Genomic DNA, 57,671 nt, shown 5'->3' with positions numbered 1-57,671 from the left:
AGACACCCCTCACCTGGCGCAAAGCGACTGCCGCAGCCGTGGCCGCCATCGTTTCTATCGGCTCCGCTGGCACCGCAGTTGCCGCCACCAACTCCAGCATCGGTTCTTCCGTCGCTGGCTCCTCTTTCAATCTCACCATCGGTTCATCCCTAACAGGTTCCTCAAAGCCTCAGCCGGAAGAACAGCAGGGCTTCGACCTGCAGTCGCACCGTGGCGGTCGCGGCGAGTACACCGAGGAATCCCACAAGGCTTTTGAAGAATCTTTAAAGATGGGAGTATCCACTCTCGAGCTGGACATCGTACTGGCCGAGGATGGAACCCCGGTTGTATGGCACGATCCGGAAATCCAGGCCGACAAGTGCACCGATACCAAGCCAGCCACCGAGAACGACCCGGAGTTCCCCTACGTGGGCAAGCTCGTCCACGAACTGAACTGGAAGCAGCTGCAGACTCTGAACTGCAACAAGGTGCTGAAGGGATTCCCCGAGGCTAAGGCCGAGAAGTCGAACAAGCTGCTGCAGCTGCAGGACGTCTTCGATATTGCTGCCGCCGACCCGCAGATGCGCTTCAACATCGAGACCAAGATCGAGGCCGAGGACCGCGAGAAGTCTGCCACACCGCAGGAGTTTGTCGACGCGATCCTGCCGGTCGTCCGCCACAACAAGGCAACCTCTCGCACCACCATCCAGTCTTTCGACTGGCGCTCCTTGCCACTTGTGCGCAAGGCTCAGCCGGACATCTCTCTCGCTCTTCTTTATGACGCCACCACGTGGAAATCCAGTTCCAAGTGGATCGGTGACGTTGACTACGACAAGCTCGGTGGCGATGTGAACAAGGCCGCTAAGCAGTTGGGCGCGGAAATCCTATCCCCGGACTACAAGCTGGTCACCCCGGAGAACGTGGCTTCCGCCCATGCTGCGGGGCTGCAGGTTCTGCCGTGGACCGTGAACGAGGAATCCGACATGCAGGCCATGGTCGACGCTAAGGTGGACGGCCTCATTACCGATTACCCGACCCGCGGCCTAGACGTTGTAAAGAAGAACAAGCTCCAGGTTCTCTAAGCGAGCTTTAGCTCCCTGTAGCGGTTTACTGCTGCCAGGATCTCCGCCCCGCGTGGGCGGCTCAAATGCCCGGGGTGATCACGCCCGGGCACCAAAACGGCCAGACCATCCTCGGTGATGCGTCGCTCCAACCTCGCGACCAGCTCCACCAGTGGGGTCTGGCCGTCGGCGTTTTTCGATAGCCAAGCCAGCGCCGCAGCAATCGCGGCGGTCTGCGAGGGTGCAACGAGTTGGCCAACGGCTGCTAGATCGATGTCCGAGCGATCCACGCTGATGGTGGATAGCCCCCGTGGCTTGGGAGGCTTTCGCGACTTCAAGGCGCCGCGAGCCAAGATGCGGCTAGCGGTGATGTGCTGGAACCCTTCTTGTTCTGACAGCTCCTCCTCCCCCGCGAGTTCGTGGGCACGGGCGGTGACATCGCTGGGACGGTAGGCATCCATTGCAATGACGGTATCGGCCAGTTGCAGATAAGCACCCGAGCCGCCGGCGATCAGCACGGTGGAGACCGAGGTGGCGTCGTATAAAGAGCGAACGCGCTGCACAAACGGGGTGATGGGCTCTTTATCATTCGGCACGAGGCGCTGCATCAGGCGGTCGCGGATCATGAAGTTCGTGGCGGAAGTGTCCTCGTCGATAAGCAGCACTGACGTCCCCGAGGCATGCGCTTCGACGACGTTGGCAGCCTGGGAAGTGGAACCCGAGGCGTTGGTAGTGGTGAAATGGCGTGTGTCAGCGCCGGTGGGCAGATTAGTGATGAAGGGGGAAATATCGGTGTCGGTGATGGGGCGCCCATCCTCCGCGCGAACGCTGGCGACATCAGCGCGGGAGATGACCCATTCGCGACCATCACCTGCCACATGAGGATAGACGCCGCGTTCCAGAGCGCGGAGCAGAGTGGACTTGCCGTGATAGCCCCCGCCAACGATAACGGTCAGCCCCTCCGGGATGCCCATGCCGGTGACTGTGCGACCACTAGGGAGTTCGAAGGTTTGGGTGAGCGATTCAGGCGACTGGAAGGCTGTGGCCTGGGCTGTGGCGAGAGGACGATCACTATCGCCTGCTGCGCGCGGGAGGATGGCGCCGTTGCCGACAAAAGCAACGAGCTTGCGAGGTTTCAGCTGGGCACGCAGAGCCTCTTGGTCACGCAGAAGAGCCACGTGGTCTGCGAGCGCTGCGGCGTCGGCAGGAGCGAAACGGTCATAGCGCAAACAATCATCTGCAAGGGCTGGCAGATCGTCGGCCAGGAGGTGCGCGGCTTGGCGGCCGAGAATACGGCGCCCCTTGGCGGGCAGCCCTACCAGCAGGCGGGCCTCTACACGATCAGGGGTGACAAGCACGTGGGTACGTTCGAGAACCTGCTGACCGATGTCGCCGATGTGGACGTTCTTCGGGCGGTTGCGCTCTGTCTGGATTCGGCGGGCCAGGAAATCGGCGACCGCTACCCTGCCGGTCGCATCACTAACGAGGTGCGCGGGAATATGCGCGGCGCTCATCGGCAGAATGAGGCGCACCTTGGAGGGGCTGGCATAGGGATCGGCCTGAACGTGGTCGATGGAAACTGTCAGGCCGGGTTCGCTATAGGCCCCCGCGAGTTTTTTATATGCTCCGTACCCCGCGCCATCGAGGTTCTTGGTGCGCGAAAACAGCTCCCCCAGGGTTCCTTGTGCAGTGTTTCTTGGCATGCGTTCAAGCGTAGGCGAACTGCTCAGAGAAAAAATTTTAAAAAATTGTTTTGAGGGCGTAACACTTAGGCGGGGGAATCGTTTGTATTGGTGAAGGCGCTAAACAAACCCACATAAACCCTTAGCGTCAGTCACTACACACAGAAAGGATCACTCCCATGATTGAACTGATTGCAAGCTTTTTCCAAGGTCTTGTCGGCCTGATCAGCTCCGCTATCGCAGGTCTGGCCGGTCTGATTTCCGGCAAGTAAGAAGTCTCTCCACCTGAGGTTTCTCCTGAATCCCCGCCCACCTCGTGTGGGCGGGGATTTCTTTATAGGATCGTTTTCATGTTGGCCTTCCTCGCAGAGAATCCACTCATCGCCCTCGTCATAATCCTCGCCCTCGGCTTCGCTATCGGCAAGATCCGCTTGGGCGGAATGTCGCTGGGCACAGCGGCAATCCTTTTCGTCGCCATCATCTTCTCCACCCTGGATCCCAACATCCAGCTTCCCCCGCTGCTGTTCCAATTCGGTTTGGCGATCTTTGTCTATGCCATCGGTCTAACGGCTGGCCATGCCTTCTTTGCCGATTTCCGCCGTCGCGGATGGCGCATGCTCCTCTTTGTGGTCGTACTCCTCGTCGGCCTCATGGGCATGACGTGGCTACTGGTGCCGCTGTTTGGTGTGGAGGCCGCCACCGCGACCGGTTCCTTCGCTGCTGCACTGACTTCGACACCTGGTATGGCGGCTGTCGTGGATATGTTGGAGGGCACCAACCCGGAGTTGGCTGCTCACCCAGTTGTCGGTTACTCCCTAGCCTATCCCGGTGGCGTGCTGGGAGCCATCGCAGTTGCAGCCATCGGTACGAAGCTTCTCAAAGTTAACCACCGACAGGACGCTATCGACGAGGACGTTCTGCATGCTCCACTGGAGCACCGTGGCATCCGCCTGCGAGACGGCATTACGGGCTGCGTACGTGACCTGCGCACCATCGCTGACACAAAAATCATCGTCACCCGTCTGGTGCGACCACACCACGCCACTGAGGATGTGCAAGAAAAGGACCACAAGCTGGCCTACCCAGATGCCGAGGTCTTCCCCGGCATGATCGTCGTGATTACCGGCACACCCGACTCTCTGGATAAAGCCACTGCTGCGCTCGGTGAGGAGGTCGATATCGACATCGACAGCTCCTACATCGGCTACCGCCGCATTACCGTTTCAAACCCCAACATCGCCGGGCGCAGCATCAAGGACATTGATCCGATCAGCCATGGCTTCATCATCGCCCGCATTCGTCGCGGCGACGAAGACCTGGTTCCGGGCCCAGACGATGTACTGCATTACTCCGACCGCGTCCGTGTGGTCACTCCTAAGCACCGCATCGACGAGGTTTCTCAGCTCTTGGGCGATTCGGAGCGCTCCCTCGCAGATGTCAATTTGCTGCCGTTTACTCTCGGCCTAGCCATCGGTTTGCTTATCGGCGCGATCCCCATCCCCCTGCCCGGAGGCGCCACACTCAATCTGGGCTTCGGCGGTGGCCCCATTGTCATGGGTCTCGTGTTCGGCGCGCTTGCCCGCACCGGCCCCATCGGTTGGCAGATCCCTTATCACGCGAACAAGGCCCTCAGCAGCCTTGGACTGGCCATCTTCCTGGCAGGTGTTGGCACCATCGCTGGCACGGGCTTCCGCGATGCGCTGACGGATATCACGTCGCTCAGCTACATTGCGCTGGGCTTTATCATCACCGTCGTCTCGGCGCTTGTCTGTGGCCTGGGCGGTATGTGGCTGCTGCGCCTCAAATGGGATGAAGCGATGGGCATGGCTGCGGGCGTCTCTACCAACCCCGCAGTGATTAGCTACCTCAACGATCAATCGGGCACAGAGCTACCCATGCGCGGCTATGCCACGGTGTACCCAGCAGCGATGATCGGCAAGATCATCGGCTGCCAGGTGCTACTACTGATGCTGCTCTAGCAGCACCCGGTCTTAGAGGTCCAGGGCAGCTGCGCGCTGCGGCAGAACCCGCGGACGCACTCCTGCGATCTCCTCAACAATGCGGATCACCTGGTTGGAGTAGCCGAACTCGTTGTCGTACCAGACGTACAGCACCAGGTGGTTACCGTTAGCGATGGTGGCCAGTCCATCGACGATGCCGGCGTGGGTGGTGCCAACGAAGTCGGTGGACACAACCTCCGGGGACTTGATGAAGTCGATCTGCTGACGCAGCGTGGAGTGCAGGGAAACGCGGCGCAAGAAGTTGTTTACCTCGTCGGCCTCGACTTCCTTGTCCAGGGTCAGGTTCAGCACAGCCATGGAAACGTCCGGGGTGGGAACGCGGATGGCGTTGCCCGTTAGCTTGCCGGCGAACTCCGGTAGAGCCTTTGCCACGGCCTTCGCTGCACCGGTGGCGGTGAGCACCATGTTCAGACCTGCAGCGCGGCCACGGCGATCGCCCTTGTGGAAGTTATCGATGAGGTTCTGGTCGTTAGTGAAGGAGTGAACGGTCTCGACGTGACCGTGCTGCACACCGTAGCGATCGTTGATGGCCTTCAGCACTGGCGTGATGCCATTGGTGGTGCAGGACGCCGCAGACAGGATGCGATCATCCTCTGTGATGTCACCGTGGTTGATGCCATAAACGATGTTCTTGATGTCACCCTTGCCCGGGGCAGTCAGCAGAACCTTGGATACGCCCTTGGACTCGAGGTGCTGGGACAGACCGTCGCGGTCGCGCCACACGCCGGTGTTGTCCACCACGATCGCATCGTTAATGCCGTAGCTGGTGTAGTCGATCTCCGCGGGGTTGTTGGCGTAGATGATCTTGATCGGGGTGCCGTTTGCCCAGATTGTGTTGTTCTCTTCATCCGTGGTGATGGTGCCATCGAAGGCACCGTGAACGGAGTCACGGCGCAGCAGGGAGGCACGCTTGATCAGGTCGCCCTCGCCCTTGGAACGGACGACGACGGCGCGCAGGCGGGCGCCACCGTAGGTTGCCTCGCGGGAAACCAGGATGCGGGCCAGCAGGCGACCAATACGGCCAAAACCGTAGAGGACGACGTCGCGGGGCTCGACGTTCTCCGGGCCGCCGATGACCTGTGCCAGCTCACGCTCCAGGTACTCGCGCAGGGTCAAACCCTCCGAGTTCTTGTTGTAGCGGCTAGCCAGGGATCCGATGTCGATGGAAGCGGTGCCCAAGTCCATTTCCACCAGTTCACGCAGTACCGGCAGGGTCTGCTCCAGCGGCAGTTCCTTCTCCACCACGCGGCGGGCATAGCGGTGAGACTTGATGATGTCGATATCAGTGACGTTCACCAGCAGGCGGCCAAAGATCGAAGTCACGACGTTCTTGTCGCGGTGCAGGCGGCTGATCAGCGGTAGCATTTCCTGAGCCAAAGCTAGGCGTTCATTCCAGTCGCTGTGCAGATCGCTGGTGGTCGGTGCGTTGTCGGTCATCTATACCTCACTACCTCACTGGAGGGGATCGTTTTAGAAAACATCGGGGGTCACCCGCTTACCCCCTAGAGTCTAGTGTCCTCCTCCCCTACACCCATTAATTCGGGGGCTTACAGGGGTAGACGTTTATTCTGGGAATATGAGTAATTCTTCTGCAACGAGCAATCCTCAGCCCAGCGATGTAGACATCGCCCAAGCTCACACCCTGGAGCCCATCACCACAATCGCAGAACGAGCCGGCATCCCGGAAGCCGCTCTTATCCCCTATGGCCGAACCAAGGCCAAGATCGATGTTCCCACGTTGAAGGCGGAGCGTGAGGGCGTCAATAAAAAGGGCAAGCTCGTACTCGTGACGGCAATGAGCCCAACACCCGCCGGCGAGGGCAAGTCCACCGTTTTGATCGGCCTGGCCGATGCCGTGCGCGCTGCCGGGCGCCAGACGATGGTGGCGATCCGCGAGCCCTCCCAGGGACCAGTCATGGGTATCAAGGGCGGTGCAGCGGGCGGCGGCTATGCGCAGATCGTGCCGATGGAGGACATCAACCTGCACTTCACCGGTGATATGCACGCCATCACCGCAGCGACGAACACCCTAGCTGCGATGGTCGACAACCACGTGCAGCACGGCAACGCGCTAGGCATTGACCCGCGACGGGTGACCTGGCGACGCTGCCTGGACGTTAACGACCGCTCGCTGCGCCACGTCGTCTCGGGGCTGGGCGGGCCGGGTCAGGGCACCCCGCGCGAGGGCGGGTTCGACATCACGGCAGCCAGCGAGATCATGGCGATCCTGTGCCTGGCCACCGACTTGAAGGATTTGAAGAAGCGCATCGGACGCATCGTGGTGGGTCAAACCTACGACCGCAAGCCCGTGACGGCGGGTGATCTGAAGTGCGCAGGTGCGATTACTGCCCTGTTGCGCGACGCGATCAACCCGAACCTGGTGCAGACACTGGGTGGCACGCCGGCGCTGGTGCACGGCGGGCCTTTTGCCAACATCGCGCATGGCTGTAACTCGCTGATCGCGACGACGACGGCGCTGGACTTGTCGGAGGTCGTGCTTACCGAAGCCGGCTTCGGCAGTGACCTGGGTGCGGAGAAGTTCTTCGATATCAAGGCTCGCGCCGGTGGCCTCGATGTCGCCGCGACCGTGGTCGTGGCCACTATTCGTTCGCTAAAGCACAACGGCGATTCGGTACTGAAGGCTGGACTGTCCAATCTGGAGCGCCACGTCAGCAATATCCGCAAGTTCGGCGTGGAGCCGGTGGTGGCGCTGAACCTATTTAGTACCGACAGCGCTACGGATCGCCAGCAGATCGTCGAGTGGGGCGAGCAGTTCGGCGTGCGTGTCGTCGAGTGCAATGTGTGGGCCGAGGGCGGTGCCGGTGCAGCGGATCTAGCCTCTGCCGTGTTGGAGGTCGTCGATGGCGCTTCTGGTGATGACGCCCCTAGCTCCAGCCACCAGATTTATCAGCCAGTCGATGGCGTGGAAGCCACTTTGCACACGATTGCCACGGAGATCTACGGCGCAGCGGGCGTCCAGTTCGGCCCGAAGGCCTTGAAGGATTTGGCGTTCTTGAAGGAGAACGGCTGGGACAAGTTGCCAGTGTGCGTGTCAAAGACTCAATACTCCTTCAGCGACAACCCCAGCGCACTCGGCGCGCCCAGTGGACACACGCTGCACGTCCGCGAGCTGGTGCCACGCATCGGCGCAGGCTTCGTAGTGGCCATGACCGGTGACGTCATGACACTGCCTGGTTTGCCGAAGAAGCCCGCGGCTGAGCGCATTGACGTGGACGAGAGTGGAGTCATTTCGGGCTTGTTCTAACGTGCATTGACGTAGGCTTTCTTTCGTGCAAGAAACTCAAGTTCTCACGAAGAAGCCTCCACGTCCTGTTTTCGACCGCGGCCCCCGCCCCTTTATGCGCGGTCGCCTGCACACCGCTGCCGCGTGGTATTTCGGCGGCATGGGCACGGCACTGACCCTCGTTGCGGCCTCCAAGTTTCACCTGTCCTGGATGACCATGGCCACGGCGCTGTACGCCCTGTGCCTGGCCGGGATGCTCACCGTCAGCGCGCTGTACCACCGAGTGCCGTGGCGCTCCGAGGGCGCGGTGAACAGCTGGCGGCGTGCTGACCATGCCATGATCGCGGTCTTCATCGCCGGAACCTACGGGCCGGTGACGGTCGGCGCTTTTGGCGCACGATGGTTCACCGGCTGGGGTTGGTTTAACACCGGCGGGCTGTGGATCTTGGCCGTGTGCTGGCTGGCCGCCGCCGCGGCAGTAGTACTGAATCTCGTGTGGATTGATCACCCGCGGTGGCTAGACGCCACCACGTACCTCACGCTCGGTTGGCTGGCTGCCATCGGCGCCGTTGGCTACTACCAGCAGTTGGGGCTGGCTGTAAGCCTGCTGATGCTGGCCGGTGGAATCGTCTACTCCGTTGGCGCAGTCATCTACGCCAAACAGTGGCCGAACCCCTCCCCGCGGTGGTTTGGATTCCACGAGGTATTCCACGCCGCCACAATCCTGGCGGCGCTGCTGCACCACATCGCCATCTGGATCCTGGTGCTGCGCTAACGCGGGACTGCGTGCGCTGTGCTACTTCTTACGCTTCTTCTCGCGCACACGCACCGCAATACGCACCGGCGAACCTTCAAAGCCGAAGGCCTCACGCAACTTGCGCTCCAGGAAGCGACGGTAGCCGTGCTCTAGGAAACCAGTGGTGAACAGCACGATCACCGGCGGCTTGGTGGAAGCCTGGGTGGCAAACAACACGCGCGGCAGGCGTCCGCCACGCATCGGCGGCGGGGTCTCCGCAATCACGGCACGAAGCCAGGTGTTCAACTGACCGGTGGAAATACGCTGATCCCAGCTCTCCAAAGCCTCAATCATCGCCGGCTCCAACTTCTGGAGTGCACGACCGGTCTTCGCGGAGATATTCACGCGACGCGCCCACGGGACGTGGGAAAGTTGCAGCTCAATTTCGCGCTCCAGCAACTCGCGGCGGTCCTCATCCACCAGATCCCACTTGTTATAAGCCACCACCAGGGCACGGCCCGAGTCGAGGATCATGCGAAGTACGCGCTGATCCTGTTCGGCGATGGGCTCGCTGGCGTCCACAAGAAAGACAGCGACCTCCGCCGCATCAATGGCGGAACGAGTGCGCAGGGAGGCGTAGAATTCATGGCCGCGTGCCTGCTTCGTCTTCTTGCGGATGCCGGCGGTGTCGACGAACTTCCAGGTCTTTTCCTCCAATTCGACGATGGAGTCAACCGGATCAACGGTGGTACCCGCAACATTGTTGACGACGGATCGTTCCTCGCCCGTGATCTTGTTCAACAGTGAGGACTTGCCCACGTTCGGACGGCCGACCAGTGCCACGCGACGCGGCCCGGAGACAATCGACAGTTCACGGGGGTGCTCCGGGAAAGAGCTATGAACCTGATCCAGAACGTCGGCAGCACCCTTGCCGTGCTGTGCAGACACCGGGTACGGGTTATCCAGACCGAGTGCCCAGAACTCAGCGACATCGCCCAGCTGTGCGTCGGCATCGCACTTGTTGGCGACCACGATCACCGGCACTTCGCTGCGCTGCAGCTTGCGGGCGATAACCTCGTCGGTAGAGGTGATGCCGACCTTCGTGTCAACCACGAATACGATCACGTCGGCGGTCTCCATAGCGGTTTCCGCCTGGCGGGCAATTGCGGCGTGGATGCCCTTGGCATCGGGGTCCCAACCACCCGTGTCCTGTACCCAGAAGCGGCGGCCAGACCACTCACCCAAGTAGGAAATACGGTCGCGGGTCACACCCGGGAAGTCCTCCACCACAGCCTCGCGACGACCGATAAATCGGTTCACCAGCGTGGACTTGCCCACGTTCGGGCGACCCACAATGGCGACGGTGCACAGTGCCTCTTGCTCTGCTTCCTCGTCGCCCAGCACGCCGAAGGCTTCCTCCAAGGCCTCCCAATCCTCGTCGGATTCCGGCATATCGCCGCCGCCTTCAAGGGTGAAATCCTCCGGGCCGGTAATGAAGAACTCATCCGGTCCGGCCTCGTTGCCCTCGTCGAAGTCGTCATCGTCGTATTCGGAGAACTCGGCAGCGGTGAAGTCGGACTCCCCCAACACTTCGCCGTCCGCAGTACGGAAGATCAGCTCCGAAGGAGACTCGGTGGAATCCGGACGCGCGCTGGCGAGTACAAGCGTTGCCAGCTTTTCCAGCACCTCGTCGATGTCCATGTCGCCGGTGTCCACAATCACCGCATCCTCGGCGGGACGAAGCGGAGAAGTCTCGCGGGAGGAATCGGCTTCATCACGCCGCTGCACATCCGCGAGTACCGCGTCGTAATCCACGTCTCGGCCAGCGGCTAGGTCTTGATCGTAACGACGATGAGCTCGAACCTCTGCGGAGGCGGTCATAAAGATCTTCACTGGGGCGTCGCTAAGCACCACCGTGCCGATGTCGCGCCCCTCGACCACACAGCGCCCAGCAGCGAAAGCCAAAGAGCGCTGCAAAGCGACAAGGTTTTCGCGGACCTCTGGGATGGCGGCGACGGCCGATACGTGGGCGGTCACCTCGGGGCCACGGATCTCTCCGGACACGTCCATGCCGTCTAGCAGCACCTCTGTAGACGTGGGATCTTCATTGATCTCCAATGGCAGATCTGCCGTGGCGGCGATGATGTCCTGACGCGAGTTGTCTGCGGAAGGGTCGATGCCCTGGCGCAGTACGTGCAGGGTAGCTACGCGGTACATCGCTCCGGTATCCAGGTATTTCGCGTCAGCGGCGGTGGCCAAGCGACGGCACACGGTGGATTTGCCGGTGCCGCTGGGGCCGTCCACGGCGACAATCAGGCCACCGTCTTCAATGTTTTTAACGCGGGCGAGCTGGTCTAGTGCGGAGCCGGGTTCAAAATAAGGTGCATTCGTCATGGCTAAAAGGTCGTTCCCTAACTGATTTTGTGTTTGTGTCGGCTGTAAAGCGCTTTTAGGGCGCTTACAGCCCGACCTTCTTGTACAAGCTCTGCAGTTCTGCCTGGTTCAGTGCGCGGATCGTGCCCGGCTTCTGTTCCCCTAGCTGCACGGTGTGAATCTTTGTGCGTACCAGGGCCTGGACTGGGAAACCAGCCTCCTTCAGCATGCGGCGGACGATGTGCTTGCGACCTTCGTGCAGTTCTACCTTGATTAGCGACTTGCCCTGCCACACGTCCACGATCTGCACGTTGTCGGCACGCGCAGTGCCGTCGTCCAGCTCCACGCCGTCTTTTAGCTCGCGGATCAACTTGCGGCTTGCCTCGCCCAGCACGGTGGCCATGTAGGTCTTTTTCACTTCGTACTTGGGGTGCATCAGACGGTTGGCCAATTCGCCGTCGTTTGTGAGCAACAGCAGTCCCTCCGTTGCCGCATCCAAGCGCCCAACGTGGAACAGGCCTTGGCCTTCCTTCAGTCGGGTACCCACTAGGTCTCCCACACACGGACGTCCCAGCTCGTCGCTCATTGTGGAGTGCACACCGCGCGGCTTATTGAGTACGAAGTAAACCATTTCCTCATTGACCTGCACGCGCTCGCCATCTACGCGGACAATGTCCACGCTCGGGTCGATGCGAGTGCCCATCTTCACCACGACTTCGCCGTTGACTTCGACTCGGCCTGCGGCGATGAGCTTCTCACTCATCCGGCGGCTGGCTACACCAGCGGAAGCCAGCACTTTTTGCAAGCGCACCTGCGCCTTCTCCGAGTCGGGCTTATTCAGGGCTGCGGCTGCCTCTTGCTCAGTCACATGCTGACGTTTAGCGGGCTTGGCCTGCGATAGATAGATGTCTGTCGGAGCGGTCTCCGGTGTGCCGTCTCGGCGAGCGGGTGTGTCCACGGTGTTTCTAGCCCTTCGAACTAAAAAGAAATTCTTGAATTATCCAGCCGAATTCTACCCTTTCCCCCACTTAACTGTCGATATTGTCCAAGCTGTCGATGCTATCGACCTCCGGCAGCAGCGGCGCCAGATCCGGAAGCTGCTCCAGCGACTCGATGCCGATCTGTTCAAGGAAGAGCTCGGTGGTGGAGTAAAGATGCGCTCCGCCCTGTTCCCCTGTCTCGGCGATCAGCCCACGCAGAGAGAGCGTACGCATCACCCCGTCGCAGTTCACGCCACGCACAGCCGCAACCTGACTACGCGTTACGGGCTGCCGATAGGCCACTACCGCCAGGGTCTCCAAAGCTGCGCGGCTTAGCCTCTGCTGCGTGCCGTCCAACAGCTTGGCCTCTACCACTTCCGAGTTGGAGCGCCGGGTGTACAGCCGAAAAGCTCCTTCGTGTTCGCGCAGTTCAAAACCGTTGCCGCGTGCGTCGTATTCCGCCGCAATTTCATGCAGAATTTGCGCCACCTCTGCTTCTGGCACCGCGTGCTCCTCGTTGGAAAGTACGCGGGCGAGCTCTGTGGGCGTCACTGCCTCATCGCTTACAAGAAGTAGCGATTCAACACGGCTGCGCAGCACCGAGACCTGCGGCAGCGGCGCGGGGTTGGGGTTCAAGTCGCTCATGGTGTGTGCCTTTCGTGCCTTTCTTTATGACGCCTACTCCCAGTTGCTGGCCGCCACCACTGCCGGATCGACATCCAGCCCGGTCCAGGCCACCGACATCTCCTGCAGTGCCTCGGGCTGCTCGATGCCGATGGCGCGTGCCTTGTACAGTTCCAACAGTGCCAGGAAACGCCCGACGACGATCATGTTCAACTCTGCATCGGCGATCAACGCGTTAAACGTTACCCACGTGTTCTCTCCGGCGACTTTTAGCGTGTTGAGGATCCGCCCGGCTTGTTCGGGGACGGACACTGCGACCTGGTGAATGTGGCCGGTATCCACATGATCGGGGCGGGGGCGGAACACGGCGGCGGCCAACTCGGCGAACTCATCTGCGGTTTTTCCGATCTTCACCTCCGGCAGCAGGTTCGCATGGTGTTCCTCCAATGAGAGGCTGGCCGGGTACACCCTGGCGGCATCTCGCTGCCACTCGGCGAAAAGGCTCGCCACCTGCTTATACGCGCGGTATTGCAGCAGACGGGCAAACAGAAGGTCACGGGTTTCCAGCAGCGCGAGGTCTTCCTCACTTTCCACCTCACCGCGTGGAACCAGTCGGGCGGCTTTCAAGTCCAGCAACGTAGAGGCGACGACGAGGAATTCCGTGACTTCATCCAAGTCCTCCGCGCTGGAACTGAGGTTTTTGGTGTAGGCAATGAACTCGTCGGTGACCTGCGCCAAGGCCACTTCGGTGATGTCCAGCTTGTGGGAGTGGATCAGCTGCAGCAACAGGTCAAAAGGCCCGTCGAAGTTAGCCAGGGCCACTCGGAAGCCGGTGATCTCAGGCTGTTCCGGCTGCTCGGACTGCTCTGGGGGCTCCGGCAGATTAGATTTGCTGAGCGACGCGCTCAATGACTTCCTTTGCCAGGTTCGAATACTGTACAGCGCCCGAGGAGCTCGGTGCCCACGTGTTGATCGGCTCGCCTGCCACGGAAGTTTCCGGGAAGCGCACAGTGCGGGTTATCACGGAGTCGAAGACCTTATCCCCGAAAGCCTCCACCAGCCGCTCCATCACCTCACGAGCGTGCAGAGTGCGGCGGTCGAACATGGTCACCAGGATGCCCAGAACTTCCAGCTTGAAGTTCAGGCGGTCACGGACCTTGTCCACCGTATCCATCAAAAGCGCCAAGCCACGCAGCGAGAAGTACTCGGACTCCACGGGAATGATCACGGAGTCCGCGCAACTCAGTGCGTTTACCGTCAGCAGGCCGAGGGAGGGCTGGCAGTCGACGATGATGAAGTCGTAGTCACGCATGACGGGCCGTAGCGCACGGGCCAGTGCTTGTTCGCGTCCGACCTCGTTGACCAATTGGATCTCTGCAGCCGACAGGTCAATATTCGCCGGCACGACATCCAGACCGTCGACGGGGCTGGAATGGATGGCGTCCAGAATCGAAGTAGAAGAATCGACCAGAAGGTTGTAGACGGTCACGTCCAGTTCGTCGTGGCTGATTCCCAATCCGGCCGACAGCGCCCCCTGCGGGTCCAGGTCAACCAGCAGAACCTTACGGCCGAAGGCAGCCAACGAGGCACCAATGTTGATCGTCGAGGTGGTCTTGCCCACTCCGCCCTTTTGGTTGCACATCGCAATGATGGAGGCCGGGCCGTGGCGATCCAGCGGTTCCGGATCCGGCAGCTCCTTGATCGGTCGGCCAGTGAGGCCGATGCGCTGATCGGGCTTATCAAACAACGCATCAGCGTGCGACTGTGAACGTGACATCAGCTATCCCGTCAAGCCCTTTCCCTTGATTATTCTATTCAACCGATAATTACACTCTAGAGATTATCAGGCGCGCTAGGTACGGGGGTGGGATGAGGCCCAAATTTCCCTCAAGTGCTCAGGGCTGACCTTGGTATAGATCTGTGTCGTCGCAACACTTGCATGGCCCAAGAGTTCCTGCACCACGCGAATATCCGCGCCACCTTCCAACAGGTGGGTGGCGAAGCTGTGCCGCAGACTGTGCGGCGAGACATGCTGCAGCCCCGCCGCGTCCGCTGCCTGCGCGACGATTTTGAAGCCCGACTGCCTACCCAACCGCGCCCCGCGGTTGTTGAGGAACAGCGCCGGGCTGCCCTTCTTGTTCAGACTTGGACGCGCGCGCACCAGGTAGCGTTCCACAGCCTGCAGCGCGGGGCGCCCCAGAGGAACGATGCGCTCTTTGCCGCCCTTGCCGCGAACCAGCAACATGCGTTGCTCCCGGTCAAGATCATCGACGTCGAGGTCCAGCAGTTCCGTGATGCGCGCCCCGGTCGAGTAAAGCATCTCTAGGAGCGCACGGTCGCGGATATTTATTTGCGACGCCCCGTCCCCCGCCGGCACAGCGTTCAGTAGAGCTTCTACCTGTGCGAGGCTTAGCGCCTTGGGAATAGAGCTGCCCTGGGAAGGCGTGGGCACGTCCGCTGCCACATCGAAGGGGAGGCGTCCGTCGGCATGGGCGAAAGAATGCAACCCGCGGATTGCCGCCAGCGCGCGAGCAGCCGAAGATGCCGCCAGGTTGAGATCTTTACGCAGAAAGACGAGGTGATCTTCGATATCTGTGGCTGTCACATCTCCCAGTGCCTTGGCATCCAGCCATTCCAGGTAGCGATCCAGGTCGCGTTGGTAGTTCGACAGTGTGTGTACGGATACGTCCCGTTCGGTCTTTAGATGCCGGATATAGGCTCTGCCGAGTTTATGGTTTGCTTCGCGGCTCAACGGATGAACTTCATGTCCGTGCCCGGCTTGGCTTCAGCGCTGGCGGCGCGCCGCTCGGCAAGGCTGGAGCGATAGTTAAAGGGCTCGGTGACATTGCGGCGGGTACCGGCTGCCAAGTGCAGCAGTGCGATAGTGGCAATGGAGTTTTCCACTTTCCCCGTCTGCACCCATTCAATAGCTTCGGGGATCGGCACCCAGCGCGTCTCGATCTCCGCCTCCTCGAACTCAGCCTCGGGGAGATCAAAGCCGCTGAGATCGCTATCCAAATCCTCAGCCAGGTAGATGCGACACATCTCTTCGCTGAACCCCGGGGACGTCACAACATCCCCCAGCAGATGCCACGTCTGCGCGCACAGGCCAGCTTCCTCCGCCAACTCGCGCCGAGCGGCATCAAGGGGATCTTCTCCCACCATGTCCAGCAAGCCAGCTGGGATTTCCCACAGGTGACGTCCCACCCCGTGGCGGTACTGACGGATCATCATGACGTGACCGTCGCGCACAGCGGCTACGGCAACAGCGGAGAAGTGCTCCACGATTTCTCGCTTAGCTTCTCCAGTGGCGGTAGTGATCGTGTCCCGGCGCACCCCGATAATCGGTGCGTCCAGCAGCAATTCGCTGTCTACGACACGGTACGGTGTGCTGCTTTTGGTGCCCTGTGTATCCATACCATCCCAGTGTAGGAGGGTGTGGTTAGGAACGCTCGGCCTGGTGATTCAGGGCTGCGTCTACAAGTCCCTGGAACAGCGGGTGGGAGCGAGTCGGACGGGACTTGTACTCCGGGTGAGCCTGGGTGGCCACAAAGTATGGGTGCACGTCCTTCGGGTACTCGACGAATTCCACCAAGGTGCCGTCCGGGGAGGTTCCGGAGAACTGCAACCCGGACCCCTCAGTGATCTGCTCGCGGTAGGCGTTGTTCACTTCGTAGCGGTGGCGGTGACGCTCCGAGACATCGGTGGTGCCGTACATTTCTGCGACCAGGGATCCCTCTGCCAAGTGGGCTGGGTAGGCGCCGAGGCGCATGGTTCCGCCCAGGTCAGCCTCGCCCGACACAGCGGCCTTCTGTTCTTCCATGGTGGAGATGACGGGAGTGGAGGCGTTGGCGTCAAACTCGGTAGAAGAAGCATCCGTGAGACCCGCAGTGCGCGCAGCCTCGATCACGATGCACTGCAGACCCAGGCAGATGCCGAGCAGTGGCAGCTTGTTCTTCCGGGCGTAGGTGATGGCGCCGATTTTGCCTTCAATGCCACGGTTGCCGAAACCACCAGGGATAACCACGCCGTCGACGTCCTTCAACGCCTCAGCGGCAGCTTCTTCCGTCTCGCAGTCGTCGGACGCAATCCACTTCACGCGAGCGCGAACATTCGCACCAAAGCCACCTGCGCGAATGGCTTCAGCGACGGACAGATAAGCGTCCGGTAGATCAATGTACTTGCCGACAATGCCGATGGTGACCTCGCCGTTCGGATTGTGGACGCTTTCCAGTAGGTTGCCCCAGGTCGTCCAGTCCACATCGCGGAACGGCAAGTTCAGGCGACGGATGATGTAGTTATCCAGGTGCTGAGAGTGCAGCACCTTCGGGATGTCGTAGATGGAGGGAGCGTCGGGGCAAGAAACCACGCCATCCTCGTCCACGTCACACATCAAGGCGATCTTGGCCTTCATAGCCTGCGGAACTTCACGGTCAGCGCGCAGGACGATCGCATCCGGAACGATACCGATGCTGCGCAGCTCTGCGACAGAGTGCTGAGTCGGCTTCGTCTTCAGCTCACCAGATGGAGCGAGATAAGGAACCAGAGAAACGTGGATGAAGGCAATGTTCTCGCGACCCGCCTCGTGGCGAACCTGGCGGATAGCCTCCAAGAAAGGTTGGGACTCGATGTCACCGACAGTACCGCCGATTTCGCTGATCACTACGTCTGGCGCTTGACCATTCTTGTCTGGCTGTCCCATAGCCAGCACGGCGGCCTTGATCTCATCGGTGATGTGCGGGATCACCTGGACGGTCTTGCCCAGGAACTCACCGCGACGCTCTTTAGCGATCACGTTGGAGTACACCTTGCCGGTGGTGACATTGCCGGCGGCGGAGAGATTGCGATCCAGGAAACGCTCGTAGTGGCCGAGATCCAGGTCGGTCTCCGCACCATCTTCCGTGACGAACACTTCGCCGTGTTCGAATGGGTTCATGGTGCCCGGATCAACGTTGAGGTACGGATCCAGCTTCTGCATCGTTACACGCAGGCCACGGGAGGAAAGCAGCTGTCCTAGGCTGGCCGCAGTGAGCCCCTTGCCCAACGAGGACGCCACACCGCCGGTGACGAAAATGAATTTAGTGCTGTTCTTTGCACGATTAGTGGCCAAGGTAACTCCCGAATCAACGACGCTTAAACTTCGCTATCTACGGGGTTTCAGCCTAACACAAGCCTATTCCGGCGTAGCATCTGACGCGTTCGAAGCTGCCCCATAATGCCCCGCCTTGTTGTCCTTTTGCTGGCCTAGCGCACGGATGGTAGCGATGCGTCCGGCTACGGTGTCCACGTTGTCGATCGTGGAGACTGCTTCCTTCGCATCCTTATCGGCACGAACCTGGCCAATGGCTCCGTTATCTTCCGCGCTGCCTGCCTGTGCTGCGAGTACAGCGCCCTTCGTGCGAGAATCCAGCCCCGCGACAAAGTCAGCTACGAATTTGGTGCTGTAGTTGCCATGGGCCGCGTCGTCAGAGGTATTGCCTCCTACGACCAGAGCCAGATCCGCGGCTTTTGGAGCTTCTCCTTGGTAGGCAATGAGATCCTCGTTGGACAACGCACCGAGGGCTATGCCGCGATCAGTTTCGCTGGCCTCTTTGTCACCTGCTGCCAGGGCTGCTCCCAGCAGCTGGCCGGTGTGCATACCGGGATCTAGTTTGTCTTCCGATAGTTTCGCGCCCGCCGGCAAAGAGTTGGCTGCAATGGACTTCAGAGAGTCACCGCTATCTGCGCTCAGTGCCTTATCTGTCAGCTCGATGACACCGTTAACGCTGCCGCCAGCCATTTTGATTAGGCGCTTGAGGCTATCGGTATTGGCCTGGTCGGCGTCAGGAAGAACAAAAAGATTAACCGAGGTACCACGCAAGAGATTGCGCACCGCCGGGCCCGAAACCGAACCGAGAACCTTGTCGCTGGCGGCAGACTGTCCCTCGGCTTTGTCACGCGCGGCTTTTTCGTCCTTCAGCTGCTGCGCGGCGGAGGAATCTTTCGCTACTGGCCCACCCGGTACGTTCGGCGCGAGGGCAAAGAAACCCAATGCGGTACCTGCGGCGATGCCAAAACTCAGGCCGGCGATAACCTTGCCGGCGGAGCCTTTCGAGTTTTTACTCATACTTATCCCGTCTACTGCCTAGCTCTTGAACAGATCCTGCACGCTAAGGGCAAAGCTGTTCCAGGTGTCGATGAGGTTATCCACGAACGCACCATCGCCAGAGAACCCAATAATCGCGATGATGACGGCAAGGGCAACCAGGATGCCCAGGATTGCCCAGATCCAGCCACCGCCGGACCTAGAAACTCGGTAGAGCTCGGCCACAGCAGTGGAATCAACGAGCCGCGGCCCTACTCGCAGACGAGACATCAAGGCCGACGGAGTGTCCGGCGACTGTGCTCGTTGGAACACGGTATCCAGATCTTCGATCTCGCCGAGGTTTACCACCATGGAAGCACCGTGGTAGTTGGCCAGCAGCAGAGCCAGATCAGTCGGGTTCTGCGTGGCAGCGGGGAACGTCATGGCGCCCACGCCCAGGTCTTGAATGCGCTCCAAGCCCACTGCATGCCCGTCCGGGTCTGCCGGCAGCACAACGGTGGCGCCGCTGCGCAGTGCTTCGTTGGAGATTTTCTCCGGGTCACCAATGATCACATTCGGACGGTAGCCCTCTTGGATCAAGCTGTCGGCTGCGTTTTCTACCGCCACGATAATCGGCGAGTACTCCCGCATGAAGTAACGCAGATCCTTGAGCTTCTGCTCGATACGCGCGTCAGGGCTTGCCACCAGCACCTTGCGGTCGTCCATGTCCACATCCACATCCGGGATGCCGAGGCCATCGACCAGCAGAGGAGCCTCGGAACGGACGAATTCGGACATGTTGCCGGACAACGCTTCCATGTGGTCGCCGAGCGCCTCGCGAGCGTCTTCGAAGCGGGAGGACGCGGTATCCATGTCGAGGATCTCGCCTCCGCCGATGGAGCGGTCGCCGTAGTAGACCTTGCCGTCGTCGATGCGCCCCTTCTTGCCGTTCTTCACCTTAGCAATCAGGTCTTCACCGGCGTTTTCGATCAGCAGGATGCCTTCGTCGAGCATCATCTGCGGGCCGAAATTCGGCACTTGTCCAGTGGTGAATTGTTGAGCGTTCACGACGGCGGAAACGCGCGCGTCGATGAGCTTCTGGCTGGTTGCACGGCTGATATCGGATTCGTCGACAATGGCGATGTCGCCCTCGGAGATCTTGGCCTTAGTAAATCCCTTGGGTCCGGTGAGGTCACGGGTGGCGCCGTTGATTCCGGGCTGGTCACTACGGGAGAAAATCATGCCCACCATTGTGGTGTTCATGTGGCCAGTGTTGCGTTAGGCGCGCCGGGAAATGGCCTAACGAATCACCTTTCGTACCGTTTGACGCGCAGTTTCGTCGTGTTTCCTCCTATCGCGCCCCTTCTTCCCCGAAATCAGTGGGTCTTCACCGCTTAGGAAAAGCCGGCGGAAGTAAGAGCGATCCTGCTTGCCGTAAGTCAGCGACGACCCGCGCAGACCACTCTTCACTCCCTTACCTGTTTGGCCAATGCTTGTTCCTCTTCCCATTACTGTGGACGCCACGTTCCCGCCGCCCTTCACTCCAGCACCGCCCTTTGCGCCAGTGGTTCCGTGGACCGCAGAAGTTGCACCCTTGCCGGAGTTAGGAGTGTTCGCGTGCGCGTTCTCCCCGTGAGGGGTGTTGAGAGGGCTGGAGATTGTTTTCAGGCTGCCTGGGAGGTTCGGGCGGGGTGCCGTGGTGGAGACGTTTCGCAAGTCCGCCTTAGGGGTGCCGGTGACGGGGTTTGCGCTGGTTCCGGCGCCGGCGCCTCCACTAATGCTGCGAAGCTGTGAGCCATTCCCCCTGGTGCCCAGTTCGCTCACCGCGCCGGAGCGCCCGGCTGCGCCGCCGCCAGTTCCGAAGCGGCTCTGTGCGTTGATAAGGTTCTCCGTCCCTGGCATGGAAGTACCGCCCTGGCCGGGAACGGTTGGAGTGGCGGTGGCCGCGGTTGCTTGGTGGGGCGTGCTCACCGGTGCCTGCGCCGGTGACGTGATGCCTCCGGGCGCAAATCCGGGCGCCTGAGGCGCTGCTGTGGCCGCTGCGGGTTGGACGGGGGCAGGTGTGTTAGCCGGAGCGTGCAGGCCACCTGGTGCCGGAGCCGCGTGAGTGGCTGCGGTCGCTGCGGTGGGATTAGGTGCATTCGTTGCCGCGGCGGCAGCTTGCTCGCCGTGAGCTGTGGCGCTTGCGGGGGCAACAGCATGTGTGTGGCCGTTGATGTGCGTGACCGTCGGTTGTGCGGAGGCGGTGGAGACGGTGGTGGCGTCCAGAGTTCCTCCGCCAGAGTGCCCAACGATCGGAACCCCGAGGTTGGAGACGGGAGGGCGCACCATCTCGAGGGATGGCTGCAGTTGCGAGGAAACGAAGTTGGCGACGGCGGCTTGTTCGGCGAGTAGGCGTTCCGCAGGGTCGGCGATCAGCGAGGTTGTAGCTTGGATGGTTTCGAGTGCTTGCAGGTTGGTGCTGCGGACGAGCGGGAATTGGCGGACGGAGCCGGCCATTGCGGTGGTGTTGGAGGCTACGACAAGACCGGTTTTGTGGACATCGTCGATGGCTTCGCGCGCCATGTCGAATGAGTAACCCTCGGAGGAGTTCGCCAGGCCGGTAGATGCGCTCTTGAGGTTATCCATTGAGTTTTTGAGCGCCTTGGCTGCGTTTTCCCAAGAGTCCGCGACCGCGAGTGGCGCGGAATCGTCCCCCTGAAATGCCGTGATGAGCGAAGTCAGCGGCATCGTGGCCTCCGCCACGGTCACTGGCGGGTTGTACATCAGGTTGTCGATCGACCGAGAATCGCGGGTTGGGATAAAAAATTTCCGCATTCTGTTATCGGCGACCGAGACCTGGGAATTCACCTGATCGAAGGACTTCTTGCTGAAATACTCCTGCAGGTCGAAGCCTTCCAGTTGGTTGGAGAATACCTCCTGGAGCCATTCAATATTTGATTTTAAAATATCGAGAACGTTCTCAGCAGACCCTGATTGCCCCACCCAAAACGACCGATGCTGCGAGAAAGCGCCTGTAACTGAGGGTGCACCAGTGTAACTTCCTAAACTTCGACCGGCAGTCTTCAACCCTTTTAACGCAATCAATGACGATCGCAAACTTTGCTGAACAGCTCTTAGTCCAGAAACATCGAACCTGATCATTCCCCACCCCTATAAATCATCAAATATTAGTTATGTTGTCGTAAATTTGAAAGAAATACTCTGAGTACAGACACACTTCTTGAACACTACTATCTGATCCCCCAGAAAGGCTCTCGATAGCCAACCTTCCATCACTCATATTTTTGGCAATAATACACTCACTAGACTTTTCCCCTTCACCTCCAATGGGAACTACGTCCTCACGACGAGGGGCGTAGTTCACCTCTTTCCGATAACCGTCGATTTGTTTATCACCGTCAAGTGAAACTTGAAATAGTCCTTCAGAAAAAAATCCGTTGACCGGCGATTCCTCAAAAAAATTACATGTGTAGTTCAGTGATGAATTAATAGATATTTCTTGACCAAATCCTAACTCTTTCAGGCGTGTTGAAACTTGCTTATCACAGATGTCTGGAAGACCTTGGAAACTTTGCGTATCCCCCTTCCCCTCTAGCTTCGGAAGTTCGATGGGATCCCCCACGTACTTCTGCGATGCCCACACATAGTGCTCCCACGGATCCGTCGGCTCGGTCTCGAACCACATCCCCTTGTGCCCCTCAGGTTTTAGCATACGGCCGTCGCCTTCGGTCCCTCCTGAACCCGAGTTATCCACAGGACCGTCGCTTGTCGATAACTCTTCCGTTTCTGCAAAAGCACCGGTCAAGGCAGGTTCCTCGTCCTCGCTGCCGCACGCAGTCAAAGCGAATCCAAAAAGAATTAGAAACACACTTGCCGCTACACGTTTCACCGTCTTAGCCCCCTCACACTGCACGCAGATCGCTGCGGGTGCGCGCTCCCCCTCTTAACACAGCACTACTGTAGCGCCGATCACATCCCGGCGCCCGCTGGCCAAAAAATTTTCTACAGCTCCGCTTTCGCTTCCGTAGCCATCGCCATCAGCTCTTCGGCGTGAGCCCGCCCCGTTTCAGACTCCAACCCTGCCAACATACGAGACAGCTCTTCTGTCCGTTCATCCTCGCTCAGCGTACGGACCGAGGAGGTCACCGAATCCTTTGACGTCGCCTTAGCCACATATACGTGGGCGTCACCAAATGCGGCGACCTGTGGCAGGTGAGTTACAACAATGACCTGATTCTCGATCGCGAGCTTAGCCAGGCGCCGCCCAATCTCCACAGCTGCCTTGCCACCGACGCCCGCATCAACCTCATCGAAAACCATCGTGCGACCACCGTCCGAACCTGCAGCCAGTACAACCTCCAGCGCCAACATCACGCGAGAAAGCTCACCGCCAGAGGCCGAACCCGCCAAAGGGTTCACATTCCCACCCTGCACCAGCTGAAACTCGACCTCATCAAGGCCATGCGGACCGAGCTCCTCCTGCTGCCGCACGTCCACTCGAATCTCGGCGGACATGTGCAGCCCCCGGATCTCTTCAGTAACGGCCTTGGAAAATTTTTTCGACGCCCTCACGCGTGCCCCAGAAAGCTTGCCCGCGATCGCGCTCGCTACTTCCCGCGCAGAGGCGACCTCATCTTGCAGCTTCTGCAGCGCTTCATCGGAGACGTCCATCGACTCCAGCCGCTCGCGCGCCTGATCGCGCCATGCCAGGGCACCGTCAACGTCCACGGCGTACTTACGCAGCTCCCGTAGCTGTGTTTGGCGCTGTAAAAGCCCGTCGAGTTCATCGGGGTCCGGCACGTCCAACAGTGCCTGGCCGATTTCGGAGGAGATATCGCCTAGCAACACCCCAACCTCATTTAGGCGGTCAGCAAGATCTGAAAGAATATCTCCCTCATCGTCCGGATCCACCAAACCGGATAGTTCGTTAGCTGCTTGGGATACCAGCGCACCGGCACCTTCGGAATCGCCAAAGTCATCGCCTGTTCCCATGCCATCCAAACCATCCAGCGCCGCTTGGGCACGCTGAAGTCCCGCACGGATATCGTCTGCGGCCTGCAAACGCTTAATCTGCGCCTTAACCTCAGCGTCCTCGCCGGGCTGCGGATCAATGTCGTCGATAGCCTCCACCGCACGCTGGAGTGTTTCGCTCTCTAAGGCAAGGTCGCGGCGGGCGGCCATGCGACGGCGCAGATCCTTATCCAAGCGCAACCATTCGGCGCGCTTTTCCCTGTACTCGGCCACAGTGTCAGCCAATCCCGCATAGTCATCCAACGCGCCGAGTTGGCGCACGGGATCCAGCAGTCGCATCTGATCGTTCTGCCCGTGGATCGTAATTACATGGCCAGCGAATTCCCCCAGCATGCCCGCCGCCACGGTCTTTCCAGCCAGGTGCGCACGGGAACGGCCCGTGGCATTGACCGTGCGCGAAGCAATCACTTCACCCTCGTCAATATAGCCACCGACCTGATCCACCAGCTCCTCTACTGCTGGGGAATCCGCAGAGAATATACCCTCCACGCTGGCCTTATCAGCGCCATTTCGCACACGGGAAGCGTCCGCGCGATTCCCCGAAAGCAAGCGTAAAGAGCTCACAACCATCGTCTTACCAGCGCCAGTTTCGCCGGTGACGACGCTCAAGCCAGTGGAAAACTCCGCCGTCGCTTCCTCAATCACGCCGAGGTTGCGAATGTGTAATTCGTGCAGCATTGCTAGTGACGCGGGCCCCTCCAGCCCGTCACAGGCAAACGGAACTTATGCACCAGGCGGTCAGTGAAAGGTGCGGAATCCAGACGTACCCACCGCACCGGCTGCGGGCCACGGCGAATCTCCACGCGGGCGCCAGGGGGCATGTGAATCTGGCGGAAACCATCCATAACAACCGTTGCGGGCGAGGTCGATGGGTTCGTCTCTACTGCCACCATCGAGTTCGGGGAAACCACCAGCGGACGGCTGAACAGCGTGTGCGCGTTGCTGGTAACCACCAGAATCGCATCCAGCTCCGGCCACAGAACCGGGCCACCTGCACTGAAGGCGTAGGCGGTGGAGCCGGTGGGCGTCGATACCAAAACACCGTCGCAACCGAACGAGGAAACAGGCCGCTCGTCGACCTCCAGGATCGTATCCAGGACACCCTGGCGGTTCAGGTTCTCTACCGAACACTCATTGAGCGCCCAGCCCGTGCCCAGCACACGACCATCCATATCGCGGGCAGTAATGGAGAGGGTCATGCGATCCTCGATGCGGTAATCGCGATCGATCACGCGATCCACGGCCTCCTGCAGGGACTCTTGTTCCCACTCTGCAAGGAAGCCGATATGGCCCATGTTGATGCCGAGAACCGGTACATCCGCGGAATGCGCAATATCGGCAGCGCGGAGGAACGTGCCATCGCCGCCCAAGACGATCACCATTTCCACGCCCGTGGCCGCTTCCTTGGTGTGGCCAAAGCGCTTAAAGCGGCCCAGGATCTCGTGGCGCGCTACCGGGGCTGGGTCGGCGGTAGCCATCACGCGGACGTTGACGCCGCCCTTTTGTAGCCGAGATGCAGCCTCGGCAGCCAGCCCGAGGTTTTCGTGTACGCCAGTGTGCGCAACCAGCAGGACTTCGCGCTCCGCGTTCTTGTCACTGCCTGTATCGGCGCCGTTGTCGGCACTGCGTTCCGCGCCGTGGTCAGTCCCCGGTGTGGTCACTGCGGCCCCTCCTTGATGGCGGTTGCGATCATCTCGTCCAGGCCGGTGTAGTCAGCCTCTGCACCCATGCTAGGCGAAACCGCAGCGCCGTCCTTGACCAACCAGAGAAAATACTCCACATTGCCACTCGGCCCTGGCAGAGGAGAGGCGACAACGGCCTTCGTCCTCAAACCATACTTCATCGCCTCAATTGCCACGTCGCGGGTAACTTCGGCGCGCAGTTCAGGGCTCCGGACCACACCGCCGTGTCCTAGGCGATCCTTCCCCACCTCAAATTGGGGCTTAACCATCGGCAGCAGATCTCCGCCCTGTTTCACACAAGCAGCCAGGGCTGGCAGAACCAAGCGGATGGAAATGAAGCTCAAGTCGCCGACCATCAGGTCCACTTCGCCGCCAAGTGCTTCCGGGGTGAGGGTGCGCACGTTCGTACGATCCATAACATCCACCCGGTCGTCGTTTTGCAGCCGCCAGATGAGCTGTCCATAGCCCACATCCACGGCCTTGACCTTCGCGGCACCACGGTCTAGGCACACATCGGTAAAACCACCGGTCGAAGCGCCGGCATCCAGAACAGTCTTGCCTGCAAGCGTTAGCCCTTGCGGCTCGAATGCCTCCAGCGCCCCAAGGAGTTTATGCGCACCTCGGCTAGCCCAACGGTCGTCTTCGGATTCCGCCACTTTGATGGAGACATTGCCGTCCACCCCGCTGGCGGGCTTCTTCGCTAACATTCCATTGACGGTCACACGCCCGGATTTAATCATCTCCTGGGCGTGTTCCCGGCTCCGGGCGATCTTACGCGCCACCAGTTCCGCGTCGAGACGCTGCAGCTTGGCACCCCTTTTCGCCATCAGCGCTCGCCTCCGAGTGCCTCGTTAACCACCCGGTGAGCTTCCTCCAACACGGCTGCTTCTTCCGCGCCGTGTACATCACGCGCCAGTAACTCGTCGACGGCCTGTGCTAGCTCTTCTTGTTGACGCCTACTGTCCCCCGACAACATCGAAGGTTTCGGCTGCCCCTCTCCCACTTACTTCCAACCTCCTAGTGCCTCCATGGCTTGTGCGTCTGCACCCACAAAGTCAATATCCGCAGCGGAGGTGATCTGCGAGATGTCAGGGTTGTCGATCAGCTGCCACGCCTCCGGCGCGGCTACGGCCAGTGCTTCAGCGGCCATGATTTCCACGTCACCAAGTTCACCAGCGGTAACGCGGATACGAGCAGTACCCGGGTCCACGCTGGCTGACCATCCGGCGAGGTGATCCCGTAGGTTACCTGCAATGAACGTTGGCCGGTGGGACGGCGGGGCGTCAATAATATCGGTGTGGGTAGACACCCCAGTGACGGTGCAGAGAGTATCCATACCTGCTGCATTACCACCGGCGATGTCAGTATCCAGCCGATCGCCGACGGCTAGTGGCTTGGTGGAACCGATCTTCCGAGCAGCAACCAGAAACATGGCGGGGCCTGGCTTGCCTGCGGATTCCGGGGTCACGCCCGTAGCGGAGGTGACGGCGGCGACCATCGACCCGTTGCCGACCATGAAACCGCGCTCCGAGGGCAGAGTCGTATCCAAGTTGGAAGCAAAGTAGCGGGCGCCGTGCTGGATAGCCAAGGCGCCTTCGGAAAGCCGCGCCCAGTCATTATCTGGGCTATGGCCGTGGAAGACGACGTGCGGGTGGTCGTCGGCGGTATCGGTGACGGTAAAGCCTGCATCTGCGACCAACTGTTTGAATGATTCGTGGCCGATCACAAATGCTCGTGGTTGGTCGACGCCGGAATCAGCAATGTACTGCTTGCCGAGATCGCAGGCCGCCATGGCGGACGTGACAACATGATCCGCGTCGGCCTTAAACCCCATCGAGTTCAGATGCTCCGCGACTTGTTGGGGTGCGCGGGAAGCATTGTTGGTCACGTACATCACCTGGCGACCGGCTAGGCCTTCTGCTGCACCTGGAATCGGGGTATGGCCGGAAAAGACCGTACCGTCGAGATCGGCAAGAAGTGCGTCGTAGTTGTCCAGCAGCGGGTGGGCCATCGGCTATTTTTCCTCGCTTTGGGATGCGGCCTCTTGGTCTTCGTCCAGCTCGGCCAGACGGTCGGACACATCGAGTACTTCTTCGGTATCCATTTCTGCGGCGCGGTTAAACCACTCCACAGCCTCTTTCTTGCGGCCAACGGTTACGAGGGCATCGGCATAAGCGTAGAAAAGGCGCATACGAGTGACATCAGGTGCCTCAGCATTTTCTAGCTGCGCTTCGAGCGCTGAGAGCGCGTCATTTGGATGGTCGAGATCCTGGTGGGCGCCTGCGACGACGATAGCAAGCTCCACCTTAGATTCTGCATCCAGTTGATCCGCTTGAGGATCATTGGCGACATCAAGGGCTTTCTCAGGCTTGCCAAGCCCACGCTCGCAGTCGGCGAGGACAGGAAGCAGGCCTGGGCCACCGGCCATTCGACGTGCGGCGCGCAGTTCGGAAATAGCTTCCTTCCACTCGCCTGCGTGGTAGGCGACGATTCCGCAGGTCTCGCGTGCCACGGAAACGCGGCCCGCACGATCCTTCGCAGCACGAGCGTGAGCCAGTGCCTTTTCCGGCTCATTATCTAGCAGAGTGGCGGCCATGATTAGGTGCTTCGCCACCATGTCTGCGTTGTCTTTGGACAAGCTGCGGAGTTCTTGGCGTACGGAAGGATCTAGCTCCTTGGGGTCGAGATCCTGAGGCACTTCGGGTTCATTGAGGCGCTTGTTCAGGCGTTCCTCTCGGTAACCTGCGCGCTGAGGACCACTGTGCGGGCCGCGCTGGGTGTCCCAGTTAGAGCTGCGCTTTTTATTGGAGTTACGGTTTGGGCGCCCGCCGCGGTTGGGCTTGAACCCACCCTTGTTGCGGAATTTGCCATCACCCTGTGGTCGTCCTCCACGACCGCGATTGCTGTTTGAATTCTCAACCATGCTTGGGAGTGCACCTTCCGTCGTCTATTTGTCTTCAGGTTTTCGGGTCCGCCCCGTGAACCTTATCAATCCTAGTTTCCTGCGTTGCGGCGGCGCAATCGAGCTGGGCTTTGTGGGGACGCCTACTTGTCCGCAGCAGCGCAGTTAGACATAAAAAAAATGAGGTGTGGGTTGCTGTAACCCTTTAAAAGGCTACAACGACCCACACCCCATCTTTTAAGTTTTAATGCCGGCGGTGACTTACTCTCCCACACCCTCCCAGGTGCAGTACCATCAGCGCAGGTAGGCTTAGCTTCCGGGTTCGGAAAGGGACCGGGCGTGACCCCACCGCTAACAACCACCGACAAACCATACAGAACAAAACACACACCCAACCAAACCCCAGGGTTCGCTGGTGTGTAGTGCCGTTCCAGACACTGCATAACAAACGCGAGTACACACTCATGCGACAATCCGAAATCGTCTTAGCCACAACCACAAACGTGGTTCAATGTGTTGAACATCGGCCAATTAGTACCGGTCACCTCCATCACTCACATGACTTCCAGATCCGGCCTATCAACCCCATAATCTATAGGGAACCTCAAAAGAAACCTCATCTCAGAACAGGCTTCCCGCTTAGATGCTTTCAGCGGTTATCCCTCCCATACGTAGCCAACCAGCCATGCCACGGGCGTGACAACTGGCCCACCAGAGGTATGTCCGTCCCGGTCCTCTCGTACTAGGGACAGCCTTCTTCAAGTTTCAACGCGCACGGCGGATAGAGACCGAACTGTCTCACGACGTTCTAAACCCAGCTCGCGTGCCGCTTTAATGGGCGAACAGCCCAACCCTTGGGACCTACTCCAGCCCCAGGATGCGACGAGCCGACATCGAGGTGCCAAACCATCCCGTCGATATGGACTCTTGGGGAAGATCAGCCTGTTATCCCCGGGGTACCTTTTATCCGTTGAGCGACACCGCTTCCACAAGCCGGTGCCGGATCACTAGTCCCTACTTTCGTACCTGCTCGACCTGTCAGTCTCACAGTCAAGCTCCCTTGTGCACTTACACTCAACACCTGATTGCCAACCAGGCTGAGGGAACCTTTGGGCGCCTCCGTTACACTTTGGGAGGCAACCGCCCCAGTTAAACTACCCACCAGGCACTGTCCCTAACCCGGATCACGGGCCGAGGTTCAGATGCCCAATCCGATCAGAGTGGTATTTCACCAACGACTCCACAACCACTAGCGTGACCGCTTCACAGTCTCCCACCTATCCTACACAAACCGAACCGAACACCAATACCAAGCTATAGTGAAGGTCCCGGGGTCTTTTCGTCCTGCCGCGCGTAACGAGCATCTTTACTCGTACTGCAATTTCACCGGGCCTGTGGTTGAGACAGCAGGGAAGTCGTTACGCCATTCGTGCAGGTCGGAACTTACCCGACAAGGAATTTCGCTACCTTAGGATGGTTATAGTTACCACCGCCGTTTACTGGGGCTTAAATTCTCCGCTTCGGACAAAGCGTCCTAACAGGTCCTCTTAACCTTCCAGCACCGGGCAGGCGTCAGTCCGTATACATCGACTTAAAGTCTTCGCACGGACCTGTGTTTTTAGTAAACAGTCGCTTCCCTCTATTCTCTGCGACCACCACCAGCTCAACACGTCGTTCACCAGTAGTGGCACCCCTTCTCCCGAAGTTACGGGGCCATTTTGCCGAATTCCTTAACCACAGTTCACCCGAACGCCTTAGTATTCTCTACCTGACCACCTGTGTCGGTTTACGGTACGGGCCGTACATGCACTCACTAGAGGCTTTTCTCGACAGCATAGGATCACCAACATCCCCACAACGGGTACGCATCACGCCTCACCCTACATGCAGGACGGATTTACCAATTCCTGCGGGCCACACGCTTACACCACAATCCAATAAGTGGCTTGGCTACCTTCCTGCGTCACCCCATCGCTTGGCTACTACCAGATCAGGTCCTACGCATCCACACACCACACACACAAAGTGCATGCAGCATACTTCAGGGCAGTTAGTATCACTGATTCACCATTGGTCGCACACACACGGGTACGGGAATATCAACCCGTTAACCATCGACTACGCCTGTCGGCCTCGCCTTAGGACCCGACTCACCCTGGGAAGATTAGCTTGACCCAGGAACCCTTAGTCATCCGGCGGATACGTTTCGCACGCATCATTCGCTACTCATGCCTGCATTCTCACTCGCATAACCTCCACCACACGGTCACCCGGCAGCTTCAACGATCACACGACGCTCCCCTACCAACCCAACAACAGTTGAGTTCCGCGGTTTCGGCGGTGTACTTGAGCCCCACTACATTGTCGGCGCAGAACCACTCGACCAGTGAGCTATTACGCACTCTTTCAAGGATGGCTGCTTCTAAGCCAACCTCCTGGCTGTCTTCGCGATCCCACATCCTTTTCCACTTAGCACACTCTTAGGGGCCTTAACCGGCGATCTGGGCTGTTTCCCTCTCGACTAACGAAGCTTATCCCCCGCAGTCTCACTGCCGCGCTCTGACTTACCGGCATTCGGAGTTTGGCTGACGTCGCTAAGATGATAGTCCCGCTCAACCAACCAGTAGCTCTACCTCCGGCAAGAAACACACGACGCTGCACCTAAATGCATTTCGGGGAGAACCAGCTATCACGGAGTTTGATTGGCCTTTCACCCCTACCCACAACTCATCCCCTCAGTTTTCAACCTAAGTGGGTTCGCGCCTCCACAGCCTCTTACAGCTGCTTCACACTGGCCATGGGTAGATCACCCCGCTTCGGGTCCAGGACATGCCACTCACAACACCCTCATTAGGATTCGGTTTCCCTACGGCTACCCCACATAACGGGTTAACCTCGCGACATGCCGCTGACTCGCAGGCTCATTCTTCAAAAGGCACGCCATCACCCAAAAGGCTCTGACGGCTTGTAGGCACACGGTTTCAGGTACTATTTCACTCCCCTCCCGGGGTACTTTTCACCATTCCCTCACGGTACTCATACACTATCGGTCACAATAAGTATTCAGGCTTACCGGGCGGTCCCGGCAGATTCACAGCAGATTCCACGAGCCCGCTGCTACTCGGGTATCACATCAACCCCAACACCACATGCTTTCACGTACCGGACTCTCACCGTCTACGGCAGGCCATTCCAAACCACTTCCGCTAACACACAATGCCAAGGCACGGCATGGCAGCACCGCACAACACAACCCCACAACCCCACACACGCAACCCCTGCCAGGTATCACACGCATGCAGTTTAGCCAAAATCCACGTTCGCTCGCCGCTACTAGCAGAATCATTATTATTTTCTTCTCCTACGGGTACTGAGATGTTTCACTTCCCCGCGTTACCACCACACAAACTATGAATTCATCCATGCAGCGACCACACACAACTGTGGCCAGGTTTCCCCATTCGGACACCCTCGGATCAACGCTCGATTGACAACTCCCCGAGGACTATCGCGGCCTTCCACGTCCTTCATCGGCTTATCATGCCCAAGGCATCCACCGTGCGCCCTTCACAGACAACACAAAATACTAAGACACCCACACACCAACAACCCACACCACAACAGTGCAGACCATCAGCGCATGAACACAATGATTTCAAACAAAAATCACAAAAAAGAAGATACTCGCGTCCACTATACAGTTCTCAAACAACACAACACCCAAAACAACACAATCACCACTATCGGCAATCACATCACTTCAAGGCGCTCACACAAAGGAACAATAGATTGTCCCAGACACCCAACAGCCATGACAAACCAAAAACTTCGCTAACCCAACCCCACAAAACAGTGCCAACCCCAACACACGCACACTCTTAAACAAACAATGTGACACGATCCAACAACCAACAACCACACACGTGGCTGAACCGGTTACCTATTCACCCAGAAAAAAATAAACAAAAATACTCCTTAGAAAGGAGGTGATCCAGCCGCACCTTCCGGTACGGCTACCTTGTTACGACTTCGTCCCAATCGCCAATCCCACCTTCGACAGCTCCCTAACAAGTTTGGGCCACTGGCTTCGGGTGTTACCAACTTTCATGACGTGACGGGCGGTGTGTACAAGGCCCGGGAACGTATTCACCGCAGCGTTGCTGATCTGCGATTACTAGCGACTCCGACTTCATGGAGTCGAGTTGCAGACTCCAATCCGAACTGAGACCGGCTTTAAGGGATTAGCTCCACCTCACGGTATCGCAACCCACTGTACCGACCATTGTAGCATGTGTGAAGCCCTGGACATAAGGGGCATGATGATTTGACGTCATCCCCACCTTCCTCCGAGTTAACCCCGGCAGTCTCTCGCGAGTCCCCACCATAACGTGCTGGCAACACAAGACAAGGGTTGCGCTCGTTGCGGGACTTAACCCAACATCTCACGACACGAGCTGACGACAACCATGCACCACCTGTACACCAGCCACAAGGGAAACTACATCTCTGCAGCGATCCGGTGTATGTCAAGCCCAGGTAAGGTTCTTCGCGTTGCATCGAATTAATCCACATGCTCCGCCGCTTGTGCGGGCCCCCGTCAATTCCTTTGAGTTTTAGCCTTGCGGCCGTACTCCCCAGGCGGGGCGCTTAATGCGTTAGCTACGGCACGGGAATCGTAAATAAAAACCCCACACCTAGCGCCCACCGTTTACGGCATGGACTACCAGGGTATCTAATCCTGTTCGCTACCCATGCTTTCGCTCCTCAGCGTCAGTAACTGCCCAGAGACCTGCCTTCGCCATCGGTGTTCCTCCTGATATCTGCGCATTTCACCGCTACACCAGGAATTCCAGTCTCCCCTACAGCACTCTAGTTATGCCCGTATCGCCTGCACGCCCGAAGTTAAGCCCCGGGATTTCACAGACGACGCGACAAACCACCTACGAGCTCTTTACGCCCAGTAATTCCGGACAACGCTCGCACCCTACGTATTACCGCGGCTGCTGGCACGTAGTTAGCCGGTGCTTCTTATCCAGGTACCGTCACCAAAAAGGCTTCTTCCCTAGCGAAAGGAGTTTACAACCCGAAGGCCTTCATCCCCCACGCGGCGTCGCTGCATCAGGCTTGCGCCCATTGTGCAATATTCCCCACTGCTGCCTCCCGTAGGAGTCTGGGCCGTGTCTCAGTCCCAATGTGGCCGTACACCCTCTCAGGCCGGCTACCCGTCGTCGCCTTGGTAGGCCATTACCCCACCAACAAGCTGATAGGCCGCGGGCTCATCTTGCACCGAAAAACTTTCCACCACACACACTAAAGCATGGTCCTATCCGGTATTAGACCCAGTTTCCCAGGCTTATCCCGAAGTGCAAGGCAGATCACCCACGTGTTACTCACCCGTTCGCCACTCGAGTACCTCTGCAAGCAGAGGCCTTTCCGTTCGACTTGCATGTGTTAAGCACGCCGCCAGCGTTCGTCCTGAGCCAGGATCAAACTCTCCATAAAAATGTCATCAGACACAGGCGAGCCTGAAAACCAGGCAAACAAAAAACAAAATTACTGACAAAAGAATTGAAAAAAGGATAAATAAATCACATCAACCAACACCAACAAAACATTGCTGGTCATTGACCGACACAACATACATCCACCACTTCAAACAAAACCATTATCAGCCCAACGCACACCCAACAAAAAAGAGGCACGCTGGGATACGCACATTACATAACGTGGAGACGTTAACACCACGCTGGCGTAACCACCATCAACCCATAATCCATATGAGCCAACGAGAAGCTGAAACAAGTCACAAAGCAAAAGACATACAATGCATCAGAATCAACACAAAGGTTGGTCAACAAAGTATCTAAACTTGGTTCATCACGCTATTGAGTTCTCAAACAACCTACGCACACCGATCGTCTGAGTCAGAATCTTTGTCCTGCTCGCTCTCGGCGACTTGATTTAATGTACACCCGCCCCAACTAACACACAAATCCCCTGGTAGAAGCGCAAAAACGCAACTACCAAGGGATCGCTTTAGCCGTTATAGGCCGTATGGCGTGGCGTCACTATGAAGAACCCCCAACACGCGCACCGGCGAAACGCTTCTTGCCCTTGCGAAGCACCAGCCACGAACCATGCAGCAGGTCGTCGGCGGAGGGCGACCATTCGATGTCCTCGATACGCTGGTTGTTCACATACGCGCCACCCTCCCCAACGGTGCGACGGGCAGCACCCTTCGACTTCTCCAGACCAGATTCGACGAGCAGATCCAGGATCGTCGCTTCCGCCCCTACCTCGGCGACCTCAGTCTCCTGCAATGCAGAGGACAAGGTAGCTTCATCCAGATCCTGCAGCTCAGCCTTGCCAAAGAGTGCCTGCGCAGCCAGCTCTACAGCCTCGGTTGCATCTGCGCCATGCACCAGCGTGGTCATCTCGCGAGCAAGCACGCGCTGAGCCTCACGCTTGTAAGGTTCCTCAGCGACCTTCCGCTCGAGATCCGCGATCTCTTCCTGGGAAAGGAAGGTGAACCAACGCAAGTAGTCAATCACCACGGAATCACCAGCGTTAATGAAGTACTGGTACCAGGAGTACGGGCTGGTCAACTGCGGATCGAGCCAAAGCTTTCCGCCGCCAGTGGACTTACCGAACTTATTGCCCTCTGCATCCGTGACCAGCGGCACGGTCAGCCCGTGTACCTTCGCACCATTAATACGACGGTTCAGATCCACGCCGGAAACAATGTTGCCCCACTGGTCGCCGCCGCCGATCTGAAGCACGCAGTCGTACTCGTTGTGCAGGTGAACATAGTCGTTTGCCTGCAGCAGCATGTAGGAAAATTCGGTGTAGGAAATGCCGTCGGATTCGAGGCGTCGCTTCACCGTCTCGCGATCCAGCATGGTGTTCAATGAGAAGTTCTTGCCGACATCGCGCAGATACTCAATGACGTTCATCTGGCTAATCCAGTCCGCGTTATTCACCATGACTGCGGGGCTGGTTACATTATCTTCATTATCTTCGCCAGTGAAGTCCACAAAGGCCTCCAGCTGCTTCTTGATAGCCACCATGTTCTCACCGATCTGATCCTCGGAGAGCATGGAGCGTTCGCCCACGTCGCGTGGGTCGCCGATCATGCCGGTAGCACCGCCGGCCAGGGTGATCGGTCGGTGACCAAACTGCTGGAATCGCTTTAGCATGATTAGTGGCACCAGGTGACCTGCATGCAGAGAGCTACCTGTCGGGTCGAAACCGCAGTACAGCGTGATGGGATCCTGCGTGGCCTCCTTCAGCGCCTCCAGGTCCGTGGACTGATTAATCAGGCCGCGCCACTGCAGTTCGTCAATGATGTTCTTGTTGTCGCTCATGCGTACTCGTTCTCGTTCCTCTAAAATGCGTCGCTATTTAACGAGCCAGTCTTTAGCTTCTTCGACCAGCAATACCGGGATGCCGTCCTGCACCGGATAGGCCTTGTTCAGGCGGGGGTTCACCAAATAGTCACCGTGATCCTCCAGCGGCTGCTTGTCGATGGGGCACGCGAGGATCTCTAGGAGCTTCTGGTCAATCATGTTGCTTAGTGTAGCCGGTTGCCCCGGCTTCTTTCTTAGTGACGCCCCCTACGCCGCCCAATAGCTATTCGCTCTGTCGAGGGTCGCGGCGAGGATCATTCCTCCGGCTTGCGTACGACACCAAACTGTAGCTCCAGGAACGTGCGATTATCCTTCAACTCTTGAAGGTTGTTTTGCAATACAGCCCGGTGAACTTCATCCATCTCCGACTGCAATACCGCCAGCGAGGCACGGAAATCCTCCACCGCGTGAGCATGCGTAGCGGTTGGCATCCCTTCCAAAAGCTCACAGGTCTTTGGGAAATAGCTATCCATGATGCGACGGACTTTATCTTCCTGCAAGGCATCGGCAGCCAAGTGATCCCACTCACCTGCTATGTCCTTGCAGGTGGCATAAAAGTGATCCAAGTCTGAGTGGAGTTGCTGGCGCTGCAGGTCTGTCACATCCACGGTCTGTTTTATTCGTTTGCAGTAGCCCCGAATATTCTGCAATGAATAGTTCGCGACGGTTGCATTTGAAGACATCGGCCCGCTTAAAGGCTCTTGTCGACTGTTTTCCACTGCATGCTTTCCGTACGTACTATTCGGCACCTCCCGTTCGGGCGTAAGAACCCAGGCGACGCTGGCAAGAGCCACCGCCACGACTACCCACAGAGAGCCGAGATCCACCTGCGAGTGGACAGCCGCAGTAGTGACGAAGACTACCGGCGCGACCAGTGCTTTCGAATAGTACTTGGGATCCATCATGTCTTTGCCTCTTTCGACGTCCTGGTAGCGCCCTACTGGTAGCTACGAATCTCCTCAAATGCCTTGGCCATGTCCCCACTGCGGGCGTCGAAAACCTTGCCACCGGTGTAATCGGCCAAAAAGTTCATCTCCTCCTCGCTCGACTCACCATAAAGGATCACGAAAACTGGAATCTTGCGTTTCGTTGTAGCTAGTTTGCGATCCAATCTATTGATGAAGTCCTTGCGATTCGTACCGGCATTCGACGCCCCGTCAGTCATCAGAACAATAGAGCTCAGCAAGTCACCGTTCTTATCCGCTTGCTCATAGGCCTGTAACACTGCGTCGTAGATCGCAGTCTCACCGCGAGGTTGCAAACCATTTACGTAATCCTGCAGACCTCGCTTTTGTTCCGCACTGGCCGGGTCGAAGTGCTCTTGGGTATAGCCTTCCGCAACCTTGCTGCTGAATGGCATGAACTTGATCGTTTCACGCCGGCTAAAGCCCTTTGGATTATCTTTTTCTCCCGCAGTGCCATTAATCAGGCTGGTTAGGATGGCCTTTAGATCTTTGAGACGCTTGCCCCGCATTGAGCCGGAGGTATCGAGCAAGAAATTGCTATCTGCCGGTCGGCGCAGCACATCGTGATAGAGGCGATTGAGAAAATCAATGTCTCCCTGTGTTTCTGGGTACTGATAGTAAGACTCAGCTTCCTCATTCCGCGCATACACCGGCTCCGCGTCTAGATGAGTCTTCTCTTCCACCTCGGCTCTGTGTTCATCAAACCAACTGGATAGTGCCCTAACCTTTGCCTGCGAATCTCTTTCGGCATCTTGGTCGCCATCCCTGCGGAGAGGGGAAAGGGGATAATCGGCTACTCCCGTAGCCTCCCCCGGAATAATCACGTCGATATCGGCCCCATCATTTTCCTTCATAGATTCCAAAACGGACTGGTAATTGAAAATTCCATCCGCTTTGTCGGGGTTCTTCAAGAAAGTATCGCGCAACCAGCCCGAGGATCCCGAAGTAATCGTCTGTCCTGAGAAAAAGTCCTTCAAACTAGGTTCGTTAATGCTCGCCTTCGAAATATCAAAAGGCTCGTTCTTCGGAAAGTGCCCAAACTCGGCGAACACAGAAAGCAGAGTAAGGAAACCAGAGTTGGATTCTTGTGGATCCGTCATGCCAAATGTCAGATCTCCGCGCGCCGCAGCGTCCGCAATATCCGCCCATTTGACCTCCCTGTGGTGCCACCCCAGGCGGTCCATCACGTCCTTCTTTATCCCCAAAGCTATCGGCGAGCGGGCAATACTGTAATGGATAGTCTGCGGATTCGGCCCCTGCACTTTGGCAAAGGCATCGGTTGCAAACCACGTGGCGTCATACTTATCCGAGTAAGCGCCATCGAGCAGATTCCGGGTATTGACGAGCGTGCCACTGTCGTAATCCATCTGAATGTAGAAGCCTAGATCCGCAGAAGCTTGTTTGATGAATGGCTCCATATCCGATAGCTCTGTGGCGGCAACGATTTTGAGCGGCTTGCTGTAATCAATTGAACGCTCATCGTCCCACGGCGCTGCACCGTTGGAACCATCTTTGCCAAACACGTAGGCACCTGCTGCTACTAACAACAAAATAACCACGAGAATGACTTTGGATTTGCCCTTCCTACCACCGGCATTTCCATCACTGTGGCTAAAGCTGCTGGGATAAGCACTAGTCATAAGGCCGATTTTATGGCAGGGATCACTCCATTTCAGTTCAAATTGGTTCAAATCCATCATCCCGGCAGGCCGGAACTACACGGTTGTGAGAGGTGCGTTACAGTGGAGAGCACAACCGAACACGGGCGCTCGAGGTATCGAGCTGAGATCGCGCTGAAGCCCCGCGCGAGTACCGCTAGAACCTGTCTGGTTAGAACCAGCGAAGGAAGAGTCAGGAGAGTCTTAATGACGGATACGTCTACCCAGAACATCACCCCCACCGACGAGTACGGCGCGGAGATTCACCCGAAGCACAGCTTCTCCCCCATCGAGAAAACGGTGGAATCCTTCGGCAAGACCTTCACGCTGCAGGTGCCGGAGACTGAGATCCAATTGGACGACTCGCCGACCGGCCCAAATGAGCCGGTGAGGATCTACCGCACCCGCGGCCCGTGGGCGGAACCCACCGAGGGGCTGCAGGGACTGCGCAGCGAATGGATCGAAGCCCGCGACGATGTGGAGGCCTACGACGGTCGTCGTCGCAACCTACTGGATGACGGCAACCGTGCCGTCAAGCGCGGACAGGCCAGTGAAGAGTGGAAGGGTTCTACCCGCGCCACGCTGCGTGCAAAGGAGGGTAAGCGTGTTACCCAAATGCACTATGCCCGCCAGGGAATCATCACCCCGGAAATGGAGTTCGTAGCGCTCCGTGAGCACTGTGATGTAGAGAAGGTTCGCGAACAGGTGGCCTCCGGTAAGGCCATTATTCCGAACAACATCAACCACCCGGAGTCCGAGCCGATGATTATCGGCAACGCCTTCACCACCAAGATCAACGCCAACATCGGTAACTCCGCCGTCACCTCCTCTATTCGCGAGGAAGTGGATAAGCTGCGCTGGGCGACCCGCTGGGGCGCGGATACCGTAATGGATCTTTCCACCGGTAACGACATCCACACCACCCGCGAATGGATTCTGCGGAACTCCCCTGTACCGATCGGTACCGTGCCTATCTACCAGGCACTTGAGAAGGTCGACGGCGTAGCCGAGGACCTAACCTGGGAGATCTTCCGCGATACCGTCATTGAGCAGTGCGAACAGGGCGTGGACTACATGACGATCCACGCAGGCGTGCGCCTGCCGTTCGTGCCGCTGACCACGAAGCGCGTCACCGGCATCGTCTCCCGCGGCGGTTCCATCATGGCCGGCTGGTGCCTGGCGCACCACAAGGAGTCGTTCCTGTATGAGAACTTCGACGAGCTGTGTGAGATCTTCGCCAAGTACGACGTCGCATTCTCTTTGGGCGATGGCCTGCGCCCGGGCTCCATTGCGGACGCCAACGACGCCGCCCAGTTCGCAGAGCTGAAGACCATCGGTGAGCTCACCCACCGCGCTTGGGAGTACGACGTGCAGGTCATGGTTGAAGGTCCCGGTCACGTGCCGCTGAACATGGTGCAGGTCAACAACGAAAAGGAGCAGGAATGGTGCGGTGGTGCACCGTTCTACACTCTGGGACCACTGGTGACGGACATTGCTCCGGGCTATGACCACATCACCTCTGCCATCGGTGCGGCGAACATCGCCATGGGTGGCACTGCAATGCTGTGCTACGTGACCCCGAAGGAACACCTGGGTCTGCCGAACAAGGACGACGTAAAGACCGGCGTCATCACCTACAAGGTCTCCGCACACGCCGCCGATGTCGCCAAGGGACACCCGGGCGCCCACGAGTGGGACGATGCTATGAGTAAGGCTCGCTTCGAGTTCCGCTGGCACGACCAGTTCGCTCTTTCCCTGGACCCGGATACCGCTCAGGCTTACCACGATGAGACTCTGCCTGCGGAGCCAGCGAAGACGGCACACTTCTGCTCCATGTGTGGCCCTAAGTTCTGCTCCATGCGCATCAGCCAGGACATCCGCGATGCCTTCGGCGACGAGATCGACGAAGCGCTGGCCACCGACCAAAAGCAGTCCCTGGTCAAGGATCTGGGCCTGCCGGGCTTCGGTCGACAGAGCGTCGACGCAGCACAGAGTGCTGAGGGCGAAGAGGAAATGGCTGAGGAGTTCCGCCGCGCGGGCTCCCAGCTGTACCTGAACCGCGACGAAGCCAAGGAAGTTGCCGAGGATCTGCAAAAGGAGGCGGCAGCGCAAGGTGAGCGCTAAGCACTCGCGCGCAGATCAGCTAGATCTACGTTGCTATCTGGTGACGGGCACACCCCACGAGAAAGTGGTGGATGTCGCCGCAGCAGCAGCCTCCGGTGGCGCCGGTGTTGTGCAGGTACGTAGCAAGCCCATTAGCGTGCGGGATCTCACCGCACTCGCGATTGAGGTCGCGGCCGCTGTCGCAGCTGTCAACCCAGCTACCAAGGTCTTGATCGACGACCGCGTGGACGTTGCTGCTGCCCTGATGGGGCATCACCATATCCACGGTGTTCACATCGGCCAGGACGACCTCGACCCGCGCCTGGCACGCGCTGTGCTGGGAGACGACGCAATCATCGGGCTCACCACCGGCACTCTGCCACTCGTACAGCAGTCAAACGAATACGCCGACGTGATCGACTACATTGGTGCCGGACCTTTCCGCCCCACCCCCACCAAAAATTCCGGCCGGGAGCCGCTCGGGCTGGCGGGCTACCCTGCGCTGGTGGAAGCGTCGCGCGTCCCGGTAGTTGCCATTGGCGACGTGCGCGCTGAGGACGCACGCGACCTCGCCTCTACCGGAGTTGCTGGCGTGGCGATTGTGCGGGGCTTTATGAACTCCCCCGACCCACGCAGCACCGCCCGCCAAGTGCTCACTGGTTTTTCTTCATGACGCCTCCGTTTGCAACCCGCCCTAAGAGAGAAGTGAAAACCCGTGACTAATCCCAGTCCCGTCAGTTCCCAGCGCTATGCCCATATCGTGGTAGGAGCTGGAATCGTCGGCCTATCCACCGCGTTCAAACTCGTGGACTTCGGGGCAGATCCGGCGACCGTGGCAGTGATCGACCCGGCCCCTATCAGTGGGGCTTCTTACGTCGCCGGAGGCATGCTGGCTCCAGTGGCCGAAGTGCAGTACAAACAGGAGCCGTTATACCCGCTGATGGTGGCGTCCAAAAACTTGTACGACGACCTGCTGCAACGGCTGAGCGAGAAAACTACGTGCAGCACCGGACACAGAACAGAATCAACGTTCGTGGTAGGAGCAGATCGGGCGGACGCGCGACACCTCACCGAGCTGACCGATCACCAGCACGGGCATGGAATGGAAGTGCAGCGGCTGCCACTCCGCCAAGCGCGGAAGATAGAGAGAGGCCTCAGTCCACAGCTTTCCGGCGTGGTCGAAATCCCCGGCGACCATCAAGTGAACCCACGGATGTACTGCGCGGCACTGCTGGATGCTCTGCAAAACATGGGCGTAACCATTTTCGACGAGTGCGTGAACCGCGTGGACGGCCAAGCCGGAACCGTGACAACCGACCGGGCGACATATACCGCAGGCAGGGTGTACCTGTGCAATGGGTTGGGTGCCGGGCAGGTACATGGTTGGTACGGGGGCGAGCACTCTCCGCTGAAGCTGCGCCCCGTGCGTGGCGACATGCTGCGACTGCGGGTACCCGAGGGCATGGACTCCCCAGTGGGGCGCGTTATCAGGGGGTTCGTGGAGGATCGACCGGTGTACATCATCCCCCGCACCGACGGGACCATTGCTGTGGGCGCAACCAGCCGGGAAGACGCGCGCCGCGGTCCGGCGGTAGACGGAGTCTACACTCTGCTGCGCGACGCGATCCGGATTGTGCCCGGACTGCAAGAGTGCGAGTTTATCGAAGCGATCACCGGCGAACGACCGGGCACCCCGGATGACCTGCCCTACCTGGGGAAGGTCGACGACAAGCTGGTGGTCTCCACCGGCTACTTCCGCCACGGCATTCTGCTGTCCGCACTGGGGGCTACAGTGGGGGCAGCATTGGGAATGGGCCTGCCGGTTCCTACGTTGGAACCGGAGATTAACCTGACCGACTGCGCGCCACTGCGACATGCCTAGAGGCAATGCCACGGGCGCTGTGAAGAAGATCTAAGGAGAATCCATGAACTACACGGTCAATGACGAGCCGCGGTCGGCAGATACTGCACCGACCGTAGCCGAAGTCGTGGCTGCGGAAACCGGCCGCGAGGTTTCTGATGTCGAGGGTGCAAAGGGAGTTGCGGTAGCAGTCAATCGTTCCGTCGTACCGGCCAGTGACTGGGGGCGCGCACTTTCGGAAGGTGACGCCGTGGACATTCTGATCGCCGTACAGGGCGGCTAGAGAGAAGACAATGCTGAAGATCGCAGATAAGGAATTCGACTCACACCTCATCATGGGAACCGGTGGATCCAGCAGCCAGGCACTGTTGGAAGAAGCGCTGGTGGCCAGCGGGACTCAGCTGACGACGGTGGCGATGCGCCGGCACAGTGCGCAGACTACGGGAGGCGGCGAGAGCGTATTCGAGCTACTAAATCGCCTGAATATCGACGTTCTGCCGAACACCGCCGGGTGCCAGACTGCACGCGATGCGATGTTGACGGCCCAGTTGGCACGCGAAGCATTGGGAACCAATTGGGTGAAGGTGGAAGTAATCGCAGATGACCACACACTGCTGCCGGACGTGGTGGAGCTGGTGGATGCCTGCGAAATGCTGGTGGCCGAGGGCTTTGTGGTGCTGGCCTACACCAGCGACGACCCGGTGGTTGCCAGGCGACTGGAAGACGTAGGCGTGGATGCCGTCATGCCGCTGGGCTCCCCGATCGGCACTGGACTAGGCATTTTGAACCCCCACAACATTGAACTGATCTGCTCCCGCGCACAGGTTCCGGTGCTGCTGGACGCGGGCGTGGGTACGGCCTCCGACGCAGCACTTGCGATGGAGCTGGGCTGCTCCGGTGTGCTACTGGCTAGCGCAGTCAATCGCTGCCAGGATCCGGTTGCGATGGCACAGGCCATGAAAGCTGCTGTGGAAGCCGGACGGTTGGCACGCGAAGCGGGACGCATCCCGCAGCGTACGCACGCACAGGGCGCACTTGCTTCCTCCAGCTTCGATGGTCTGGCCAGCTGGGATGGCTGGGCTGACGAGGTTCTGTAATGCTCAGCGATTACACAACACTGCCCGCAGCGGAGTTAAAGCGCGTGGCACGGCAGACGATCCTTCCAGGCCACGGACTGCGGGAACAGGAGCGCCTACACGAGGCGCATGTGCTGGTGATTGGAGCGGGTGGGCTCGGTTGCCCGCTGATGCAATCACTGGCAGCGGCGGGAGTCGGTCATATCTCCGTCATTGACGATGACACGGTGGATATCACCAATATTCACCGCCAGATCCTGTTCGGCGCCAGCGACGTCGGCCGGGCGAAGGTGGATGTCGCGGGTGAACGGCTGCGGGAGCTGCAGCCCGGACTGCGTTTTAATGGTCTCCATGGGCGTTTTGGCGCCGACAATGCCGCTGAACTGCTAGAGGGAGTGGACGTGTTGATCGACGGCTCCGATACCTTCGCGACGAAGTTCCTCGCCGCAGATGCCGCCGAGGCCACCGGCACTCCCCTGGTATGGGGTTCCGTGCTGCGTTATCGCGGTGACGTGGCCGTATGGTGGTCGGGTTCTACCGCAGAACCGGATGGTCGAGGTGTCGGCATGCGCGACCTCTACCCCAGCCAGCCGGATCCCGACAGTGTGCCGGACTGCGCGACCGCCGGAGTGCTAGGTGTGACGACCTCCGTTGTTGCCGGCCTCATGGCCACCGAAACCATCAAGTTTCTGCGCGATCCGTCCGCGCGCGTACAGCAGGTTGGGAAGCTGCATATTTATGACGCCCTTAGCGCCAGTATTCAGCATTTCAACGTCACCGCTGATCCTCAGCGGCAGCTGGTTACCAAGATCGTGGCTGCAGAAGCGTCAGATTGTGCGGTGGAGCCGTCGAGCAGTGAGGCGGAAATGGGAGAGGCGACTTCGCTGCTACACGATCTTGAAAATGGCGTGGCGGTCGCGATTGATGTGCGTGAACCGGGAGAGAAAGCCATCAAGGATCTGCCGAGTTTCGCCATCCACCCTGGCTTTCACCTGCCCACCTCCGTGTGGAGCGAACAGCCGGAGCTGGCGGAACAACTCCTTGACAGTATCGGGGCCGAAGAACCTAACGCCGACGTCGTGATCTACTGCGCATCGGGGAAGCGTTCTGCGAGCTTTGTCGAACGCTTTGAACAGCACGCCGCCGGGCAGGAAGTGCGCTTGCACAACCTGCCCGGCGGGGCGAATAAGCACGGGGTAGAGATCTAAACCAGTCGGGTCTTCTCGGCCCACTTGCGGTTTTCGTTCGCTGCCTCGCGTACGCGCTCCTTTTGCTCTGCCACGCGCACACCCGCGGTGCCACCGCGGGTGGAGCGGGAAGCTACTGCACCGTCGATAGTCAGCACCTCGCGCACCTCAGGGGTCAGTGCCTCGTGCACGCCCGCCAACTCTTCGTCAGTGAGATCCACCAGATCCACACCGCGAGATTCAGCGATGCGCACACAGGAACCAGAGGCCTCGTGAGCAACGCGGAACGGAACACCCTGACGCACCATCCACTCCGCCAGATCCGTAGCCAGGGTGAAGCCAGCGGGAGCGAGTGCGCGCAGGCGCTCCGGGTGGAAAGTGAGGGTACCCACCAGACCAGCCATCGCCGGCAGCAGCAGGTTCAACTGAGCCACGGAATCCGCAATTGGCTCCTTATCCTCCTGCAGGTCGCGGTTATAAGCCAGTGGCATGGCCTTCAGCGTGGCCAGCAGGCCGGTGGCATTACCGATCAAGCGGCCGGTCTTGCCACGCATAAGCTCAGCCACATCCGGGTTCTTCTTCTGCGGCATGATGGACGAGCCAGTCGACCACTCATCGGCAAGCGTGACATAACCGAACTCCGGGGTGGACCAGGCGATGATTTCCTCGGCAAGACGGGAAAGATCCACTGCCACCTGGGCAAACACAAAGGCTGCCTCAGATGCGAAGTCGCGGGAACTGGTGGCGTCAATAGAGTTATCCGCAGCAGAGTCAAACCCGAGCTCCTGTGCGATAGCCTCCGGGTCGAGCGCCAGAGAAGAACCCGCCAGCGCGCCGGAACCATAAGGGGACACGGCGAGGCGCTTGTCGAGATCCTGGAAACGCTGAACATCGCGCAACAGCGGCTGTGCATGCGCCAATAGCTGGTGAGACAGGAGTACCGGCTGGGCGGCCTGAAAGTGAGTCTTGCCCGGCATAATGACCTCCGGGTGGCGGTCTGCCTGGGCGACCAGCGCATCGACAACATCCAGGACACCAGCGGTGATGTCGCGGATCGCGTCGCGTAGCCACATACGGAACAAGGTGGCCACCTGGTCATTGCGGGAGCGTCCCGCACGCAGTCGACCGCCGACCTCGGGGCCGACGCGATCGATCAGGCCGCGTTCCATGGCGCCGTGGACATCCTCGTCGCTGGGATCCGGTCCGAACGAACCGTCCGCGACATCGGCGCCCAACTTCTGTAGACCGGCGATGAGGGTATCGAAATCCTCGTCGCTCAGCAGGTTGGCCTTGTGCAGCACCCGTGCGTGAGCCTGCGAGGCCAGCACGTCATAAGGAGCCAAAACCCAATCGAAGTGAGTGGACTTCGACAGGGCGGCCATCGCCTCGGTCGGGCCGCCGGAGAAGCGGCCACCCCACAGGGCGCCCTCGTTTGTGCCGTGTGCCTCGGTGGTCATGGTTGGAAATGCTGCCTTTCTTTTCCTATTAGCCGTTGTTGAGCGGTTAGTTTGCCAGATCGCGCTTCGAGGCGATCTTGGAGGACAGGCCGTGCAGCTCCACGAAGCCGCGAGCCATGGACTGATCGAAGGAGTCGCCCTCGTCGTAGGTGGCCAGGTTGAAGTCGTACAAGGACTTGCTGGAGCGGCGACCGTTGACGGTGATGGATCCTGCGTGCAGTACCAGGCGGATGTCGCCGGTGACGTGGCTCTGGGTGGACTCAATGAAAGCGTCTAGGGAGCGCTTCAGCGGGCTGAACCACAGGCCGTCGTACACCTGGTTCGACCACTCAGCATCGATGCCGCGCTTGTAGCGGGCCAGCTCGCGCTCAATCGTGACGGCCTCCAGGGCCTCGTGAGCGCGGATCAGGGTCATGGCACCCGGTGCCTCGTAGATCTCGCGGGACTTGATGCCCACTAGGCGGTCCTCGACCATATCCAGGCGGCCTACGCCCTGTGCACCAGCGCGGCGGTTCAGCTCCTCAATGGCCTCCAGGACGGTGACCTTCTTGCCGTCAATGGCAACGGGCTTGCCGGCCTCGAAGGAGATGATGACCTCGTCCGGGGCCTGACCCAGACCTGGATCCTCGGTGTAGGCGTACACGTCCTTGGTCGGTGCGTTCCACAGGTCCTCCAGGAAGCCGGTCTCCACGGCGCGACCCCAAACGTTCTGGTCGATGGAGAACGGGGACTTCTTGGACTGCTCAATCGGGATACCATTTTCCTCAGCGAAGGCGATGGCCTTTTCGCGGGTCCAAGCGTAGTCACGAACCGGGGCGATGATGTCCAGATCTGGCGCGGTGTTGGCGAAGCCGACCTCGAAACGAACCTGGTCATTCCCCTTGCCGGTGCAGCCGTGGGCGACAGCGGTGCCGCCGTGCTCGGCAGCAGCCTCAGACAGGTGCTTCACGATCAGCGGGCGGGAGATAGCGGAGACCAGCGGGTACTCCTTCATGTACATGCCGTTGGCCTTGATCGTCGGCAAGCAGTAGTCGTTGGCGAATTCATCGCGGGCATCCACGACGATGGACTCCACAGCGCCGGCGCCCAGTGCACGCTGGCGGACGGTCTCCATGTCCTCGCCACCCTGGCCCAGGTCGATGGAGACACAGACGACCTCAGCGTTGCGCTCCTTGGCAATCCAGCTGATAGCAACAGTGGTATCGAGTCCGCCGGAGTATGCGAGTACTACGCGATCCTTCATTCTTCTCTACGCTTCCCTTCGAAAGATTCTCTTGTGTTCTTTTCGTTATCCGTTATTTGATTTTAGCTTTGTGCCAGGTGGAAGAAATACTCCCCCAGCTCCTTGCCATTGAGGGGCTCTCGCGCCAGGACAAACACAGTGTCGTCACCGGCAATGGTGGCCACCACCCGGTTAACATCCGAGCGGTCCAAAATGCTGGCCAGGTACTGCGCCGCACCTGGCGGAGTACGCAGCACCGCGATGTTTCCCGAGTGGTCATGGTCAACCAGCAATTCTGCCAGCACTCGTCGCAGCTTGTCCGGCCCGTCCACCCGTACATCGTCGGAAAGGGAGTAGTAGACCTCTCCTCCTACGCGCACCTTCTTGGCACCCAAATCCACCAGGTCGCGAGACAGCGTTGCCTGCGTGACGTCGATGCCGCGGTTGACGAGGATACCGAGCAGCTGGCGCTGGCTGGCTACTTTCTCAGCGCCGATGATGCGCCCGATCATGTCCTGCCGTGCTGTGCGGGTTAACGAAGAAGCCATACCATCAGCGCCTTTTGTGCATGCAGGCGGTTTTCCGCCTCGTCAAAGACCACAGACTGTGGCCCGTCGATCACCTCGGTAGTCACTTCGTTGCCGCGGTAGGCCGGCAGGCAGTGCAGGAAGATCGCATCGTCCTTGGCGGTGCCCATTAGTTTTTCGTCTACCTGGTACGGGCGCAGCGCACTGCGATCCTCGGAGGCATCCTGTCCCATTGACAGCCACGTATCGGTGATCACCACATCTGCGCCGGTGGCATCGACCTTATCCGTTACGGTAACGGTCGCACCGGTCAGCTCCGCCCGCTTCTGCGCTCGCTCAACGAACTCTGCCGCAGGCTGGAAACCCTTCGGTGCGGCGATGGTGATGTTCACTCCCGCGGTGGCAAAGCCCAGCATGTAGCTGTTTGCCATGTTGTTCGCACCGTCGCCAAAGTACACGGCACTCAGACCCTGGAGCTTTCCCTTGTGTTCCTTGATGGTCACGAGATCCGCCAAGATTTGGCAGGGGTGGAAGTCATCGGACAGCGAGTTGATAATCGGAACGCTCGCGGTCTCTGCCATCTGGTGCAGATTGTCGTGGGCACCGGTGCGCCACACGATAGCGGTGGCGTAACGGGACAGTACCGCGCCGGTGTCCTGGTAGGTCTCGCCCTTGCCCATCTGGGAACTGCCGCTGTCTACGACGATGGCATTGCCGCCCAGCTCGGTGATGCCGGCGTCAAAAGAAAAGCGCGTGCGCGTAGAGGTCTTGTCGAACAAGACTGCGACAGAGCGACGTTCCAGTAGGTTGCGATAGCCATTGCTGTAGCGATTGTCCTTCAGTTCCTCGGCCAATGCCAGCACTTCGGCCTGCTCTTCCGGGGTGAGGTCATCGTCGGCCAGCATGTGGCGCAGCGGCCCGTTGTTAAGGGAGTTCGTCATGTGGTGTTCCTTAGTTTTGTTTACTCGAGCTCTGTTTACTCGAGCTCTGTTTACTCGAGCTCTGTTTACTCGAGCTCTGTTTACTCGAGCTCTGTTCGCTCTGTTCGCGGTTGTCGTCCAGCATCTGCCTTATCTTGGTGACGCCACCCTGCACCTCCTGAGCCGAGATGTTCAGCGGGGGAACAATGCGGATCACGTCGGGCTGGGGTTTGTTCACAATCAGCCCGTAATCAAGCGGGTCGAGTGTCAGCGGTTCATCCAGCACGATGCCCAGCATGAGCCCGCGTCCGCGGATCGTCTGCACGCTGGGGTGGTCGACCAGACCGTCGCGGAAAGCCTGCGATTGGGTGGTGACGTTGGATAATAGATCCTCGGCCTCAATCGTGTCGATCACTGCATTCGCAGCGGCACAGACCACGGGGTTACCGCCGAAAGTGGTTCCGTGCATGCCCTTGGCTAGGAGTTGTGCCTTCGGTAGGGCCAGCGTTGCACCGATCGGCAGGCCACCGCCCAGTCCCTTGGCCATGGTGATGACGTCCGGCAGCACATCGGGTTCGTGCTGGAAGCCGAACCACTGGCCGGTGCGCCCCATGCCCGCCTGTACCTCGTCGAGGACCATGAGAATGCCGTGCTCGTCGCACAATTCGCGTACGGCGGCCAGGAATCCATCCGGTGCGGGGATCACGCCGGTCTCCCCTTGAATTGGCTCAAGGAAAATTGCGGCGGTGTCATCGTCCGCCAGCTCCCGGAGAGCCGCGATATCGCCGTAGGGGTAGTACTCCACTCCGCCGGGCAACGGCTTAAAGGGTTCTTGCTTATCAGGCTGGCCGGTCAGGGCGAGCGCACCCATGGTGCGGCCGTGGAAGCCACGCTCGGCAGCCAGGATTTTGGTTCTTCCCGTAGCGCGGGCGATCTTGAAGGCCGCTTCGTTGGCCTCTGCTCCGGAGTTGGAAAAGAACACGCGCGCTTCCGCGGCCTGCTTCCCCACCAGTCCCTTGAGCCGCTCAGCGAGTTTGATCACCTGCGGGTGGGCGAAAAGGTTCGACGTGTGGCTGAGCGTAGCGATCTGATTCGACACGGCGTCGACAACGGCAGGGTGAGCGTGCCCCAGAGCATTGACGGCGATGCCGGAGAGCAGGTCGAGGTATTCGTTGCCCTCTGCGTCGGTGACGACGGTTCCGCGACCGGACACGAGCTCGCGCGGCGGAGTGCCATACGTTTCGAACAGGGCGGCGTTCCAGTGGCTCTGCCAGTCGGTGGAGTTCATGTGCTGGCTCATGACTAGTCCTCCCGGTAGTTGATAGCGGCGGGAATCTCGGTTCCGTCTACGTCCTCCCAATCTGCGGGGCAGATCATGGTGCCGATGCCGCCGGTGGTCATTAGCTCCAAGAGTACGGAGTGCGGGATTCGCCCGTCGATGACGTGTGCGGCCTGCACCCCGGTACGCAGGGCGTCGAGGCAGGCTTCCATCTTCGGCACCATGCCGGAATCCAGGTTAGGTAGCAGGTCGGAAAGCTGCTCCGGGGTGAGGCTGGAAACGAGCGAATCCTTGTTGGGCCAGTCGGTGTATAGCCCCTTAACGTTCGTGAGTACGATCAGTCGCTCGGCTCCCAGGGCACCAGCCAATGCACCGGCAGCCGTGTCTGCGTTGATGTTGTAGATACGCCCTTGGTCATCGGGAGCGATCGTTGAGACGACGGGGATGCGGCCTGCGTCGATGAGATCTAGCAAGCTTTCTGCATTGACGTGTTCGATCTGCCCCACACGCCCAAGATCCACATCTTCCCCGTCGATGGTGATGGTGCGTTTGGAGGCGGTGAATAGTCCCGCGTCCTCACCCGAGGTGCCGACGGCGTATGGGCCGTGCTCGTTAATCAGGCCAACGAGCTCGCGTCCGACCTTGCCGAAGAGCACCATGCGAACGTATTCCATGACCTCCGGGGTTGTTACACGGAAGCCGCCCTTGAACTCGCCTTCCAGGCCGACGGTCTTCAGCATTTCGTTGATCTGCGGGCCACCGCCGTGCACCACGACCGGGCGGGCACCAATAGCGCGCAGGAAGACCATGTCGGCGGCGAATGCTCGCTTGAGATCCTCGTCGATCATCGCATTGCCGCCGTACTTCACCACCACGATCTTGTCGCGGTAATGCAGCAACCAGGGCAACGCTTCGGCCAGCACGTGGCTGCGCATTTCGGGGGTCAGCCCGGTGGTATCGATGGGCGGGTGATTGGAAGTCATTGGTGCTTAGTCCCTAATCATTCGATTCTTGGTGCAGGGTGCTTTTGTAAATCTGGGTGCATGCCAGGTGGAGTGCTAGGTGGAGTACTCAGAGTTGATCTCTACATAGGAGTACGAAAGGTCGGTGGTCCATACCGTCGCGCGCCCTTCGCCTACGCCAAGATCCACCTCGACAGCGATGTCCGCACCGGATAGGTCGACCGCCCGCGCACCGGGGGCACCGGTGGAGTTGATGCACACGGGGTGACCGTTGAAGGACACGCTGATGGCCTCTGGGTTCATCTTCACCGGTGCCATTCCCACTGCGGCTAGCACGCGACCCCAGTTCGGGTCCGAGCCGAACATTGCACACTTAAAGAGGTTGTCGCGGCCAATGACGCGAGCGGCGGTCTGCGCGTCCGCGTCTGTTTCTGCGCCGCCGACGGTGATGGAGACTCTCTTTGTGACGCCCTCAGCATCCGCCTGCAGCTGCATCGCGATGTCTAAGCACACCTGGTGGATCGCAGCGTTAAATTCCTCTGCTTCGGGGGTCACTCCGGACGCACCGGAGGCCATAAGCAGCACGGTGTCATTGGTGGAGGTTGCGCCGTCGATGTCAATGCAGTCGAAGGTCGTCGGGGTCGCACCCGCCAGTGCCTGCTGGGCCATCTCGGCACTGGGAAGGTGGGCGTCGGTAGTAATGAACACCAGCATCGTCGCCAGTGACGGAGCCATCATCCCCACGCCCTTGCCCATCGCACCGATGGACCAGCCGTCGCCGTGGTAGACGGCTTCCTTGGCCACGAGATCGGTGGTCATGATGGCACGGGCGGCGGCGTTTCCTGACGCAATGGACTGATCCAAATTTCCTACGAGCTCATCAATGCCCGAGATGATCTTGTCCATCGGTAGCACATCGCCAATAAGTCCCGTGGAACACACGGCAACGTCGCTGGGTTGGCAGCCCAACACCTCAGCGGCCTTATCCGCCGTGGCACGGGCATCCTTGTCGCCCTGGGCACCGTTGCAGGCATTGGCATTTCCGGAGTTGACGACCACTGCATGGAAGCTGCCATCGTTATGTGCCTTGGTGTAGCGCACGGGAGCTGCCGTGACCTGGTTACGGGTAAACATTGCTGCAGCAATAGTGTCCGGACCGTCATTGCGGATCAGAGCCATATCCGACTTACCGGAAGGCTTAATGCCTGCAGTCACCGCGGCAGCGCTGAAGCCCCGAGGAACAGTCACACCGAGCTCTGCAGAGGTACTCTGTGCCGTGCTGGTGTCTGGGTTTGCTTCTTGTGGGTTATTCATTGTCGGATCACAGTCCCGTCTGCGGAAGACCCGCGGTTTCTTCCCAACCGAACATCAGGTTGAGGCATTGGATAGCAGCACCGGCGGTGCCCTTGGTGAGGTTGTCAATGGCGCTGGTGGCGATGATCATGCCGTCGGCGACTTCTACTTGCAGGTGAACCATGTTGGAGCCCACGACGTTTTTTACCTCCGGCTGCTGGCCAGCTGGCAGCAAGTGCAGGAAGGGTTCATCGGCGCAGAAGTCCTCATAGGCACGGCGGATATCGCTCGCCTGGCCTCGTGCTGGAGCGGTGACTGTGGTGAGAATTCCGCGGGTCAGCGGCGCGAGTACTGGTGTGAAGGTGACATGCACGTCGTCCGAAGAGTGACCAGCAGGAAGGAGTTCCTCCACGCTCTGCTTGATTTCCGGGGCGTGACGGTGGGTTCCCACACCGTAAGCACGGAGGTTCCCCATAGTCTCGGAACCAAGGAGATTCACTGCCGCTTTCTTGCCTGCACCCGTGGTTCCCGTGACGGAGACGACACTGACCTGCGGAGCCATAAGGCCACTGACAATAGCTGGCATGAGAGCCATCGTCGCGCCGGTCGGGAAACAACCCGGGGCGGCTACGTAATTCGTTGCCGCAATATCCTCTCGGTGCCCCGGCATTTCCGGAATGCCGTAGGTGCGGGTGCCGGCGTGCGGCGTGCCGTAGAAGCGTGCCCAGTGATTTGCGTTCTTTAACCGGTAGTCAGCTCCGCAGTCCACGATCTTCATAGATTCCGGCAGGTCGAGGGAGGCAGAAACGCCATGCGGAAGAGCCAGGATTGCAGCATCATGCTCGCGGAGAACATCCTCAGTGGTGGCCTCGAGCACGCGATCCGCCAGTGCGGGAAGCCCTGGGTTGAGATCACCGAAGCGCGCGCCAGCATTAGAACCGCCGGTCAGCGCACCAATTTCGAAGTCCACGCCGTAGCCTGGGTGATTGAGGAGGAGGCGAAGCGCTTCGCCACCCGCGTACCCACTGGCGCCTGCTACTGCAATTTTCAACATAGGACGATTCTGCCCTACGTGACCCACAAATGCAAATTATTCAATATTGTGGGAATTATGCAACTATGCGCGGAGCGTGGCTCCCACACGCTCCGCCGCGGCCTGCAGAGCTGCTTCGCGGGACTTGCTGGCCTCTTCCTCCGTCAAGGTGCGATCTGCGGCGCGGAAACGCAGGCTGAAAGTCAACGAACGCTTGCCTTCACCCAAGGACGCGGAGCGATAAACGTCGAAAAGACGAATCTCTTCCAACAGCTCGCCCGCACCAGCCCGAAGAGCATCTTCGACCGCCTGTGCCGGAGTGGACTCATCTACGACAACCGCAATGTCCTGCAGAACGGCCGGGAATGCAGACAGCACCGGACGCGGGAAAGTCTCCTCCAAAGGCAGCGCATCCAGGTTGATCTCCATGGCCACGGTGCGCGGCGGAAGCTCGGCTCGCTCGCACACCTGCGGGTGCAGCTCACCAGCGTGCCCGACGACCGTCTCCCCTACCAGGATCTCAGCACAGCGACCCGGGTGCCACGGCAAGTACTCGGCGTTACGCAGAGTAATCTCCACACCGGCAGCGCGGGCGACTACACGGGCAGATTCAATGGCATCCGCAGCAGTGAAAGCTTCCGGCGCACCCCACGTGCCCTGCAGCTGGCGATTACCCGTCGCGACGACGGCAACATGAAGTGGTTGTGCGGGCAGCGAAGCCAGCAGCTCGGACAGCTCGGCGTCACTCGGGCGCTGCTTAACAGAAGGCATTGGCGAGAACTGCTCGGCCGACTTCGGAACAGAAACCTGCTCCACGCCGTACAAGGCTGCATCTCGCTGACCACGAGTGACGTTGCGACGCAGCGATTCGATCATCGACGGCAATAGTGTGGTGCCGATCTGCGCGTAATCGCTCTCTAGCGGGTTTTGCACCTTGACCGTCACGCGACGCGGATCATCAGCGGGCAGATCCCATACGTCGAATACATCATTGGCAATGAACGGGCTCGGCAGAATCTCTGCATAACCGGCCCATGCCAAAGCCTTACCCACATTGCGACGCATCCGCTGGCGCGGAGTGTAACCGCGACCTGCGGGAGCGGTCGGAACGACAGAAGGAATATCCTCCAGCCCTTCCAGACGCAGCACCTCCTCCACTAGGTCGGCGGGCATCGTCAGGTCAGGACGCCAGCTCGGCGGGGTGACCTCGATCTCGCGGGCACCATTGTCGTCCCGCGAACCTGTCTCGCGCACCTCACAACCCACCTCACGCAGACGGGAAATAGTGGTGCCGTCGGGATAGATCATGCCCGCAGTCTTACCTGGGCGCGACGTGTGCATAGTGATCGTCGGCATCTCGGGCACTGCACCGAACAGGGTGCACCCCTCCTCCACCTCGCCGCCGGCAATGTTCACCAGCAGTGCAACAGCGAAGTCCAGCGCGTCCTCGATAACCGCCGCATCCGTGCCACGCTCAAACCGACGCGAAGCTTCGGAGGACAGCTTGTGGCGACGGCACGTACGTGCCACCGTGATCTGATTCCAGTGAGCGGCTTCAAACAGCACGTTGGTGGTCTCATCGGAAATCTCGGAGGTCGATCCGCCCATCACGCCAGCCAGGGACTGAATGCCGGACTCATCGGCGATCACGACGTCTTCCGGATCCAGGGTGCGCTCCACATCGTCTAACGTGGTGAGCTTCTCCCCCTTCTTTGCCAGGCGAACGTGCAATTCGCCGTTGACCTTATCCGCATCGAAAGCGTGCATCGGCTGGCCAAGTAGGAACATCACGTAGTTCGTCACGTCCGTCGCCGGGTTCACGGGGCGCTGACCACAAAGCATCAGCTCGCGCTGCAGCCACAGCGGAGATTCCGCCTTCGGATCAATTCCCCGCACCTTACGCATGCCAAACTTCGAGCACTTCGTGTCCGCGTCAACCTTCAGCGCCTGCACCTCGCCACCCGTGCCGGGCAGGCCGGCGAAAAGGTCGTCGCGCATCGCTGCTGCCGCCGGGTCCTGCGCCGGGTCGCGGTATTGCAGGTTAAAGCTCGACGCCAACTCGCGCGCAAGCCCCCTGGCCGAAAGTGCGTATCCGCGGTCTGGGGTGATATTCACATCAAAGATGGTGTCCTGCAAACCCAACAGCCCACGGGCATCGTCGCCTACCTGGAGGTTGGCGCTGGCCAAATCGGCGTCAGAAATAGTCATGATGCCTGCGTTTTGCTGGCTGGCCAGACCAACCTCCATCGCAGAACAGATCATGCCCTCAGAGATTTTGCCGTAGGTCTTACGCGCCGAGATCTCGAAGGGACCGGGCAGTACCGTGCCGGGCAGGGCGATAACAACGTTGTCGCCCTCGGCGAAGTTCCGAGCGCCACAGATGATGTGCTGCAACTCGCCAGTGCCGTTGGCCTGGCCTACGTTCACATCGCAGTAGCGGATCGGCTTCTTAAACTCGGTGAGCTCCTCAATCTTTTCTACTCGACCGATCACCAGTGGGCCGGTGGTCTCAGGGATCGCCTCGTAGCCCTCGGTCTCAAAGCCGACGCGGACGAAGCCAGCGTCGAATTCCTCGGCGCTCACGCTCCACTGCGGGTTGGAAGTCTGCAGGATTCGGGTCAGCCACGACTGGGAAATAAGCATGATGTTCGAAAGATCCTTATTGGGGCTTTAAATGGGGTGATCTGAAGAGTGAATATGGGTTAACCGCGGACGCCGAATGGCAGGGTGAAGCGGACGTCGCCCTCCACCATGTCACGCATGTCGGGCAGGCCGTTGCGGAACTGCAGGGTGCGCTCGATGCCCATGCCGAAGGCGAAGCCGGAGTACACTTCCGGGTCTACACCCGCAGCGATCAAGACGTTGGGGTTGACCATGCCGCAGCCACCCCACTCGATCCAGCCGGCGCCACCCTTCTTATCTGCAAACCACACATCGACCTCGGCGGAAGGCTCGGTGAATGGGAAGTAGTTTGGGCGGATGCGGGTCTCGGCTTCCTCTCCGAACAGAGTCTTAGCCAGGTGATCCAGCGTGCCCTTCAGGTGTGCCATCGTCAGACCCTTATCAACAGCCAGGCCTTCAACCTGGTGGAAGACTGGGGTGTGGGTTGCATCCAGCTCATCGGTACGGAATACGCGTCCCGGGCAAGCAATATAAATAGGAAGATCACGGGACAGCATCGTACGCATCTGCACCGGAGAGGTATGGGTGCGCAAAACCTGGCCAGATCCCTCTGGGGCAATGTGGAACGTATCCTGCAGCGTTCGCGCGGGGTGGTCCGGAATGAAGTTCAGGGAGTCGAAGTTGAAGTACTCCGCCTCAACCTCCGGGCCATCCGCGATTTCCCAACCCATGCCGACGAAAATATCGGCGATTTGTTCGGACAGGATGGTGATTGGGTGCTGGGCGCCGCGCTGGCCACGTGTCGTCGGTTCGGTTACATCGATACGCTCGGCGCGCAGGACTTCCTCATTGCGCTTACGCTCGAGCTCTGCCTTGACTTGCCCGAAGCACTTTTCGACGCGACCACGTGCCATGTTGACCATGCGGCCAGCGTCCTTGCGCTGTTCCTTCGGCAGACTGCCCAGGCTTCGGCGGGCTGCGGGAATGGGGGCATCGTCGCCCAGGTGCTCGCGGCGAGCAGCCGCCAGCTCTTCCAGATTTGCAGCGTCGGTGAAAGCCTTCTCAGCTGCGTCGGCGGCAGCGTTAAGGCTCTGCTCCGAGAGCTCTACCTGGGGAGTGTCCGCGGAATCCGTCACTTGTGTGCGCTCCTCTGTCTACGTGCACGGCTTAACCTGGTCAATAATACCCGGCGAGGGCGACCTCGCACCTAGCCGGGGCTATTCGTCTTCCACCCAACCGCTGTACCGGACGCTGTGTCTAGTTAGGTCTAGATAGCTCTAGCTTGCTCTAGCTAGCTCGAGTTAGCTCGAGTTAACTTTGTGCTTGGGCTCGCGCCGACTCATACATGCAAATGGAAGCGGCGGTGGCCAGGTTCAAAGATTCCGCGCGTCCCCGTATGGGGATGGAAACCCGCAGGTCTGCTTCCGCCAGCAATTCCTCCCCGAGTCCGTGCGCTTCATTGCCGAACAGCCACGCAGTTGGTTTGGTGAGGATCTCCCCCGCTTCGTCCAGACTCACTTCCCCGTCGGCGGCAGTAGCAACGATCTGTAGCCCCTGTGCGCGCAACTGGCCAAGGACATCTTTCACATTCGTTGAACGCGCCACAGGGACATGAAACAGCGATCCCGCGGAGGCACGCGCAGCTTTGCACGACTGCGGATCAGCAGTCTCCCCGGCGAACACCACGGCATCCGCACCCATGGCATCGGCCACTCGGA

General features: G+C 59.4%; 45 protein-coding genes and 3 rRNA genes (2 of these 48 running past the window's edge). 10 read left to right on the top strand and 38 right to left on the bottom strand.

Annotated features, from left to right (window positions below; all coding sequences use genetic code 11):
- Positions 1 to 1,061: the 3' portion of a glycerophosphodiester phosphodiesterase family protein gene (locus AC06DS_RS07550; RefSeq protein WP_477100397.1), read on the top strand. 4 nt of this gene lie to the left of the window's left edge; only the last 1,061 of its 1,065 coding nucleotides appear in the window; its start codon lies off the left edge, out of view; the stop codon is at positions 1,059 to 1,061.
- Here AC06DS_RS07550 and AC06DS_RS07545 read toward each other — a convergent pair.
- Positions 1,058 to 2,743 carry an ABC-ATPase domain-containing protein gene (locus AC06DS_RS07545; protein ID WP_477100396.1) on the bottom strand — a complete coding sequence of 562 codons (1,686 nt, stop codon included), beginning with the start codon at positions 2,741 to 2,743 and terminating at the stop codon, positions 1,058 to 1,060. The two genes, AC06DS_RS07550 and AC06DS_RS07545, sit on opposite strands and share 4 nt — an antisense overlap.
- Positions 2,744 to 3,072: 329 nt before the next feature.
- On the opposite strand from AC06DS_RS07545, the gene AC06DS_RS07540 reads away from it, so the two are divergent.
- Positions 3,073 to 4,701 (top strand): aspartate:alanine exchanger family transporter, encoded by a 1,629-nt coding sequence (locus tag AC06DS_RS07540; protein ID WP_293791172.1) that lies wholly within the window; start codon positions 3,073 to 3,075, stop codon positions 4,699 to 4,701.
- A 12-nt stretch (positions 4,702 to 4,713) separates the two neighbouring features.
- Here the strand turns inward: AC06DS_RS07540 and AC06DS_RS07535 are convergent, their stop codons facing one another.
- Complete coding sequence (locus tag AC06DS_RS07535) at positions 4,714 to 6,180, bottom strand: glyceraldehyde-3-phosphate dehydrogenase (protein ID WP_477100395.1); 1,467 nt, start codon at positions 6,178 to 6,180, stop codon at positions 4,714 to 4,716.
- A gap of 139 nt (positions 6,181 to 6,319) precedes the next feature.
- Between AC06DS_RS07535 and AC06DS_RS07530 the strand changes: the two genes are divergently transcribed.
- Positions 6,320 to 8,008 carry a formate--tetrahydrofolate ligase gene (locus tag AC06DS_RS07530; RefSeq protein ID WP_477100394.1) on the top strand — a complete coding sequence of 563 codons (1,689 nt, stop codon included), beginning with the start codon at positions 6,320 to 6,322 and terminating at the stop codon, positions 8,006 to 8,008.
- 94 nt (positions 8,009 to 8,102) lie between these two features.
- Complete coding sequence (gene trhA / locus AC06DS_RS07525) at positions 8,103 to 8,762, top strand: PAQR family membrane homeostasis protein TrhA (protein WP_477101193.1); 660 nt, start codon at positions 8,103 to 8,105, stop codon at positions 8,760 to 8,762.
- 21 nt (positions 8,763 to 8,783) lie between these two features.
- On the opposite strand, the gene der is transcribed toward trhA, so the two are convergent.
- From der to AC06DS_RS07400, 25 genes are all read right to left on the bottom strand, one after another.
- Positions 8,784 to 11,117 (bottom strand): bifunctional cytidylate kinase/GTPase Der, encoded by a 2,334-nt coding sequence (der, locus tag AC06DS_RS07520; RefSeq protein WP_477100393.1) that lies wholly within the window; start codon positions 11,115 to 11,117, stop codon positions 8,784 to 8,786.
- A gap of 64 nt (positions 11,118 to 11,181) precedes the next feature.
- Positions 11,182 to 12,054 carry a pseudouridine synthase gene (locus AC06DS_RS07515; protein ID WP_293791167.1) on the bottom strand — a complete coding sequence of 291 codons (873 nt, stop codon included), beginning with the start codon at positions 12,052 to 12,054 and terminating at the stop codon, positions 11,182 to 11,184.
- 70 nt (positions 12,055 to 12,124) lie between these two features.
- Positions 12,125 to 12,721, bottom strand: coding sequence for an SMC-Scp complex subunit ScpB (scpB, locus tag AC06DS_RS07510; RefSeq protein ID WP_448307725.1), 597 nt, complete (start codon positions 12,719 to 12,721; stop codon positions 12,125 to 12,127).
- 33 nt (positions 12,722 to 12,754) lie between these two features.
- Positions 12,755 to 13,522, bottom strand: coding sequence for a segregation and condensation protein A (locus AC06DS_RS07505; protein ID WP_477101192.1), 768 nt, complete (start codon positions 13,520 to 13,522; stop codon positions 12,755 to 12,757).
- A gap of 61 nt (positions 13,523 to 13,583) precedes the next feature.
- On the bottom strand, positions 13,584 to 14,477 hold the full coding sequence (locus AC06DS_RS07500; RefSeq protein ID WP_293791165.1) for a ParA family protein: 894 nt from the start codon (positions 14,475 to 14,477) through the stop codon (positions 13,584 to 13,586).
- 75 nt (positions 14,478 to 14,552) lie between these two features.
- Positions 14,553 to 15,452: a tyrosine recombinase gene (locus tag AC06DS_RS07495; RefSeq protein ID WP_293791164.1), complete on the bottom strand. Its 900-nt coding sequence runs from the start codon at positions 15,450 to 15,452 to the stop codon at positions 14,553 to 14,555.
- Positions 15,449 to 16,117, bottom strand: coding sequence for an NUDIX domain-containing protein (locus AC06DS_RS07490; protein ID WP_477100392.1), 669 nt, complete (start codon positions 16,115 to 16,117; stop codon positions 15,449 to 15,451). Before AC06DS_RS07490 ends, AC06DS_RS07495 begins: the two co-directional genes overlap by 4 nt.
- 25 nt (positions 16,118 to 16,142) lie before the next feature.
- The gene (locus AC06DS_RS07485) at positions 16,143 to 17,810 is read right to left on the bottom strand and encodes a CTP synthase (RefSeq protein WP_477100391.1); all 1,668 of its coding nucleotides are present in this window, start codon (positions 17,808 to 17,810) and stop codon (positions 16,143 to 16,145) included.
- A gap of 63 nt (positions 17,811 to 17,873) precedes the next feature.
- Positions 17,874 to 18,806: a copper transporter gene (locus tag AC06DS_RS07480; protein ID WP_477100390.1), complete on the bottom strand. Its 933-nt coding sequence runs from the start codon at positions 18,804 to 18,806 to the stop codon at positions 17,874 to 17,876.
- 18 nt (positions 18,807 to 18,824) lie between these two features.
- Positions 18,825 to 20,027: a putative cytokinetic ring protein SteA gene (steA, locus tag AC06DS_RS07475; protein WP_293791159.1), complete on the bottom strand. Its 1,203-nt coding sequence runs from the start codon at positions 20,025 to 20,027 to the stop codon at positions 18,825 to 18,827.
- 36 nt (positions 20,028 to 20,063) lie between these two features.
- Positions 20,064 to 21,749 carry a hypothetical protein gene (locus AC06DS_RS07470; RefSeq protein ID WP_477100389.1) on the bottom strand — a complete coding sequence of 562 codons (1,686 nt, stop codon included), beginning with the start codon at positions 21,747 to 21,749 and terminating at the stop codon, positions 20,064 to 20,066.
- A 178-nt stretch (positions 21,750 to 21,927) separates the two neighbouring features.
- The gene (locus AC06DS_RS07465) at positions 21,928 to 22,656 is read right to left on the bottom strand and encodes a hypothetical protein (protein ID WP_476727714.1); all 729 of its coding nucleotides are present in this window, start codon (positions 22,654 to 22,656) and stop codon (positions 21,928 to 21,930) included.
- 113 nt (positions 22,657 to 22,769) lie between these two features.
- Positions 22,770 to 24,476, bottom strand: a complete 1,707-nt coding sequence (recN, locus tag AC06DS_RS07460; protein WP_477100388.1) for a DNA repair protein RecN — start codon at positions 24,474 to 24,476, stop codon at positions 22,770 to 22,772.
- 2 nt (positions 24,477 to 24,478) lie between these two features.
- Positions 24,479 to 25,459, bottom strand: coding sequence for an NAD kinase (locus AC06DS_RS07455; protein WP_477100387.1), 981 nt, complete (start codon positions 25,457 to 25,459; stop codon positions 24,479 to 24,481).
- Complete coding sequence (locus AC06DS_RS07450) at positions 25,456 to 26,307, bottom strand: TlyA family RNA methyltransferase (RefSeq protein ID WP_473963361.1); 852 nt, start codon at positions 26,305 to 26,307, stop codon at positions 25,456 to 25,458. The genes AC06DS_RS07455 and AC06DS_RS07450 overlap by 4 nt, the downstream gene beginning before the upstream one ends.
- Complete coding sequence (locus AC06DS_RS07445) at positions 26,307 to 26,483, bottom strand: hypothetical protein (protein ID WP_005294519.1); 177 nt, start codon at positions 26,481 to 26,483, stop codon at positions 26,307 to 26,309. Before AC06DS_RS07445 ends, AC06DS_RS07450 begins: the two co-directional genes overlap by 1 nt.
- Positions 26,484 to 27,491, bottom strand: a complete 1,008-nt coding sequence (locus AC06DS_RS07440; protein ID WP_293791152.1) for an HAD-IIA family hydrolase — start codon at positions 27,489 to 27,491, stop codon at positions 26,484 to 26,486. It lies immediately after the preceding gene.
- A gap of 3 nt (positions 27,492 to 27,494) precedes the next feature.
- Positions 27,495 to 28,403 carry a tetratricopeptide repeat protein gene (locus tag AC06DS_RS07435; RefSeq protein ID WP_293791151.1) on the bottom strand — a complete coding sequence of 303 codons (909 nt, stop codon included), beginning with the start codon at positions 28,401 to 28,403 and terminating at the stop codon, positions 27,495 to 27,497.
- Positions 28,404 to 28,630: 227 nt separating this feature from the next.
- Positions 28,631 to 28,748 (bottom strand): 5S ribosomal RNA (gene rrf / locus AC06DS_RS07430).
- A 144-nt stretch (positions 28,749 to 28,892) separates the two neighbouring features.
- Positions 28,893 to 31,963 (bottom strand): 23S ribosomal RNA (locus AC06DS_RS07425).
- 398 nt (positions 31,964 to 32,361) lie between these two features.
- Positions 32,362 to 33,884, bottom strand: a 16S ribosomal RNA gene (locus AC06DS_RS07420).
- The 16S, 23S and 5S rRNA genes sit together here, the layout of an rRNA operon.
- Before the next feature lie 566 nt (positions 33,885 to 34,450).
- A complete protein-coding gene (gene tyrS / locus AC06DS_RS07415; RefSeq protein ID WP_293791940.1) occupies positions 34,451 to 35,746 on the bottom strand; it encodes a tyrosine--tRNA ligase in 1,296 nt (431 codons plus the stop codon).
- Between the two features lie 33 nt (positions 35,747 to 35,779).
- The gene (locus AC06DS_RS07410) at positions 35,780 to 35,947 is read right to left on the bottom strand and encodes a Trm112 family protein (RefSeq protein ID WP_293791941.1); all 168 of its coding nucleotides are present in this window, start codon (positions 35,945 to 35,947) and stop codon (positions 35,780 to 35,782) included.
- A 95-nt stretch (positions 35,948 to 36,042) separates the two neighbouring features.
- Positions 36,043 to 36,693 (bottom strand): hypothetical protein, encoded by a 651-nt coding sequence (locus AC06DS_RS07405; protein WP_293791943.1) that lies wholly within the window; start codon positions 36,691 to 36,693, stop codon positions 36,043 to 36,045.
- A 32-nt stretch (positions 36,694 to 36,725) separates the two neighbouring features.
- A complete protein-coding gene (locus AC06DS_RS07400) occupies positions 36,726 to 38,393 on the bottom strand; it encodes a VWA domain-containing protein (RefSeq protein WP_477100386.1) in 1,668 nt (555 codons plus the stop codon).
- Between the two features lie 225 nt (positions 38,394 to 38,618).
- Between AC06DS_RS07400 and thiC the strand changes: the two genes are divergently transcribed.
- Genes thiC through AC06DS_RS07370 form a run of 6 tightly spaced genes read left to right on the top strand, consistent with a single transcriptional unit; the run spans position 38,619 to position 44,659 of the window.
- On the top strand, positions 38,619 to 40,535 hold the full coding sequence (thiC, locus tag AC06DS_RS07395; protein ID WP_293791946.1) for a phosphomethylpyrimidine synthase ThiC: 1,917 nt from the start codon (positions 38,619 to 38,621) through the stop codon (positions 40,533 to 40,535).
- A complete protein-coding gene (locus tag AC06DS_RS07390) occupies positions 40,525 to 41,187 on the top strand; it encodes a thiamine phosphate synthase (RefSeq protein WP_477100385.1) in 663 nt (220 codons plus the stop codon). Before thiC ends, AC06DS_RS07390 begins: the two co-directional genes overlap by 11 nt.
- 42 nt (positions 41,188 to 41,229) lie before the next feature.
- Positions 41,230 to 42,396: a glycine oxidase ThiO gene (thiO, locus tag AC06DS_RS07385; protein WP_477100384.1), complete on the top strand. Its 1,167-nt coding sequence runs from the start codon at positions 41,230 to 41,232 to the stop codon at positions 42,394 to 42,396.
- Positions 42,397 to 42,439: 43 nt separating this feature from the next.
- Positions 42,440 to 42,658, top strand: a complete 219-nt coding sequence (gene thiS, locus AC06DS_RS07380; RefSeq protein ID WP_293791949.1) for a sulfur carrier protein ThiS — start codon at positions 42,440 to 42,442, stop codon at positions 42,656 to 42,658.
- A 10-nt stretch (positions 42,659 to 42,668) separates the two neighbouring features.
- Positions 42,669 to 43,472, top strand: coding sequence for a thiazole synthase (locus tag AC06DS_RS07375; protein ID WP_293791951.1), 804 nt, complete (start codon positions 42,669 to 42,671; stop codon positions 43,470 to 43,472).
- The gene (locus AC06DS_RS07370) at positions 43,472 to 44,659 is read left to right on the top strand and encodes a ThiF family adenylyltransferase (protein WP_477100383.1); all 1,188 of its coding nucleotides are present in this window, start codon (positions 43,472 to 43,474) and stop codon (positions 44,657 to 44,659) included. The genes AC06DS_RS07375 and AC06DS_RS07370 overlap by 1 nt, the downstream gene beginning before the upstream one ends.
- Here the strand turns inward: AC06DS_RS07370 and argH are convergent.
- The 11 genes from argH to AC06DS_RS07315 all read right to left on the bottom strand — a co-directional run.
- Positions 44,656 to 46,095 (bottom strand): argininosuccinate lyase, encoded by a 1,440-nt coding sequence (gene argH / locus AC06DS_RS07365; protein WP_448308335.1) that lies wholly within the window; start codon positions 46,093 to 46,095, stop codon positions 44,656 to 44,658. The two genes, AC06DS_RS07370 and argH, sit on opposite strands and share 4 nt — an antisense overlap.
- Before the next feature lie 46 nt (positions 46,096 to 46,141).
- Positions 46,142 to 47,338 carry an argininosuccinate synthase gene (locus AC06DS_RS07360; RefSeq protein WP_293791954.1) on the bottom strand — a complete coding sequence of 399 codons (1,197 nt, stop codon included), beginning with the start codon at positions 47,336 to 47,338 and terminating at the stop codon, positions 46,142 to 46,144.
- Between the two features lie 62 nt (positions 47,339 to 47,400).
- Positions 47,401 to 47,865, bottom strand: coding sequence for an arginine repressor (gene argR, locus AC06DS_RS07355; RefSeq protein ID WP_293791956.1), 465 nt, complete (start codon positions 47,863 to 47,865; stop codon positions 47,401 to 47,403).
- On the bottom strand, positions 47,850 to 48,785 hold the full coding sequence (gene argF / locus AC06DS_RS07350; protein ID WP_477100382.1) for an ornithine carbamoyltransferase: 936 nt from the start codon (positions 48,783 to 48,785) through the stop codon (positions 47,850 to 47,852). Before argF ends, argR begins: the two co-directional genes overlap by 16 nt.
- 10 nt (positions 48,786 to 48,795) lie before the next feature.
- Positions 48,796 to 50,064, bottom strand: a complete 1,269-nt coding sequence (locus AC06DS_RS07345) for an acetylornithine transaminase (protein WP_477100381.1) — start codon at positions 50,062 to 50,064, stop codon at positions 48,796 to 48,798.
- A gap of 2 nt (positions 50,065 to 50,066) precedes the next feature.
- A complete protein-coding gene (gene argB, locus AC06DS_RS07340; RefSeq protein ID WP_473963934.1) occupies positions 50,067 to 51,026 on the bottom strand; it encodes an acetylglutamate kinase in 960 nt (319 codons plus the stop codon).
- Positions 51,027 to 51,101: 75 nt separating this feature from the next.
- Positions 51,102 to 52,319, bottom strand: coding sequence for a bifunctional glutamate N-acetyltransferase/amino-acid acetyltransferase ArgJ (gene argJ / locus AC06DS_RS07335; RefSeq protein ID WP_477100380.1), 1,218 nt, complete (start codon positions 52,317 to 52,319; stop codon positions 51,102 to 51,104).
- A 7-nt stretch (positions 52,320 to 52,326) separates the two neighbouring features.
- A complete protein-coding gene (gene argC, locus AC06DS_RS07330) occupies positions 52,327 to 53,352 on the bottom strand; it encodes an N-acetyl-gamma-glutamyl-phosphate reductase (RefSeq protein WP_477100379.1) in 1,026 nt (341 codons plus the stop codon).
- A gap of 63 nt (positions 53,353 to 53,415) precedes the next feature.
- On the bottom strand, positions 53,416 to 55,974 hold the full coding sequence (gene pheT / locus AC06DS_RS07325; RefSeq protein ID WP_477100378.1) for a phenylalanine--tRNA ligase subunit beta: 2,559 nt from the start codon (positions 55,972 to 55,974) through the stop codon (positions 53,416 to 53,418).
- A 59-nt stretch (positions 55,975 to 56,033) separates the two neighbouring features.
- Positions 56,034 to 57,089, bottom strand: coding sequence for a phenylalanine--tRNA ligase subunit alpha (gene pheS / locus AC06DS_RS07320; protein WP_477100377.1), 1,056 nt, complete (start codon positions 57,087 to 57,089; stop codon positions 56,034 to 56,036).
- A gap of 175 nt (positions 57,090 to 57,264) precedes the next feature.
- Positions 57,265 to 57,671, bottom strand: partial view of a TrmH family RNA methyltransferase gene (locus AC06DS_RS07315; RefSeq protein ID WP_477100376.1) — the 3' end only. It continues 409 nt past the right edge of the window; the window shows 407 of its 816 coding nt (coding positions 410–816); its start codon lies beyond the right edge, outside the window; the stop codon is at positions 57,265 to 57,267.

The organism is Corynebacterium sp. TUM25015 (assembly GCF_056393505.1).
The sequence above is the reverse complement of the archived record's forward strand: the minus strand, read 5'-3'. Positions and strand labels throughout refer to the sequence as shown.

Excerpts from the sequence above, each read along its gene's own strand:
- AC06DS_RS07545 (WP_477100396.1), bottom strand. The coding sequence starts at position 2,743 with ATGCCAAGAAACACTGCACAAGGAACCCTGGGGGAGCTGTTTTCGCGC.
- AC06DS_RS07540 (WP_293791172.1), top strand. The coding sequence starts at position 3,073 with ATGTTGGCCTTCCTCGCAGAGAATCCACTCATCGCCCTCGTCATAATC.
- AC06DS_RS07535 (WP_477100395.1), bottom strand. The coding sequence starts at position 6,180 with ATGACCGACAACGCACCGACCACCAGCGATCTGCACAGCGACTGGAAT.
- AC06DS_RS07530 (WP_477100394.1), top strand. The coding sequence starts at position 6,320 with ATGAGTAATTCTTCTGCAACGAGCAATCCTCAGCCCAGCGATGTAGAC.
- trhA (WP_477101193.1), top strand. The coding sequence starts at position 8,103 with ATGCGCGGTCGCCTGCACACCGCTGCCGCGTGGTATTTCGGCGGCATG.
- der (WP_477100393.1), bottom strand. The coding sequence starts at position 11,117 with ATGACGAATGCACCTTATTTTGAACCCGGCTCCGCACTAGACCAGCTC.
- scpB (WP_448307725.1), bottom strand. The coding sequence starts at position 12,721 with ATGAGCGACTTGAACCCCAACCCCGCGCCGCTGCCGCAGGTCTCGGTG.
- AC06DS_RS07500 (WP_293791165.1), bottom strand. The coding sequence starts at position 14,477 with ATGTCACGTTCACAGTCGCACGCTGATGCGTTGTTTGATAAGCCCGAT.
- AC06DS_RS07490 (WP_477100392.1), bottom strand. The coding sequence starts at position 16,117 with ATGGATACACAGGGCACCAAAAGCAGCACACCGTACCGTGTCGTAGAC.
- AC06DS_RS07480 (WP_477100390.1), bottom strand. The coding sequence starts at position 18,806 with ATGAGTAAAAACTCGAAAGGCTCCGCCGGCAAGGTTATCGCCGGCCTG.
- steA (WP_293791159.1), bottom strand. The coding sequence starts at position 20,027 with ATGAACACCACAATGGTGGGCATGATTTTCTCCCGTAGTGACCAGCCC.
- recN (WP_477100388.1), bottom strand. The coding sequence starts at position 24,476 with ATGCTGCACGAATTACACATTCGCAACCTCGGCGTGATTGAGGAAGCG.
- AC06DS_RS07450 (WP_473963361.1), bottom strand. The coding sequence starts at position 26,307 with ATGGCGAAAAGGGGTGCCAAGCTGCAGCGTCTCGACGCGGAACTGGTG.
- AC06DS_RS07440 (WP_293791152.1), bottom strand. The coding sequence starts at position 27,491 with ATGGCCCACCCGCTGCTGGACAACTACGACGCACTTCTTGCCGATCTC.
- AC06DS_RS07435 (WP_293791151.1), bottom strand. The coding sequence starts at position 28,403 with ATGGTTGAGAATTCAAACAGCAATCGCGGTCGTGGAGGACGACCACAG.
- tyrS (WP_293791940.1), bottom strand. The coding sequence starts at position 35,746 with ATGAGCGACAACAAGAACATCATTGACGAACTGCAGTGGCGCGGCCTG.
- AC06DS_RS07410 (WP_293791941.1), bottom strand. The coding sequence starts at position 35,947 with ATGATTGACCAGAAGCTCCTAGAGATCCTCGCGTGCCCCATCGACAAG.
- AC06DS_RS07405 (WP_293791943.1), bottom strand. The coding sequence starts at position 36,693 with ATGATGGATCCCAAGTACTATTCGAAAGCACTGGTCGCGCCGGTAGTC.
- AC06DS_RS07400 (WP_477100386.1), bottom strand. The coding sequence starts at position 38,393 with ATGACTAGTGCTTATCCCAGCAGCTTTAGCCACAGTGATGGAAATGCC.
- thiC (WP_293791946.1), top strand. The coding sequence starts at position 38,619 with ATGACGGATACGTCTACCCAGAACATCACCCCCACCGACGAGTACGGC.
- thiS (WP_293791949.1), top strand. The coding sequence starts at position 42,440 with ATGAACTACACGGTCAATGACGAGCCGCGGTCGGCAGATACTGCACCG.
- AC06DS_RS07375 (WP_293791951.1), top strand. The coding sequence starts at position 42,669 with ATGCTGAAGATCGCAGATAAGGAATTCGACTCACACCTCATCATGGGA.
- AC06DS_RS07370 (WP_477100383.1), top strand. The coding sequence starts at position 43,472 with ATGCTCAGCGATTACACAACACTGCCCGCAGCGGAGTTAAAGCGCGTG.
- argH (WP_448308335.1), bottom strand. The coding sequence starts at position 46,095 with ATGACCACCGAGGCACACGGCACAAACGAGGGCGCCCTGTGGGGTGGC.
- AC06DS_RS07360 (WP_293791954.1), bottom strand. The coding sequence starts at position 47,338 with ATGAAGGATCGCGTAGTACTCGCATACTCCGGCGGACTCGATACCACT.
- argR (WP_293791956.1), bottom strand. The coding sequence starts at position 47,865 with ATGGCTTCTTCGTTAACCCGCACAGCACGGCAGGACATGATCGGGCGC.
- argF (WP_477100382.1), bottom strand. The coding sequence starts at position 48,785 with ATGACGAACTCCCTTAACAACGGGCCGCTGCGCCACATGCTGGCCGAC.
- AC06DS_RS07345 (WP_477100381.1), bottom strand. The coding sequence starts at position 50,064 with ATGAGCCAGCACATGAACTCCACCGACTGGCAGAGCCACTGGAACGCC.
- argB (WP_473963934.1), bottom strand. The coding sequence starts at position 51,026 with ATGACTTCCAATCACCCGCCCATCGATACCACCGGGCTGACCCCCGAA.
- argJ (WP_477100380.1), bottom strand. The coding sequence starts at position 52,319 with ATGAATAACCCACAAGAAGCAAACCCAGACACCAGCACGGCACAGAGT.
- argC (WP_477100379.1), bottom strand. The coding sequence starts at position 53,352 with ATGTTGAAAATTGCAGTAGCAGGCGCCAGTGGGTACGCGGGTGGCGAA.
- pheT (WP_477100378.1), bottom strand. The coding sequence starts at position 55,974 with ATGCTTATTTCCCAGTCGTGGCTGACCCGAATCCTGCAGACTTCCAAC.